36 protein-coding genes and 4 tRNA genes (1 of these 40 cut by a window edge) are annotated in these 50379 nt (G+C 71.2%); 22 read left to right on the top strand and 18 right to left on the bottom strand.

The features are described 5' to 3' along the window. Positions 1 to 410: 410 nt before the first annotated feature. The gene (locus tag ON41_RS19810) at positions 411 to 1154 is read left to right on the top strand and encodes a DUF3710 domain-containing protein (protein ID WP_083905472.1); all 744 of its coding nucleotides are present in this window, start codon (positions 411 to 413) and stop codon (positions 1152 to 1154) included. Positions 1155 to 1574: 420 nt separating this feature from the next. On the opposite strand, the gene ON41_RS19805 is transcribed toward ON41_RS19810, so the two are convergent. Both ON41_RS19805 and ON41_RS19800 read right to left on the bottom strand, forming a co-directional pair. After that, a complete protein-coding gene (locus ON41_RS19805) occupies positions 1575 to 2015 on the bottom strand; it encodes a nuclear transport factor 2 family protein (RefSeq protein WP_040749145.1) in 441 nt (146 codons plus the stop codon). 62 nt (positions 2016 to 2077) lie between these two features. Then, positions 2078 to 2794, bottom strand: a complete 717-nt coding sequence (locus ON41_RS19800; protein WP_040749144.1) for an alpha/beta fold hydrolase — start codon at positions 2792 to 2794, stop codon at positions 2078 to 2080. A gap of 337 nt (positions 2795 to 3131) precedes the next feature. Between ON41_RS19800 and ON41_RS19795 the strand changes: the two genes are divergently transcribed. From ON41_RS19795 to ON41_RS19785, 3 genes are all read left to right on the top strand, one after another. After that, positions 3132 to 3557 carry an OB-fold nucleic acid binding domain-containing protein gene (locus tag ON41_RS19795; protein WP_246460819.1) on the top strand — a complete coding sequence of 142 codons (426 nt, stop codon included), beginning with the start codon at positions 3132 to 3134 and terminating at the stop codon, positions 3555 to 3557. A 3-nt stretch (positions 3558 to 3560) separates the two neighbouring features. Then, positions 3561 to 4298 (top strand): DUF3159 domain-containing protein, encoded by a 738-nt coding sequence (locus ON41_RS19790; RefSeq protein WP_083905468.1) that lies wholly within the window; start codon positions 3561 to 3563, stop codon positions 4296 to 4298. Between the two features lie 190 nt (positions 4299 to 4488). Then, positions 4489 to 5142 carry a sigma-70 family RNA polymerase sigma factor gene (locus ON41_RS19785; RefSeq protein ID WP_373281352.1) on the top strand — a complete coding sequence of 218 codons (654 nt, stop codon included), beginning with the start codon at positions 4489 to 4491 and terminating at the stop codon, positions 5140 to 5142. Between the two features lie 3 nt (positions 5143 to 5145). Here ON41_RS19785 and ON41_RS19780 read toward each other — a convergent pair whose 3' ends face one another. Both ON41_RS19780 and ON41_RS19775 read right to left on the bottom strand, forming a co-directional pair. Further along, positions 5146 to 5826 (bottom strand): potassium channel family protein, encoded by a 681-nt coding sequence (locus ON41_RS19780; RefSeq protein ID WP_040749142.1) that lies wholly within the window; start codon positions 5824 to 5826, stop codon positions 5146 to 5148. Then, positions 5823 to 6494, bottom strand: a complete 672-nt coding sequence (locus tag ON41_RS19775) for a potassium channel family protein (protein ID WP_040749141.1) — start codon at positions 6492 to 6494, stop codon at positions 5823 to 5825. Before ON41_RS19775 ends, ON41_RS19780 begins: the two co-directional genes overlap by 4 nt. Positions 6495 to 6678: 184 nt before the next feature. On the opposite strand from ON41_RS19775, the gene ON41_RS19770 reads away from it, so the two are divergent. Further along, positions 6679 to 8670, top strand: a complete 1992-nt coding sequence (locus ON41_RS19770; protein WP_040749189.1) for an APC family permease — start codon at positions 6679 to 6681, stop codon at positions 8668 to 8670. Further along, positions 8667 to 10025 (top strand): class I SAM-dependent RNA methyltransferase, encoded by a 1359-nt coding sequence (locus tag ON41_RS19765; protein WP_051161947.1) that lies wholly within the window; start codon positions 8667 to 8669, stop codon positions 10023 to 10025. Before ON41_RS19770 ends, ON41_RS19765 begins: the two co-directional genes overlap by 4 nt. A 362-nt stretch (positions 10026 to 10387) precedes the next feature. Here ON41_RS19765 and ON41_RS19760 read toward each other — a convergent pair whose 3' ends face one another. Next, a complete protein-coding gene (locus tag ON41_RS19760) occupies positions 10388 to 11059 on the bottom strand; it encodes an SIMPL domain-containing protein (RefSeq protein WP_040749139.1) in 672 nt (223 codons plus the stop codon). A gap of 135 nt (positions 11060 to 11194) precedes the next feature. On the opposite strand from ON41_RS19760, the gene dxs reads away from it, so the two are divergent. The 4 genes from dxs (at position 11195) to ON41_RS19740 (ending at position 16665) form a co-directional block, all read left to right on the top strand. Continuing rightward, on the top strand, positions 11195 to 13084 hold the full coding sequence (gene dxs / locus ON41_RS19755) for a 1-deoxy-D-xylulose-5-phosphate synthase (protein ID WP_040749138.1): 1890 nt from the start codon (positions 11195 to 11197) through the stop codon (positions 13082 to 13084). A 612-nt stretch (positions 13085 to 13696) separates the two neighbouring features. Further along, positions 13697 to 14386, top strand: a complete 690-nt coding sequence (locus ON41_RS19750; RefSeq protein WP_083905467.1) for a response regulator transcription factor — start codon at positions 13697 to 13699, stop codon at positions 14384 to 14386. Then, the gene (locus ON41_RS19745; RefSeq protein ID WP_040749136.1) at positions 14383 to 15675 is read left to right on the top strand and encodes a sensor histidine kinase; all 1293 of its coding nucleotides are present in this window, start codon (positions 14383 to 14385) and stop codon (positions 15673 to 15675) included. Before ON41_RS19750 ends, ON41_RS19745 begins: the two co-directional genes overlap by 4 nt. Before the next feature lie 186 nt (positions 15676 to 15861). Beyond that, positions 15862 to 16665, top strand: coding sequence for an enoyl-CoA hydratase (locus ON41_RS19740; RefSeq protein WP_040749135.1), 804 nt, complete (start codon positions 15862 to 15864; stop codon positions 16663 to 16665). Here the strand turns inward: ON41_RS19740 and ON41_RS19735 are convergent. Continuing rightward, the gene (locus ON41_RS19735) at positions 16653 to 17942 is read right to left on the bottom strand and encodes a ribonuclease D (RefSeq protein ID WP_040749134.1); all 1290 of its coding nucleotides are present in this window, start codon (positions 17940 to 17942) and stop codon (positions 16653 to 16655) included. The two genes, ON41_RS19740 and ON41_RS19735, sit on opposite strands and share 13 nt — an antisense overlap. A gap of 22 nt (positions 17943 to 17964) precedes the next feature. After that, entirely contained in the window at positions 17965 to 18603 is a 639-nt protein-coding gene (locus ON41_RS19730) for a DUF3000 domain-containing protein (RefSeq protein WP_083905466.1), read from the bottom strand. A gap of 82 nt (positions 18604 to 18685) precedes the next feature. Between ON41_RS19730 and hemE the strand changes: the two genes are divergently transcribed. The 3 genes from hemE (at position 18686) to hemQ (ending at position 22290) form a co-directional block, all read left to right on the top strand. Continuing rightward, entirely contained in the window at positions 18686 to 19753 is a 1068-nt protein-coding gene (gene hemE / locus ON41_RS19725) for a uroporphyrinogen decarboxylase (RefSeq protein WP_040749133.1), read from the top strand. Positions 19754 to 19871: 118 nt separating this feature from the next. Beyond that, on the top strand, positions 19872 to 21218 hold the full coding sequence (locus tag ON41_RS19720; protein ID WP_040749187.1) for a protoporphyrinogen oxidase: 1347 nt from the start codon (positions 19872 to 19874) through the stop codon (positions 21216 to 21218). A gap of 376 nt (positions 21219 to 21594) precedes the next feature. Next, positions 21595 to 22290, top strand: a complete 696-nt coding sequence (gene hemQ / locus ON41_RS19715; protein ID WP_040749132.1) for a hydrogen peroxide-dependent heme synthase — start codon at positions 21595 to 21597, stop codon at positions 22288 to 22290. Positions 22291 to 22353: 63 nt separating this feature from the next. Here hemQ and msrB read toward each other — a convergent pair whose 3' ends face one another. The 4 genes from msrB to ON41_RS19695 all read right to left on the bottom strand — a co-directional run bounded on the left by msrB (position 22354) and on the right by ON41_RS19695 (position 26665). Further along, on the bottom strand, positions 22354 to 22809 hold the full coding sequence (msrB, locus tag ON41_RS19710; RefSeq protein ID WP_040749131.1) for a peptide-methionine (R)-S-oxide reductase MsrB: 456 nt from the start codon (positions 22807 to 22809) through the stop codon (positions 22354 to 22356). Positions 22810 to 22843: 34 nt separating this feature from the next. Further along, complete coding sequence (locus ON41_RS19705) at positions 22844 to 24169, bottom strand: glycosyltransferase family 87 protein (protein ID WP_051161945.1); 1326 nt, start codon at positions 24167 to 24169, stop codon at positions 22844 to 22846. Positions 24170 to 24266: 97 nt separating this feature from the next. After that, positions 24267 to 25859, bottom strand: coding sequence for an alpha/beta hydrolase (locus ON41_RS19700; protein WP_051161942.1), 1593 nt, complete (start codon positions 25857 to 25859; stop codon positions 24267 to 24269). 32 nt (positions 25860 to 25891) lie between these two features. Continuing rightward, on the bottom strand, positions 25892 to 26665 hold the full coding sequence (locus ON41_RS19695) for a pyrimidine reductase family protein (protein ID WP_040749129.1): 774 nt from the start codon (positions 26663 to 26665) through the stop codon (positions 25892 to 25894). A gap of 35 nt (positions 26666 to 26700) precedes the next feature. Between ON41_RS19695 and zapE the strand changes: the two genes are divergently transcribed. From zapE to ON41_RS19680, 3 genes are all read left to right on the top strand, one after another. Continuing rightward, positions 26701 to 27717: a cell division protein ZapE gene (gene zapE, locus ON41_RS19690; protein WP_040749128.1), complete on the top strand. Its 1017-nt coding sequence runs from the start codon at positions 26701 to 26703 to the stop codon at positions 27715 to 27717. A 114-nt stretch (positions 27718 to 27831) separates the two neighbouring features. Then, the gene (locus ON41_RS19685) at positions 27832 to 28641 is read left to right on the top strand and encodes a tyrosine-protein phosphatase (RefSeq protein ID WP_040749127.1); all 810 of its coding nucleotides are present in this window, start codon (positions 27832 to 27834) and stop codon (positions 28639 to 28641) included. 224 nt (positions 28642 to 28865) lie between these two features. After that, positions 28866 to 30536, top strand: a complete 1671-nt coding sequence (locus tag ON41_RS19680; protein WP_040749126.1) for a TlrC/CarA/OleB/SrmB family ABC-F type ribosomal protection protein — start codon at positions 28866 to 28868, stop codon at positions 30534 to 30536. Here ON41_RS19680 and ON41_RS19675 read toward each other — a convergent pair. Together ON41_RS19675 and ON41_RS19670 are read right to left on the bottom strand one after the other, a co-directional pair. Further along, positions 30512 to 31042: a GNAT family N-acetyltransferase gene (locus ON41_RS19675; RefSeq protein WP_040749185.1), complete on the bottom strand. Its 531-nt coding sequence runs from the start codon at positions 31040 to 31042 to the stop codon at positions 30512 to 30514. The two genes, ON41_RS19680 and ON41_RS19675, sit on opposite strands and share 25 nt — an antisense overlap. 5 nt (positions 31043 to 31047) lie before the next feature. Beyond that, a complete protein-coding gene (locus ON41_RS19670) occupies positions 31048 to 32271 on the bottom strand; it encodes an MFS transporter (protein ID WP_051161940.1) in 1224 nt (407 codons plus the stop codon). A 269-nt stretch (positions 32272 to 32540) separates the two neighbouring features. Here ON41_RS19670 and ON41_RS19665 point away from each other — a divergent pair, with 269 nt between their 5' ends. Continuing rightward, a complete protein-coding gene (locus ON41_RS19665; protein ID WP_246829561.1) occupies positions 32541 to 33485 on the top strand; it encodes a coiled-coil domain-containing protein in 945 nt (314 codons plus the stop codon). A gap of 4 nt (positions 33486 to 33489) precedes the next feature. Here ON41_RS19665 and ON41_RS19660 read toward each other — a convergent pair whose 3' ends face one another. Both ON41_RS19660 and ON41_RS19655 read right to left on the bottom strand, forming a co-directional pair. Then, the gene (locus ON41_RS19660) at positions 33490 to 34677 is read right to left on the bottom strand and encodes a sigma factor-like helix-turn-helix DNA-binding protein (protein ID WP_051161953.1); all 1188 of its coding nucleotides are present in this window, start codon (positions 34675 to 34677) and stop codon (positions 33490 to 33492) included. A gap of 91 nt (positions 34678 to 34768) precedes the next feature. Next, positions 34769 to 36133, bottom strand: a complete 1365-nt coding sequence (locus tag ON41_RS19655) for an MFS transporter (RefSeq protein ID WP_051161938.1) — start codon at positions 36131 to 36133, stop codon at positions 34769 to 34771. A gap of 105 nt (positions 36134 to 36238) precedes the next feature. On the opposite strand from ON41_RS19655, the gene ON41_RS19650 reads away from it, so the two are divergent. Then, the gene (locus ON41_RS19650) at positions 36239 to 37006 is read left to right on the top strand and encodes an ArsR/SmtB family transcription factor (RefSeq protein ID WP_085995726.1); all 768 of its coding nucleotides are present in this window, start codon (positions 36239 to 36241) and stop codon (positions 37004 to 37006) included. A gap of 124 nt (positions 37007 to 37130) precedes the next feature. Next, positions 37131 to 37610, top strand: a complete 480-nt coding sequence (locus ON41_RS19645) for a nitroreductase family deazaflavin-dependent oxidoreductase (RefSeq protein WP_040749125.1) — start codon at positions 37131 to 37133, stop codon at positions 37608 to 37610. A 58-nt stretch (positions 37611 to 37668) separates the two neighbouring features. Here the strand turns inward: ON41_RS19645 and ON41_RS19640 are convergent. The 3 genes from ON41_RS19640 to ON41_RS19630 form a co-directional block, all read right to left on the bottom strand. Further along, positions 37669 to 37743: transfer RNA gene (locus tag ON41_RS19640), tRNA-Val, on the bottom strand. Between the two features lie 15 nt (positions 37744 to 37758). Beyond that, positions 37759 to 37829, bottom strand: a tRNA-Cys gene (locus ON41_RS19635). A gap of 23 nt (positions 37830 to 37852) precedes the next feature. Continuing rightward, positions 37853 to 37925 (bottom strand) — tRNA-Gly (locus ON41_RS19630). A 404-nt stretch (positions 37926 to 38329) separates the two neighbouring features. Here ON41_RS19630 and ON41_RS19625 point away from each other — a divergent pair. From ON41_RS19625 to ON41_RS19615, 3 genes are all read left to right on the top strand, one after another. After that, positions 38330 to 38401: transfer RNA gene (locus tag ON41_RS19625), tRNA-Val, on the top strand. A 297-nt stretch (positions 38402 to 38698) separates the two neighbouring features. Next, positions 38699 to 38917, top strand: a complete 219-nt coding sequence (locus ON41_RS19620) for an MbtH family protein (RefSeq protein ID WP_040749124.1) — start codon at positions 38699 to 38701, stop codon at positions 38915 to 38917. A 118-nt stretch (positions 38918 to 39035) separates the two neighbouring features. Next, positions 39036 to 50379: the 5' end (the start) of a non-ribosomal peptide synthase/polyketide synthase gene (locus tag ON41_RS19615; RefSeq protein ID WP_040749123.1), read on the top strand. 15380 nt of this gene lie beyond the right edge of the window; only the first 11344 of its 26724 coding nucleotides appear in the window; the start codon lies at positions 39036 to 39038; the stop codon falls past the right edge of the window.

The following is a 50379-nucleotide window of genomic DNA, read 5'->3' as shown; positions in this document are numbered from 1 at the left end:
AATACCGGACCGACGAACAGCCCGCCTACCGGACCGGCCAGCAGCCCGCATACCGCACCGGCCAGCAGCCCGCCTACGAGACCGGCGAGCAGCCCGCGTACCGCACTGGCCAGCACGCCGCGTACGAGACCGGTGAGCAGCCTGCGTATCGCACAGGTCAGCAGGCCGCGTACGAGACGGGTGAGCAGCCCGCGTACCGGACCGGTCGACAGGCCGCGTACGAGACCGGTGAGCAGCCCGCGTATCGCACAGGTCAGCAGGCCGCGTACGAAACGGGTGAGCAGCCTGCGTATCGCACAGGTCAGCAGGCCGCGTACGAGACCGGCGAGCAGCCTGCTTACCGGACCGGACAGCAGCCTGCCTACGAGACAGGTGAGCAGCCGGCCTACCGGACCGGTGAGTACGAGGCGTTGCGCGACGAGAAAGAACCCGGCGGCTCCGGCGCTTCGGGTACCGGCCCGTACGACTACGAGGACGTCGCCGAACTGCTGGACAACGTCGCCGACCAGCGCCTGGACCTGGGCTCGGTGATACTGCCGGTGCCCGACGGCGGCCAGCTGCAGGTCGAGATGACGCCCGACGGCACGCCCCAGGCCGTCCACCTCGTCACGCCGCACGGCCGCCTGACCGTGGCGGCCTACGCCGCCCCGAAATCGCCGGGCCAGTGGCGTTCGGTGGTCAACGATCTGCGCGATTCGCTGCGGGCGGACGGCGCGCAGGTGTCCACCCAGACCGGCCCGTGGGGCCGGGAGCTGCACGCCGTGACCCAGGGCGCCGACCTCCGATTCATCGGTGTCGACGGCTACCGCTGGATGCTGCGCCTGGTCGCCGCCGGCGCCTCGGGCGCGGTGGACGAGGGCCAGCCGCTGGTGGAGGCGGCCCGCGCGATAGTCGCCGAGACCGTGGTCCGCCGCGGCGAGGAACCCCTGCCCGTACGCGAACCCCTCCCGGTGGTCCTACCCCAGGAGCTGGCCGACCAGCTCACCGCGGCCCACGAACAGCAGGTGCAAGCCCAGCAGCAGGCCCTGGCCGCCCAAGCCGCCCAAGCCCAGGCCCACGCCACCGGCCAGCACCCGGTAATAGCCCCCGAGCAGCCACCCCAGCCCCGCCGAGGCACCCAAGGCTCCGCCATGCAGCAGCTCGGCCACAACTAGCCCGATCCCGCGCCGGATCCCAGCACGCCTGGGATCCAGCGCTCCGGCTGTCGGCCCCGGCCACAAGCATGCCGGGGCACGGGCGATCCATTCGGCGAACCAACGGCGTGCACCTGAGGGCACGGCAAGCGGGGATTGCGCGCACGCGATATCCGGTTACCGAGTGCATGCGATCTCGGGGACCAGGGCATGTCTAGCCGGGGACTGCGGGCGTGTGATACCAGGTTGTCGAGGTTTGTAGTTCCCGGGACCAGGGCATGACGTGCCGGGGTCTGCGGGCGTGTGATGCCTGGTTGCCGAAGGTGCGATCCCGGGGGCCAGGGATGTTTGGCCGGGGGGCTGGGCGTGCGATGCCGGGTTGGCGAGGGCTGCGATCCAGGGACCAGGGCATGGCATGCCGGGAGTGCGAGGGTGTTGGTGTCAAGCAGGGTGGTCGAATGCTTGGGCTACGGCGAGGGTGTCCTCGTAGACGTGGTGGCGGGTGACCAGGCCTTCGCCGATGGTCAGGTGGAGGGCGAAGCGGGAGCGGTAGGGGCGGCCGGTGGGGCGGGCGGTCTGGCGGATCTCGCCGAGGCCGACGGCGTCCGGGCCGTCTACGAGGATGCGCTCGACCACCGTGCCGACTTCCTCCGGCACATGGTGGTCGGCGATCTCGCGGAAGTGGGCGATCGCGTCGGATCCGGTCGCGCGCAAGCGGATCCACGGCGTGGCGGTCCGGCCGTGCTCGTCGGCGGGCCAGTTCAGCTTCCAGTCGACCTCGGGCGCGTACAGCTCGGCGATGCGTTCCGGATCGCCGGCGCCGATCCGCCGCAACAGTTCCTCGACGACGGAGCGGGTGGTCGGCGATGCGTCGATGCTCATACGGCCACGATGCCGGATGCCGTGCGGCGGGTCGATTACCCGCGAGGTAATACCGTCGGCGCTCAGCGATGCGCCGCTTGGCGACCCGCGAGGCGTGCCAGCCCGCGGTGGCCGACGATCGCCGGATCGGCGCCGAGTTCCGCGAGCGTGATGCGGTGCAGTTCGGACCGCGGGATCAGCCCGGCCCAGCGCTCGGCGACCGTGAGCGGGTGTACCGGATCGTCCACGGCCGTCACGATCGTGGCCGGAACGGACAGTGCCGCAAGGGTTTCCGGGGAAGGCCAGGCGTAGGCGGCGGCCTCCTCCAGGGCGTCGGGCAGGTGCGGCCACTGCGCGGTCCACGACTGCGTCAGCGCCGCGCCGAGCCACGCCGGGCTGCTGTCGCGCATGCGCGCGATCACGGCGTCGAGGCCGTCGGCCCGCAGCTGCGCGGCGGTGGTCGCGGCACTGAGCGACGCCGGTGACGTGCCCGGATCCGATCCGGTCCAGGCGGGGAGCGCGGCGATCACGCCGAACGCGGAATCGCCTCGCGCGCGGGCCCATTCGACGGCGATCGCCGCGCCCAGCGAGATGCCCGCCGCCAGCACCGGCCCCGACCGGGCCGCGGTGTCCAGCGCCGCGCGGCAGCTGGCCACCACCGCCCGCGGATCGGGTTCCACCGCCAGGAACGGGAGATCCAGTGCGGCACAGGCCGGTCCGAAGGCGCGGCGGGCGAAGTCGGCGTCGGATCCGGTACCGGGCAGGGCGACGACGAGCGCCGGGCGGGGAAGATCGGGCACGGCCGAAGCCTACGCGGCGCGAGCGCCGGATCCGGGGAGGGCGGTGCGGGCCGGCCGTGCGTAAGCCTCGCGGACCCGCCCGCGCACGGCGCGAAAACCGGCCTCGCGTCGCGTCCGGCAGCCCGCGCGTGGCGGGTTTCCGGTGAGCTACGCCACGCTCCGCAATCGAGGTGCAAACCCGCCGCGCAGTGGGTACCCACATGACCGTGGGCAGCCTCGCATAGCGGGGGTGAAACCGCCCATCTACAGTTGGCGATATGCGGCCGATCGGGCCGGTCGTGTGGGAAACCCGACGACGTGTGACCCACGCCGTCTGCAGTGCAGGAAGTGTTGCAAGATGCCTCTGACGGGCGGAAACAAGGCAGGATCCGGGGTCGCCGGCCGTAAGGCGGGCCCCGACAGCGGGTACTTCCGGCGCTTGAGCCGCCGGTTGACGGCGGACCTCGATCATCTCGACGCCGAGGAACTGGCCGAGACGTCCGAAGCGTCCGGTGCGTGCCGGGCCGACGAGTGCCGGCGTGGTGAGGAAGTCACCATGCTCGGCAAACTGCGTAGCGTGGAGGCGTGTCCCAAGGCCGCGGGCGCCAATCTGCAGGCCGAATTCTTCGATGGCACGGATGCCGTCACACTGGTGTGGATCGGGCGCCGCCGCATCCCGGGCATCGAGTCGGGACGCCGTATCCTGGTCCGCGGCCGCATCGGAGAGCGCGACGGGGCCAAGGTGATCTTCAATCCCTACTACGAACTACGTGAGAATTCCTGACGCATGCCGATACCCAGCAGCGACGACGCGGCCGAGCGCGCCGGCGTCGTCGACAGCGACCGGGCCGCCGAGCCCGACGAGCGTGACCCCGAGCGCGAGGCGCAGACCCTGCTGGAGCAGATGGGCGGCCTCAGTGGCCTGATCTACTCCACCGTGCCGGTGGTGGTGTTCGTTCCCGCCAACGCGCTGTGGGGGCTGACCGCGGCCATCTGGTCGGCGATGGGTGTGGCCGCGGCCGTCCTGGTGTGGCGTCTGGTGCGCCGCGATCCGATCCAGCCGGCGATCTCCGGATTCATCGGCGTCGGCGTGTGCGCGTTCATCGCCTACCGCATGGGCGCGGCGAAGGGATTCTTCGCCTTCGGCATCTGGACCAGCCTGGTGTACGCCGGGGTGTTCCTGGCGTCGCTGGTGGTGCGCTGGCCGCTGGCCGGGGTGATCTGGGGCGTGCTCAACGGCCACGGCACCGACTGGCGCTCCGATCGCCGCGTCCTGCGGCTCTACGACCTCGCCACCGCCGTGTGGGTGATCGTCTTCGGCGCGCGCTACCTGGTGCAGTCGCGGCTCTACGACGCCGACGCCACCGGCATGCTGGCGGTGGCCCGCATCGCCATGGGCTGGCCGCTGACCGCCGTCGCGCTGCTGGTCACCGTGTGGGCCGTGCGCAAGGCCGGGCATTCGCCGAGCGATACCGCCGCGCGCGGCGGCCGCCACGCCGGCGGGGCCCACGCCCGGCGCGACTGACGCCGCCGCGAGCGCCCGGAATCCGGATGAACCCGGACGCCTTCGCGGCCGAAGTCCCTGATGTGCCCACACCTTTGGGGGCGCTCGGAATGCCCAGGTGGGGATGAACCCACCCCTGGGGTACCTATTTCACGACCCCGGATCATCGCACGATCGTTGATGAGATCAGCGATCGGCGAAAGGATCCGCAGTGGGTACCGAGAACAGCACGCTGGCGTCGCAGGAACGGCCGCGCGGCCGGGGCGCCAGGGCGCCCAAGTCGCCCGCCGCCGGCTCCGAGAGCCGCCGGGCCGCGGCCGAACTGGACCGGCTGATCGGACCCGCCGCCGCGGGCGACAAGCAGGCGGTCACCGAGATCGTCAAGATCGTGCACCCGCTGGTGCGCCGTTACTGCGCGGCCCGCATCGGCGGCGGCGGGCACCTGCACGTCACCGCCGAGGACATCGCCCAGGAGATCTGCCTCGCGACCGTGCAGGCCATCCCGCGCTACCGGGACCAGGGCAAGTCGTTCCTGGCGTTCGTCTACGGCATCTCGGCCAACAAGGTCGCCGACGCCTTCCGCCGCGCCCAGCAGCATCCCGCCTACCCGGTCGCCGAATTCCCGGACGAGCCGTCCACCGCGGCGGGCCCGGAGGAGATGGCGCTGGTGTCCGAGCGCCGCCGCGCCACCCGCGAGCTGATGAAGGTGCTGGCGCCCGCGCACCGCGAGGTGCTGGTGATGCGGATCGTGCTGGGCTGGACGGCGGCGCAGACCGCCGAGGCGATCGGCACCAGCCCCGGCGTGGTGCGAGTCATGCAGCACCGGGCGCTGAACAAGCTGCGCGCCCAGCTGCAGGTGTCCTGAGAATCAGCCCGCGTTCGCGGCGAATCCGTTGACGCCCAACGCCTTCCGAAGGTCGTCCTCGGCCTCGACCGAGGCTACGAACAGCAGTTCGTCGTCACCCTCGAGCGGGTCGTCGGGCTGCGGGACGATCACCCGGCCGCCGCGCAGGATGGTCACCAGGGCGGCGTCGCGGGGCAGGGCCAGGGTGCGCACCGCCTTACCGGCCAGGGGAGTGTCGGCCGGCAGGGTGATCTCGACCAGATTGGCCTGACCCTGGCGCAGCGTCATCAGCCGCACCAGATCCCCGACCGAGACGGCCTCCTCGGCGAGCGAGGCCAGCAGTCGCGGCGTGGACACCGCCACGTCCACGCCCCACGAATTGTCGAACAGCCACTCGTTGCGCGGATCGTTGACCCGGGCCACCACCCGCCGCACGCCGAACTCCGTCTTGGCGAGCAGGCTGAACACCAGATTCGCCTTGTCGTCGCCGGTGGCCGCGATCACCACCTCGTAGTCCTGCAGGCTCGCCTCCTCCAGCAGTTCCAGCTCGCAGGCGTCGCCGTGCACCCAGGTCGCCGGGGGCGCGGCGGTCGGATCGACGTGATCGATGCGGCGCTCGAGCAACATCACCTCGTGCCCGCCCCGGAGTAGTTCCTGGGCGATGGAGCGGCCCACGGCGCCGGCCCCGGCGATCGCTACCTTCACGACTTGTCCTCGCTCGACGGTGGATTGGCGGCCAGCGCGGCGGCCTCGCTGACATGGCCGGAGGTGGCCGCGACATAGATCGTGTCGTCGGCCTGCAGCACGGTCTTGCCGGTCGGCAGGACACCCTGGCCGAACCGGATGAGGAAGGCGACGCGGGTGCCGGTCGCCTCCTCCAGATCTCGCACGGTACGCCCGTACCAGTCCTCGTGCAGGGGCATCTCGGTGACCGCGACGGTGCCGGTGGGGTCGCGCCAGGTGGTGATCTTCTCCTCGCCCACGAGGGCGCGCAGGAACCGGTCGGTCGTCCACGGCACGGTGGCGATCGTCGGGATGCCGAGGCGCTCGTAGACCGCGGCGCGCTTGGCGTCGTAGATGCGCGCCACGACACGCTCGACGCCGAAGGTCTCGCGCGCCACGCGGGCGGCGATGATGTTGGAGTTGTCGCCGGAGGAGACCGCCGCGAAGGCGCCGGCCCGCTCGATTCCCGCACGCCGCAGCACGTCCCGGTCGAAGCCGACGCCGGTGATCCGCTCGCCGTCGAAGTCGCGGCCCAGGCGCAGGAAGGCGCTCGAGTCCCGGTCGATCACGGCCACCTCGTGACCGACCCGGCCGAGGGCGCGCGCGAGCGACGAGCCCACGCGCCCGCACCCCATGATCACTACGTACACCGTGCCAACCCCAATTCCCGAAAACCGTGGTGTGCGGTCTGGTTCCCTGTGGGTGGAACCGTACCCGCCGACCATCACGACAGCCACGTTCCCCCTGCGCCGCCCGGCGAAACCCCGATGTGCTGCGCGAAACCCGGGTATCCGCGCAACGGCGGGGAAACCGGTTCGCCGTATGCTGTGGCGAGTGTCGAAGTTGACGACGGCCGTCAAGCGCATGGTGGTCGGCCGCCCCTTCCGTAGTGATTCGCTGGGTCATACCCTGCTGCCCAAACGGATCGCGCTGCCCGTATTCGCGTCCGACGCGCTGTCGTCGGTGGCCTACGCGCCCGAGGAGATCTTCCTCGTGCTGTCCACGGCGGGCCTGTCGGCGTACGTGTACGCGCCGTGGGTCGGTCTGGCGGTCGCGGCGGTGATGGCGGTCGTGGTGGCCAGCTACCGCCAGAACGTGCACGCCTATCCGTCCGGCGGTGGCGACTACGAGGTGGCCACGGTGAACCTCGGCCCGACAGCGGGGTTGACGGTGGGCAGCGCGCTGCTGGTCGACTACGTGCTGACCGTCGCGGTCTCGATCTCCTCGGCGGCGTCCAACATCGGATCGGCGGTGCCGTTCGTCGACACCCACAAGGTGCTGTTCGCGGTGGTGGCCATCGTCGTGCTCGCGGCGGTGAACCTGCGCGGGGTGCGGGAGTCCGGCACCATGTTCGCGATTCCGACCTACGCGTTCATGATCGGCATGGTCGTCATGCTGGCGTGGGGGTTCCTGCGTATCGAGGTCTTCGGCGACGATGTGCGCGCCGAGTCCTTCGGCTTCGAGGTGCACGGCGCCGATTCCCATCTGCAGGGTCTCGCGTTCGCCTTCCTCATCGCGCGCTCGTTCTCCTCCGGCTGTGCCGCGCTGACCGGTGTCGAGGCCATCAGCAACGGGGTGCCCGCGTTCCGGAAGCCCAAGTCCCGCAATGCCGCCACGACGCTGCTCATGCTCGGCCTGATCGCGATCGTGCTGCTGCTGGGCATCATCCTGCTGGCGCGCCGGATCGGGCTGGTGTACGCGCACAGCTCCGCGGACCTCATCGGGGCCCCGGCCGGATATCAGCAGAAGACGCTGATCGCGCAGCTGGCACACGCCGTCTTCTCCGGCTTCCCGGCCGGGTTCTATTTCCTGACCGTGGTGACGGCGCTGATCCTGGTGCTGGCGGCCAATACCGCGTTCAACGGGTTCCCGGTGCTCGGATCGATTCTGGCGCAGGACCGGTTCCTGCCGCGGCAGTTGCACACGCGCGGCGACCGGCTGGCGTTCAGCAACGGCATCCTGTTCCTCTCCGGCGCCGCGATCGCGTTCGTGGTGCTGTTCGGGGCGGAGGTGACGCGGCTGATCCAGCTGTACATCGTCGGCGTGTTCGTCTCGTTCGTGCTGAGCCAGACCGGCATGCTGCGGCACTGGACGCGGCTGCTGCGCACCGAGACCGACCCGCAGCTGCGACGGCGCATGCAGCGGTCGCGGGTGATCAACGGCATCGGCCTCACCATGACCGCGACCGTGCTGATCATCGTGCTGATCACGAAATTCCTGGCCGGCGCCTGGATCGCGATCGTCACGATGGCGGCCATCTTCGTGCTGATGAAGATGATCCGCCGGCACTACGACTCGGTCTCGCACGAACTCGACGAGCAGACCTGGGACGGCGTGCTGCCCAGCCGCACGCACTCCATCGTGCTGGTGTCCAAGCTGCACCTGCCGACCCGGCGGGCGATCGCCTACGCCCGTGCGACACGCCCGGACATGCTGGAGGCGGTGACCGTCAACGTCGACGAGCCCGATACCCGGCAGCTGGTGCGCGAGTGGGAGAACAGCGATATCCCGGTGCCGCTGAAGGTCATCGAGTCCCCGTACCGCGAGATCACCAAGCCGGTGGTCGACTACGTCAAGCGCGTCCGCCGGGACTCGCCCCGCGACATCGTCACGGTGTTCATCCCCGAGTACGTCGTGGGCCACTGGTGGGAGCAGGTCCTGCACAACCAGAGCGCCCTGCGCCTCAAGGGCCGCCTCCTGTTCGAGCCGGGCGTCATGGTGACCAGCGTCCCGTGGCAACTCAGCTCGTCGTCGGCCAAGGCCGGACGAGCCGGTGTCGAGCACGCGCCGGGCGCGGTGCGGCGCGGGTACGGGGAACGGCAGTGAGCGGCCTCGGCGATCGTGCGAGGAGTGAGAGTGGTTGGGAGGGTGAGGTTTTCGAGGTCCGGTTGGGGGCGTCGGGGCACGGTGGGTTCTGTGTGGCGCGGTACGAGGGCCGGGTGCTGTTCGTGCGGCACGGGCTGCCGGGCGAACTGGTCCGGGCGCTGATCACCGAGGACCGGGGCAAGTCCTTCTGTCGCGCCGACGCGATCGAGATCCTGGAGCCGTCGGCGGATCGCGTGCCCGCGACGTGCCCTGTCTCGGGTCCCGGCGGGGCGGGGTGCTGTGACTTCTCCTTCGCCACACCGCGGGCGCAGCGGGCGCTGAAGGCGGCCGTCGTCGCCGAGCAGTTGCGGCGGGTCGCCGGGTGGGAAACAGAGGTGCAGGTCGAGCCGATACCTGTGGGAGGCAACGTCTTCGGTTCGGACCGTGGTGCTCCCGACGGCCCGGACGCTGCGGCGGGGTCGGCAGACACCGGCGCGTGGCGGACGCGGATCCGGCTGGTCGTCGACAGTCACGGCCGCCCCGGGGTGCACCGGTATCGCAGCACCGATGTACTCGCGGATCTGCGCTGCCCGCAACCGGTTCCGGGCGCGATCGACGGTCTCGCCGAGCGGACCTGGACGCCGGGCGCCGAACTGGTGGTGGCCGTGGACGGCGACGGGATCCGGCACGTGGTCGAACTGGCGCCCACGCGGCAGCAGGCGCGGCGCGGCGGCGACCGGCCCAGCACCGCCGCCCGCCGATCGGCGGCGCACACGGCACGGTCCGAACGCGTCGTGATGGGCAGTGGCCGGGCCGTGCAGTACGTCGCCGGCCGCCGCTGGGAGGTGTCCGCCACCGGATTCTGGCAGCCGCATATCGGTGCGGCGCAATGCTATTCGGATATCGTCGCCGAGTGGGCGGATGCCGCGCCGGGCGCCCTGGCCTGGGATCTCTACAGCGGTGCAGGGGTTTTCGCCGCGCGCCTGGCCGATCAGGTCGGTCCCGGCGGCGCGGTCCGTGGCGTCGAATCCGCGCGATCCGCCGTCGCCGACGGGACGGCCGCCCTGCGCGACCTCCCGCAGGTGGATCTGACGGCCCAGCGCGTGGAACGCTGGCTCGACGACCAGACCGGCCCGCCCCCACAGGTGGTGGTCCTCGATCCGCCCCGCGCGGGTGCGGGCAAGGACGTCGTCGCCGCGCTGGCCTCCCACGCCCCCACCCGCATCGTCCACATCGGTTGCGACCCAGCCTCTTTCGCCCGCGACATCGCCCTCTACCGCACCGCCGGCTACCACCCCACCCACCTCCGAGCCTTCGACGCCTTCCCCACCACCCACCACATCGAAGCCCTAGCCCTCCTCGAACCCACCCACTGACCCCGGCCTTGTCGAGTGGGCCTGCTGCTGACTCCGGCCTTGCCGAGGTGGGACCTGCCACTGACTCCGGCCTTGCCGAGGTCCGGTCGGCCCGCTGATTCCGGCTTGCCGACGTCGGGCCTGCCGCTGACCCCCGGCCATGTTGAGGTCGGGGCCGCCACTGACATCGGCATGGCCGAGGCCGGGCTCTCCCACGTAATTCCGGCCCCAGCGGCGTTGAATTCGACCACTGACACCGGCCCTTGCGTCGTCGGGGCACCACTGACAGCGGAGATGTCGACGTCGGGCCCCACTGGTTCCGGCCATGCGGAGGTCTGGGTCGGCCGGTATCGGCGGGCGGGCGCGGTGTAGGGCGGGTGTGGCTAGTCGAGGAGCCAGGTGGCGCGGAGGGTGGCGGAGAGTTGGGATTCGCCGTATTCGACGGGGACGGGGGCGGCGGGGGCTGCCATGGCCAGTTTGAAGTCGGCGCGGGGGAGCGGGGACGGGGCGGCCGTGGTGTTCTCTGTGATCTCGAGGACGGAACCGAGAGTGCGGGCGGCCCGGGCGGCGTACTGGGTGGCCTTGGCGTGGGCGTCGGCCCAGGCCGCGTCGCGGGCCTCGGCGGCGAGGGCCTCGGTATCGGCGAAGGTGAGGGTGAGGCCGCCGAGCCGGACGTCGTCGCCGCCCGCCTCGACCGCGTGTGCGACGACCGTCGCGGGATCCGGATGGCCGACGTCCACACGGTCCGTGCGCAGCGACACCGTCAACTCCGTAGTAGCGACGTAACCGGTGATGCGGGAGCCGGTGCCCTCGGTCCAGGTCGTCTCGGTGCGGACCGACAGCCCGCTGGTGCCGATATCGGCCGAGCCCACCCCGTCGGCGCGCAGGGCGCCGGTCACGGCGGCGGTGCGGGTCCCGGCCTGGCCGTAGGCGAGGGCGACGGTGCTCGCGCGCGTCTCGATGGAGATCGAGACCCGCATGAGGTCCGGTGTGCCGGTGGCGGTGCCGTGCCCGAAGGTGGTCACCGTGGCGGGGTGGTGTCGATCGTCGGTCATCCGGACCTCCAGAAGGGTTGGGGCGCAGCGTGGCGGACGGGTGGGAGTAGGGGGTGGGTCACGTCGGAACTCAGGGGTCTGGACGGCTCCGTAGACTGTCTGAAACAGACGAGCCATCCAGAGGGAGTAATAGCGGTGGGAGTTCTTTCCCGGGTCGATACGCCCGAGGACCTGCGCCGGCTGACGGTACCGGAGCTCGAGGAGCTGGCCGAGGAGATTCGCGAGTTCCTGGTCCGCAAAGTCGCGGTCACGGGCGGTCACCTGGGACCGAACCTCGGTGTGGTGGAGCTGACGATCGCGCTGCACCGGATCTTCGACTCGCCGGCCGACCCGATCATCTTCGACACCGGTCACCAGGCGTACGTGCACAAGATCCTCACCGGGCGCCAGGACGGATTCGACACGCTGCGCAAACGCGGCGGCCTGTCCGGCTACCCGAGCCGCTCGGAGAGCGCGCACGACTGGGTGGAGTCCTCGCACGCCTCGGCCTCGCTGTCCTACGCCGACGGCCTCGCCAAGGCGTTCGCGCTGACCAAGCAGCAGCGGCACGTGGTCGCGGTGGTCGGCGACGGCGCGCTCACCGGCGGCATGTGCTGGGAGGCGCTGAACAACATCGCCGCCGGGCAGGACCGCTCCCTCATCGTGGTCGTCAACGACAACGGACGCTCGTACTCGCCCACCATCGGCGGCCTGGCCGACCGGCTCACCGCGCTGCGCATGCAGCCCGCCTACGAGCAGGCCCTCGACGCCACCAAGCGGTTCGTGCAGGGCATCCCGCGCGTCGGCGGGTCGGCGTACTCGATGCTGCACGCGCTGAAGGCCGGCATCAAGGACGCGGTGGCGCCCCAGGAGCTGTTCAGCGACCTCGGCATGAAGTACGTCGGCCCGGTCGACGGGCACGACACGGTCGCCCTGGAGGCGGCGCTGCGGCGCGCCAAGGACTTCGGCGGCCCGGCCATCGTGCACGTGGTGACGCAGAAGGGCCGCGGCTACCAGCCCGCCGAGGACCACGAGGCCGACCAGATGCATTCGATCGGCGCGATCAATCCGGAGACGGGGCAGCCGCGCGCCGGTAAGACCGTCGGCTGGACGTCGGTCTTCTCCGACGAGCTGATCCGCCAGGGCGAACAGCGTGACGACGTGGTGGCGATCACCGCCGCGATGCCCGGCCCCACCGGCCTCACCCCGTTCGGTAAGCGCTTCCCGGAGCGCATGTTCGACGTGGGCATCGCCGAACAGCACGCGGTGACCTCCGCGGCGGGCCTGGCCCTGGGCGGGATGCATCCCGTGGTGGCGATCTACTCCACCTTCCTCAACCGCGCCTTCGATCAGCTGCTGATGGATGTGGCGCTGCTGCGTCTCCCGGTCACCCTCGTCCTCGACCGCGCCGGCATCACCGGCGAGGACGGCGCCAGCCACAACGGCATGTGGGATCTGTCGGTGCTGGGCATCGTGCCCGGCATCCGGGTCGCTGCCCCGCGCGACGCGGCGACCCTGCGCGAGGAACTCGCCGAGGCGCTCGCGGTCCAGGACGGGCCGACCGCCCTGCGCTTCCCGAAGGGCGCCGTCCCCGACGACGTGTCGGCGGTGGAGCGCCTGGACGGCGTGGACGTGCTGCGGATGCCGGAGGGCGGCACCGCGCAGACCGTGCGCGGCGACGTGCTGCTGGTCGCGGTGGGCGCGTTCGCCCAGACCGCCGTGCAGGCCGCCGATCTGCTGACGGCCGAAGGGATTTCGGTCACGGTGGTGGACCCGCGCTGGGTGCTGCCCGTCTCCGACACGGTGATGAAGCTGGCCGAGAACTACCGGCTGGTCGTGACCGTCGAGGACGGCGGTACGCACGGCGGCGTCGGCTGCACCCTCTCGTCGCGGCTGCGCGCGGCCGGTATGGACGTGCCGACCCGGGATCTCGGTGTGCCGCAGCAGTTCCTCGACCACAGCTCGCGCGCCCAGGTCCACCAGGATCTGGGCCTCACCCCGGACGATATCGCCCGGCGTGTCACGGGGTGGCTCGCCGGGGTCTGAGCCGGCTCCCAGCTTTCTATCGGTTTCCTAACCGTTCTCCGGCGATGCCCGAGAACCGCGCCCATATCGTCGGCGGCGTCGCAGGAAACCGAGGGTGATCCCTCGCCCGAGAGAGCAGGAGTACGCCCATGCCGCTGTTCACCAGCCGCCGCCTCGTAGCCGCCGGACTCGCGGGAGCTGGCGCGACCGTCGTCCTGGCGTTGCCCGCCCTAGCCGCCGCCCAGCCCCCGTTCGACTCCGGCTCCGCAGGCATGGACGGGCAGGGCCCGGTGCTGGTGTCTCCAGATGGGCAGGACCCGATACTCGTGTCGCCGGACGGCCAAGGCCCCGGGGTTATGGGCCCCGATGAGCGGGGTCCGGTGATCGTGTCTCCGGATGGGCGCGGGCCGGTGATTGTGACTCCGGGCGAGCCGGGGCCGGATGTTGCGCTGCCTGTGCCTCCCGGTGCGCGTCCGGGGCCGCCCGTGCAGTGTGAGCGGATTCCCGGGGACGGGGGTCCGGAGCGACCGCGCATCTTGTTCCACCGCGACGGGCCGGGCGGGCCCGGCGGGACTCTGAAATTCCGCTGTGAGCGGCCGTAGCGGGTACGGACCGTCGCTATCGTCGTAATTCGTGACGAACAGCCGAGTACTGGTGGTCGATGACGACGCCAGGGTGTTGGCGTCGGTGGCGCGTGGATTGCGGCTGTCCGGCTTCGAGGTCGATACCGCGGCGGACGGCGCCGCCGCCTTGCAGCGCATCGCCTCGGACACCCCCGCGGCGATGGTGCTGGACCTGAATCTGCCACGGCTGGACGGGGTTCAGGTGGTGACCGCTCTGCGGGCCCTCGGCAACGAGATACCCATCTGCGTGCTGAGCGCCCGGTCCGAGGTCACCGACCGGATCGGCGCCCTGGAGGCGGGCGCCGACGACTACCTGACGAAACCGTTCGATCTGGGCGAGCTGGCGGCCCGCCTGCGCGCGCTACTCCGGCGAGCACCGGCCGTAGCCGCGGATCCGGGGCGCACGGTGATCGGACGGTTGACCGTGCGGCCCGGCGCGCGGCGCGCCTGTGTGGACGGGGTTCCGCTCGATCTCACCAAGCGCGAGTTCGACCTGCTGGCCGCACTGGCGGCCGCGCCCGGCCAGGTATTCAGCCGCGCCCAGCTGCTGGATCGGGTGTGGGGCTACGACTTTCGCACCCAGACCAAGGTGGTCGATGTCTTCGTCGCCTACCTGCGCCGCAAGATCGAGGCCACCGGCTGCCCGCGCCTGGTGCACACCGTGCGCGGGGTCGGATTCGTACTACGGGAGGAACCGTGAGACGGCTGCTGTCGCTGCGCGCGCGAGTCGCCTTCGCCAGTGCGGCGACGGCCGCGCTGGTGGTGGCGGCGATGAGCGCGATCTTCTTCGCCCTCGCGCCGTCCGGTGCGGAGCAGCAGGTCGACTCGGTGGTCCGGGCGCTGCGGATCACCGGACCCGGTCCGCCTGCCCCGGGGCCGCGCGTCATCATCCGGGCCGGGCCGATCCCCGGCCCCGGCGCACTGCCGGAACCGTGGGGGGACGGGCCGCCCCTGCCCGCCGGACCGGATGTCACCTGGACGGTGCCCGCCGAGGTCGGCCACGGGGACACGGTGATGATGGCCGCGACGGTGCCGCGAAATACGCTGGCCGACACCGTCTCCCAGCAGCGCACCCGCATCCTGACGGTCGGCCTGGCGGCGATCGTGCTGGCCGCCGGCCTGGGCTGGTTCTTCGCCCACCGCGCCGTGGTGCCGCTACGACGATTGACCACCGCGGCGAAAGGCGCGGAAACCCGGTTGTCGCTGGAGGTTCCCGGCCGCTCGTCCACGACCGAGACCGCAGAGCTGACCGCCGCCATGAACCAGATGCTGGAACGCATCGCCGAGGAACGCCGCCACACCGCCGACGCCCTGGCCGCGGCGCGGGACTTCGCCGCCACCTCGGCGCACGAACTGCGCACCCCGCTCACCGCCATGCGCACCGATCTCCAGGTGCTGCGCTCCATGCCGGTGGGTGACCGGGAACGGGAGCAGATCCTCGACGAGGTGCTGACCACCCAGCAGTCGGTGGAGGACACGCTCGCGGCGCTGGAACGGCTGGCGCTGGGGGAGTTGACCACGGCCGCCGACTTCGACGAGGTGGATCTGGACGAGATCATCGACCAGGCCCTGGAGGACGCCCGGCGCGTCCACCCCGAGGTCGTCGTGGAGTCCGCGGTGACCGAGCCGGTGCGGATGCGGGGGCTGGCGGCGGGCCTGCGCAGCATTCTCGACAACGCCATCGCCAATTCCGTCCGCCACGGACAGGCCACTCGCGTGATCATCGACGCGCGGACCAGCGACGACGGAATCGTCACGCTCACCGTCGACGACAACGGCCGGGGCGTCCCGCCCGCCGACCGCGAGCGGGTCTTCGAACGTTTCCGCCGTGGCGACACCGCGGCCACCGGCAGCGGCCTCGGCCTGGCGCTGGTGGCGCAGCAAGCGGGCCTCCACGGCGGCTCGGCCGTTCTGGAGGAGAGTCCATTGGGAGACACCCGATTACATGTCCGGCTGGCCACCGGCGTCGGGCGGCCCACTGATCAATGAGTCGGCGGCAATCGGGACTTGTCGGAGACGCCAGCCGGAGACACCCGCCGCGGCTACGTCCGAAAACGAGGACGACACACTCGCCGCACGGCGTGGACGCGCTCTGATCCCTGCTCGTGCGCTGGGCCTTTCGCGCACATTCTGAAACAGGTTACAGTTTGCGGGTCGTCGTCGGTAGGAGTCCGCATGTCGTTCGTGCTCGTCGAGAAGCCGCGTCCGCAGGTCGCGCTGGTCACTCTGAATCGCCCTGAGCGAATGAACGCCATGGCCTTCGACGTGATGATCCCGCTGCGCGAGACGCTGGAGGCGGTGGCCGCCGACAACGACGTGCGCGTGGTGGTGCTCACCGGCGCCGGCGACGGGTTCTGCTCCGGCGCCGACCTGCAGGGCGCGGGTTCGGTGCCCAATATCGACGGGCTGACCAAGACCAGCATCGCCCGGCGCTCGATGGACCTGCTCAACGATGTGATGATCGCCCTGCGCCGCATGCACCAGCCGGTGATCTCCGCGGTCAACGGCGCGGCCATCGGCGGCGGTTTCTGCCTGAGCGTCGGCACCGATATCCGGATCGCCACCGAGGGCGCCTACTTCCGCGCGGCGGGTATCAACAACGGGCTCACCTCCACCGAACTCGGCATGAGCTACCTGCTGCCGCGGGCCATCGGCGCGTCGCGGGCCTTCGAGATCATGCTGTCGGGCCGCGACGTGGACGCCGCCGAGGCCGAACGGATCGGCCTGGTATCGCGCACCGTGCCTGCCGGCGAACTCCTCGATACCTGCTACGACCTGGCCGAGCGCATCATCGGATTCAGCCGGGTCGGCACCGAACTCACCAAGCGCATGCTGTGGAGCGGGATGGAGGCGGGCAGCTTCGAGTCCCATATGCAGCACGAGGGGATGGCACAGCTGTACGTGCGGCTCACCACCGAGAACTTCGACGAGGCGATCCGGGCGCGCCGCGACCGGCGCACCCCCGTCTACGAGGACTGATCGGCGTCGAACAGCGCGGTCACCAGGCGCGGGTCGGCCAGCTCGCGCTGCCACGGCCGCGCGCCGCCCGACTTCAGGTAGTCGTCGATCGCCTGGTCGGGATTGTCCGGGACCGTGCCGGAGCGGTATTCGGGCAGGCCGTCCCAGCACAGCCGCCGCAGCAGGTCCGGGGTGAGCAGGTTCTCCACCGGGATCGTGTAGGCCTGCGACAGCTCCGACATGGCGGCCCTGGCCCGGGTCAGGCGCGCCGCCGCGGCCGGATCGCGACGCTCCCAGCGGTTCACCGGCGGCGGGCCGTCGTAGGGCTGGGTCAGCGCGGGTAATTCCGAATCCGGTAGCGCCCGTGCTCGTTCCACCGCCGCCAGCCAGTCCCGCGAATACCGGCGCTGGCGCGGGCCGCCGAAGATCGGCAGCGCGCGCAGCTGTGCGATCGACTTCGGATCCGCCTGCGCCGCGGCGATGATCGCCGAATCCGGCAGCACCCGCGCCGGGGCGACATCGCGGTGGCGGGCCACTTGGTCACGGGCCGACCACAACTCGCGCACCACCGCGAGCTGCCGGGTCCGCCGCAGCGTGTGGATGCCCGAGGTGCGCCGCCAGCGATCGGCCTTCGGCGGCGCCGGCTCGGTGGTGCGCACGTGCTCGAATTCCTGTGCCGCCCAGTCGGTCTTCCCCTGATCCTCGAGGGAGGCCGCGACCTTCTCGCGCAGTTCCAGCAGCAGCTCCACGTCCAGGGCGGCGTAGTTGAGCCAGTCCGCGGGTAACGGGCGGGTCGACCAGTCCGCCGCGCCGTGGCCCTTGCGTAGTTCCCGGCCCAGCAGCTTCTCCACCATGGCCGCGAGGCCGACGCGCTCGAATCCGGCCAGCCGCCCGCCCAATTCGGTATCGAACAGGCGCGCCGGTCGCAATCCGAGTTCGGCCAGCCCCGGCAGATCCTGATCGGCCGAGTGCAGCACCCACTCCAGATCGTTGATCGCCTCGGCGAGCGGGGCGAGCCCGCCGTCCACGGGCACCGGATCGATGAGGAAGGTGCCGGAGCCCTGGCGTCGCAGCTGGATCAGATACGCGCGGTTGGAGTACCGGAAACCCGAGGCCCGCTCGGCGTCGACCGCCAGCGGCCCCGACCCGGCGGCGAGCCGGTCCGCGGCCTCGGCGACGGCGGCGGCAGTCTCCAGCACGGGTGGTACACCGTCCGCCGGTGCCAGCAACGGCACGGCGGCGGCAGTGTGTTCCTCGATCCCCCGCGCGGGACCCTCGGACTCGTCGGCAACGGGCATAGCCTTGAACTTTACGTGTCAGTCAGAACTGGTCGTCGGCAATCTGCGGACCCGGGCGCAAATGGGTGATGCCCGCGGGTGGCAAACCGGCCGCATAGGCCAGTACTTCGCAGAAGGCTTCGACGTGTGGTCCGAGTTCGGTAGAGCCCACCGTCCACGAGGCCCGCAGCTCCAGCTGATAGGCGCGCGGCGGTCCGGCGATATCGCCGTAGCGGACCGAACTGGTGGAGGTCACCGTGCCGCCGAGTGCGGTGAACGGTTCGGCCCGCGATTCCAGCGCGTCCACCAGCCAGCTCCACGCCACCTCCGGCAGTAGGGGGTCACCGGCCAGGGCGGCGTCGATATCGGCCTGGATGTAGGCCACCAGGCGGAACACCCCGTGCCAGGCCTCATGGCCGTTGGGGTCGTGTAAGAGGATCAGCCGCCCGAACGCGTCACCCTCGGAGTCGACCGGAACCACGTTCGTGTCGGGGTGTTTTACCTCGGCTCCGATGGCGTATGAATAAGGGGCGAGGCGTTGCGGCGGCCGGATCGGGACAAGCTCGATCCGGGGGTGCACGGATGCGGTGCCCATCGCATCGACCGCGGCGCGAAATTGGGCTGGTTCGCTGTCGGGGCCCGGGGTCGGTGCGGCGCCGTCGCGGAAGTCGAGCGGTGTCACGAATGTGACGGTATCCCCGAACTGCCCGGCGCAGTCGGAGGCGCGCCGGGTAGCCGCGGTGTGGCCGCATACGATAGCGACGATGAGCACTCCAACTCGCCGCCGGTTGTCCGATGCGCCGTTCCTCGCAGCCGCCACCGGCGGCACGCCGAGCCGGCGCCCCGTCTGGTTCATGCGTCAGGCCGGGCGGTCGCTGCCCGAGTACCGCGAGCTGCGCGCCGGCATCGGGATGCTGGAGTCGTGCTTCGATCCGGAGCTGCTGTGCGAGATCACGCTGCAGCCGATCCGCCGCCACGGGGTCGACGCGGCGATCCTGTTCTCCGACATCGTCGTTCCGCTCAAGGCGGCCGGGATCGACCTCGACATCGTCCCCGGTGTGGGCCCGGTGATCGCGAACCCGGTGCGCACCACCGACGACGTGCGGGCACTGCCCCGGCTGCGTCCCGAGGAGGTGGGCGCGATCGCCGAGGGCGTGCGCCTGCTGCTGAACGAGCTGGGCGACATCCCGCTGATCGGATTCGCCGGTGCCCCATTCACTCTCGCCTCGTATCTTGTCGAGGGCGGGCCCAGCAAGAATCACGAGCACACCAAGGCGATGATGCTCGCCGACCCCGGCACCTGGCACGCCCTGCTGGGGACGCTCACGGATATCACCATCGAATTCCTGCGCGCGCAGCTCGGCGCGGGGGTCGACGCCGTGCAGCTGTTCGACTCCTGGGCCGGTGCGCTGTCGCTGGCGCAGTACCGGGAATTCGTACTGCCGCATTCGGAACGGGTATTCGCCGAGCTCGCCACCGCGGGTGTGCCCCGCATCCACTTCGGGGTGGGCACGGGCGAACTGCTGGGCGCGATGGGCGAGGCGGGCGCCGATGTGGTCGGCGTCGACTGGCGGGTGCCACTTACCGACGCGATCCGACGCGTCGGCCCCGGAAAGGCGTTGCAGGGCAACCTCGATCCGGCCGTCCTGTTCGCCGGTTCCGCCGTGATCGAACGCGAGGTCCGCCGCATCGCCCACGAGGCCGACGAGGCGATCGCCATGGGCGCCACCGGCCACATCTTCAACCTCGGCCACGGAGTCCTGCCCGAGACCGACCCGGAAGCCATCACCGCCACGGTCGAGCTGATCCACAGCCTCCCCGCCCCGCTGTAAACCCGGCCTCCAGACCTCCCATCGCAGTGGTCGAAGGTCCGGGTACGTTGCAGGGAGACGAGGCCCAGGCGGTGCCGGGGCCGGGCGTGGTGTGGGCGAGCGGAGCGAGGAGCGGGCGATGCGGGTCGCGGTGGTCGGCGGGGGAATCAGCGGGCTGGTGGCGGCGTACCGGTTGCGCCGGGCGCTGGGGGAGGAACTCGACCTGGTTCTGCTGGAGCGGTCCGAGCGGGTCGGCGGCATTCTGCGGACCGAGGACATCGCGGGTGATCCGGTGGATCTCGGGGCCGAGGCGTTCGTGGGGCGGCGGCCCGAGATCCCCGCGCTGCTGACCGAATTGGGGCTCGCGCAGCAACTGGTGTACCCGGCCGGGCGGCGGCCGCTGATCTGGTCCGGCGGTGCACCGCATCCGCTGCCGGAGCGCACGCTGATGGGGATCCCGTCCGGGCCGGAGTCGGTGGCCGGGCTGGTCGACGCGGAGACTCGTGCGTACATGGCCGCCGAGCCGGACCGCCCGCTGCACTGGACGCCCGGCGGCGACATTGCGGTCGGCGCGCTGGTCGGTGACCGCTTCGGCGAGCAGGTGGTGCGGCGCAGCGTGGACCCGCTGCTCGGCGGAGTGTATGCGGGACTGGCGAATTCGATCGGCGTGCGGGGCGCGCTGCCCACCCTCGCCGCGGCCCTCGACGCCGGCGCGCCGAACCTCTCGCGCGCGGTCGCCGCTGCCCTCCCGCCGCCCTCGACCGCGCCCGTCTTCGGCGGCATCCGTGACGGGTACGGGGTCCTGCTGGACGCGCTGCTGTCGGCCGCCGCGCCGGCACTCGAAACCGGCTCCGCCCCGACGGGTCTGGCGCGGACCGCGCGCGGCTGGCGGCTCGACCCTCTGGGCGAGGTGGACGCGGTGGTCCTCGCGACGCCCGCTCCGGTGACCGCCGGGCTCTTGCGCGGGGTGGCGCCGGAGACCGCCGATACGGTCGGGGAGATCGAGCTGTCCTCCTCCGCCGTGGTGGCCCTGGCGCTACCCGTGGACACCCCGCTGCCCGACAACTCCGGCATCCTCGTCGCCACCGGAGAACCGTTGCGCGCCAAGGCCTTCACCTTGTCCAGCAGGAAATGGCCCCATCTGGCCGCCCGCGACGTCGCCCTGGTCCGGGTCTCCTTCGGACGCTTCGGCGACGACACCCCGCTCACCTGGTCCGACGACAACCTCATCGCCGCCGCCGCGGCCGATCTGGCGACCGTGACCGGCGCCGCCATCACCCCTCTCGCGGCCAAGGCGCAGCGCTGGCGCGGCGGCCTCCCGCAATACGCCCCCGGCCATCCCGCCCGCGTGGGCGCCATCGAGGCCGGCATCGCCGACCTCCCCGGCCTCGAAATCGCGGGCGCGTACCTCCACGGCGTCGGCGTCCCCGCCTGCGCGGCCTCGGGCACGTCCGCCGCCGAGCGCCTCATCGAGCATCTGAGCTGACTCCGCCGCCCGGCAATCCGGGAGAAGGGAACGGCGAGGCACGACGGCCGCGTCGGTGGATGCGACCGCGGTGGCAGGGGCATCGATCGGTGCGCATCGTGTGGCGGCGAGGAGAGGCGCGGTACCCGGGACACGGATCGAGAGGCTGTACCGATCGAATTCGGCGTGTCCGCGCGGGGGTCGCGATGCGGTCGGGCGTGGAGTGTTTCCCAGTGGTCGGCAGGCATGGGTGGAGCGTCGCACCGGGCACCGACATCCGAGATTTCCCGCACCCTTTCCGTTGCGGCGCACGGCGTTTCACCGGCGAGTCGGGGTGCGGGAATACGCACGGGGTGCGGTCGTGCGAGCGGGAGATCGGCAGTGGCAGTATGGGGTCATGGCGCGACTCGATTACCAGGCCCTCAACTCGACCATTCGGTACCTGATGTTCTCGGTGTTCCAGGTGCAGCCCGGGGTACTGGGGGAGGATCGGGAGGCCGCGATCAAGGAGGCCCGCGAATTCTTCGACGGCCTGGCCGATCGCGGTGTCGTGCTGCGCGGGATCTACGACGTCGCGGGCATGCGGGCCGACGCCGACTTCATGCTCTGGACGCACGCCGAGCGCATCGAGGATCTGCAGGCCGCGTACGCCGACTTCCGCCGCACCACCGAACTGGGCCGCGCCAGCGCCCCGGTGTGGAGCAACGCCGCGCTGCACCGGCCCGCCGAATTCAACAAGAGCCACATCCCGGCGTTCCTCGCGGGGGAGGAGCCGGGCAACTACATCTGCGTCTACCCGTTCGTGCGGTCCTACGACTGGTACCTGCTGCCCGACGAGGAGCGCCGCAAGATGCTCGCCGACCACGGCAAGGAGGCCCGCGGCTACCCGGACGTGCGCGCCAACACCGTCTCGTCGTTCGCGCTCGGCGACTACGAGTGGATCCTCGCCTTCGAGGCCGCCGAACTGCACCGCATCGTGGACCTGATGCGCGACCTGCGGGCCACCGAGGCCCGCCGCCACGTGCGCGAGGAGATCCCGTTCTTCACCGGCCCCCGCGTCGAGGTCGACAAACTCATCGCCGCCCTGCCCTAGCGGTAGTGGGCGCATACCCCCTGTTTTTGGGTCATGCGGTGCGCGGGGCCCGGGCCGTAAGGTTCATCCGTCTTCTCTGCGCGTTGCGTTGTCCGAGGGGTGCAGCCGCAGTGCGATGGAGTTGATGCAGTACCGCTTGTCGGTCGGGGTCGGATAGCCCTCCCCTTCGAAGACGTGGCCGAGGTGGCTGTGGCAATTCGCGCACAGCACCTCGACGCGGTGCATGCCCAGCGAGTCGTCCGAGCGCAGGATCACCGCATCCGAATCGGCCGGGTCGAAGAACGACGGCCAGCCGCAGTGCGAGTGGAACTTCTCGCCGCTGCGGAAGAGTTCGGCGCCGCACGCCCGGCAGGTGTAGACGCCGACGGTCTCGGTGTCGGTGTACTCGCCGGTGAAGGCGCGCTCCGTCCCGGCCTCGCGCAGGACGGCGTACTCCTGCGGTGTCAGCCGGGTCTTCCACTCCTGCGGCGTGAGCTGGATCTTCGGCGCGGGTACGGACGTCTCGGAGTCGGAACTCATGGCGCCCAGTCTAGGTGCGGCGCCGGAGTGCGACCTAGGTGAGCGCACCCGCCTGCGATTGCGCCTGGGTGTCGCTCTCGGAGCCGGGCACCGGATTGCCGTTGTGGCGCTCGGCCTCCGGCGCGGTCTCCGGGCGCGGCTCGGACTCGGGCAGCAAGTACACCGGATCGATCCCGGAGGCCAGCCGCCCGTCTCGCCGGGCGGCCAGATACCGGTCGCCGAGGACACAGAACACCACGACCAGCAGCAGACTCCAGCCCAGCGTGACGCGCAGGTACTCCAGCGTGCGCCCCGTGCTCTGCCAATGGTCCAGCAGCCACTTGTCGTAGGTCATGAACCCGAAGATCGCCAGCCACGCCGGCCAGTTCCGCAGCACCGAATTGCGCAGCACCACGGTCATCAGGAACGGGAACAGCATCATCGAGTAGTACTGCTGGCCCAGCGAGGTCCACACGAATTCGGTGGTCAGTAGCACGCCGGAGGCGGTGCAGATGAAGAACAGCTCGTCGTGCAGGTAGTAGCGGTACAGCAGCCACAGCGAGACCAGCACCACGACGGCGAGCAGGATGCGGATGACCCACGTCAGCCACGTGTCCAGGCCCCAGTACGCGGCGCTGCCCGGAATGGAGCTGTTGAAGTAGTCGCGCGCCTTCAGCGAGTAGGGGACGGTCCGGCGGAGATAGTCCAGCGGATCCTTGATCAGCGGCCAGGCGATCGCCGTCAGCACGATCGGCACGCCCAGACCGGTGATGAACACCTTCCACTGCCGTCGCGCCAGCGGTATCAGCAGCATCGGCGCCAGCGTCGGTTTCACCGCGATGGTCAACCCCATCACGACGCCCGCCCACAGATCGCGCCGCTGCAGGAGCAGATGGATGAACAGCACCTCGGCCAGCAGGATGCAGCCGTTGACATTGCCGAATCCGAGTGTGTTGATGACGGTTTCGGAGGCGAACATCAGCAGCAGCGTCAGCGGCGCGCCCCAGGACCGCGGGCTGAGCTTGAACAGCTTCAGCAGCAGGTACCACGCCCCGATGATCGCGACCGCGTTCAGCCCGACGAACAGCCACTTCGACTTCTCGGGGTCGATGATCGCCAGGGGCGCGACCAGCAGCGTGCCGCTGGGCGGGTACAGGTAGTGCGGGTCGACGAGGTCGAAGTTCTCACCGTAGATCGCCTGGCGGTTCAGGAAGGCCAGCGAGGCCTTGTAGACCGGCGCGAAGTCGTCGGTGATGTTGAAATTGGTGCCCTCGATGAACACTTGGTGCAGCACAGTCATGACCGCGAACGGCCACAGGGCGAAGTTCAGGACCTCGGTAGTGGTCCGAGCGGTGCGAGGCTCGAGCTGGCGAAGGAACACTGGGGCACGGTACACCGAGAACCTCCGAGATGGTTGCTCGGACCCGGCGTTTTGGCGCACCTTCCTGTCGATGACGGGTCGAACCCCGACAACCGGCTCAGGCGGGACAGGCGGTCCCGTCTTGCGGCAGGGTCGCGTCCTTCGCGTAATCGACGATGTACTGCTGTGCGCAGGCGGTATGGGTGAAGACCGGGTGACCCCAGCCCTGCCATTCCACGGACGAGACGCGCGCCCCGGCCGCACCCAGCGCGCCGGTCACCGCCGGCCGCCCGTCGCCGCCCACCACCGGATCGGCGGCGGCGCCCAGCACCAGCACCTGCCCGGTGTACTTCTGCGGCAGCAGCGCCGCATTGGGCACCGGCCACGCGGTACACGCCATCAGCCGTGTCGCCGCGGCCTTTCCGAACACCGGATACTGCCCGTTCCAGGTGTTCTCCAGCTCCTTGGCCCGGGTGGGCGTGGCCGGCTGCTGGTTGTCGCTGCAGCGGGCGACGAACTGGCCGTCGGAGTCCACCGCGGCCGACTCGCGCAGCACCAGCGAGTTCAGCGGTCCGCGGTCGCCGCGACCGGCCGCGGCCAGGGCGTCCGCGAGTTCGGCGGTGCGGCTTGCCTGATCGGCGCGCGGGTCGCCGAGGAATCCGGAGATCGTGGTGAGCAGAACGTTTGCCGACAGGTCGCCCAGACCGCCCGTGGCCGCGCGGTTCACCAGATCGGCGACGGCGGCCCGCGGATTCGGCCCGAGGGCGCAGCCGATTCCGGCGCAGCGCTGCGCGAATCCGGTGAGCGCGGCCTCCGCGCCCTTGACCCGCTGTTCGGCGCGGCCGACGGCGTCGGCGGTGACGGCCTCGGGTGAGTCGAGGACCAGGCGGGAGAGGTGGTCGCCGTACTTGGCGGCGTAGCTCATGGCGACCCGGGCGCCGTTACCGGTGCCGATCAGCCCGATGGTGTCGACCTGCCACTGCTTGCGCAGCTGCTCGACGTCGTCGGCGGCGTGCGCGGAGTCGAACGTGCCCTGATACGGCTGCAGGAAGTCCTGACAGGCGATGGTCGCGTCCTGGCTGAGCTTGGCCACCGCGTCCACCGGATCGCCGCCGCCCGCGGTGAATTGGGCGTTGTCGGAGACCGCCCGGCGGGTGTCGGTCGTCATGCAGTCGATCGGCTGGGAGCTGCCCATGCCGCGGCGGTCCACCGCGACGATCGGATGCGCGGTCAGCACCGCCGCGGCCGGTCCGGCGGCGAGGCCCGCGAGGGTGGCGGTGGAGGAGCGGTCGCTTCCCGAGGTCAGCACCAGCGGCGCGGCGCCGGCGGGCGTCTGCTGCAACCGGGCCCGCACCGCGCCGGTGCGGAAGGTGCCGAGGATGCCGCCGGCCGCGTCGATCGGCGTGGAGTACTCGGCGCATTCGAAGATCAGACCGGCGGGCGGGGCGCCCAGGCCGAGCAGGTTGAACGTCGGGGTCCCGCACTCGTGCCAGTTGAGATCGGTCTTGGGCGTCTGCAGCGCCGGGGGCGGTGGCGGTGCCTCGGTCGTGGTGCGGGTGTCGCCACCCGCCTGATGCGGCCGTTCCACCGCGACGCCGGGCCGCTCCGAGGGCCCCGCACCGCAGGCGGTGGCGACCAGCACCGTCAGCGATGACGTTGCCAGCAAGGCGGCTCGTGTCCAATGGCGGCACCGTCGTCGTGTCCAGCGCATGCGCTACAGCCTGCCAGGTCCGCCGCGCCGTTTCAGCCTTGGGGCGCGGCGCGCACCCATCGGGTCAGTACCGTGCCGTCGTCGTCGACCAGCAGATGACGCAGCGACATCGGGCTCGGCAACGCATTGGGCGACACCGCAATTCGACCGGCCGGACCACCGACGAGCAGGGGCGACAGGGTCAGGCACAGCTCGTCGGCGGCGCCCGCGGAGATCAGTTCGCCGAACAGCGACGGCCCGCCCTCGCACAGCACCCGCAGCAGTCCGCGCTCGGCGAAGACCGACCGCAGATCGGCCGCGGTGACCGTCGTGTCGCCGGCCTCGACCACCTCGGCGCCCGCGTCGGCGAGCAGCCGCTTGCGCTCGTCCGGTGCGGCCGCCGTGGTGAGAATCAGCGGCGGCCGGGTGGTGTCGGTGAACAACCGGCTCGCGGGGTCCAGGGCCGCGTGCGCGCTGACGACGGCGACCGGGGGCGGGGCGCCGTCGCGGGCGCCGCCGAGGCCGTGCTGGAACAGCCGGATGCGGCGCTGGGTATCGGTGCGGGCGCCGGCGTAGTTCTCCGCGCGGGCGGTGCCGGCGCCGACCACGACCACGTCGGCCAGGTCGCGCAGGATCGCGAAGACGTCGTGGTCGGCCCGGGTGCCGAGCGCGCCCGAACGCCCGTCCACGGTGACGGCCCCATCGATACTGGACACGAAGTTCACTCGGATCCACGGGGATTCGAGCCGGGACGGGTAGGAGTAGAGGCGCACCAGGTCGTCGGTGCCCTGCGCTGTGAACTGGATCGCATTGGGAGCACGCTGCATAAGTACCGATCACACCACGTCAGTACGCTAACCGCGTGCAACAACGCCTCGTCGATCGCCATCCGGAGGTTCCGGCCGATCAACTCATCGCCCAGATGGTGCCGCCGCCCACATTCGACGAGGTGAGCTTCGCCTCCTACATCCCGGATCCCAAGGAGCCGACCCAGGCCGAGGCGGTGCGGAAGGCCGAGCAGTTCGCCGGTCAGGTCGCCAAGATCCACGCCGCGGCGGGGAAGAAGACCCTGTTCGGCAAGAAGAAGCAGGTCGACGGTGCGGGTCTGTACCTCGACGGCGGATTCGGCGTCGGCAAGACCCACCTGCTGGCCTCGATCTACCACGCGGCGCCCGCGCCGAAGTCGTTCGGCACCTTCGGCGAGGTGACCAACCTCGTCGGCGCGCTGGGGTTCACCAACGCCGTGGACCGGCTGTCGGGCAACAGCGTGCTGTGCATCGACGAGTTCGAACTCGACGATCCCGGCGACACCATGCTGGTCTCGCGGCTGCTGACCGAGCTGACCGCGCGCGGGGTCTCGGTCGCGGCCACCTCCAATACGCTCCCGGATCAGCTGGGCGAGGGCCGCTTCGCCGCCCAGGACTTCCTGCGCGAGATCCGCAAGCTGGGCTCGCTGTTCGACGCCGTCCGCGTCGACGGCCCGGACTACCGCCACCGCGATCTGCCCCCGGCGCCGGAGCCGACCGCGCCCGAGAAACTGGCCGAGAAGGCCGCGGCCACACCGGATTCCACGCTCGACGACTTCGACGAGCTGCTGAAACACCTGAGCACCCTGCACCCCTCGCGGTACGGATCGCTGATCGCCGCCGTCTCCGCGGTCTTCGTGTCGAATGTGCACACGATCACCGATCAGGCCGTGGCGCTGCGCATGGTGGTGCTGGCCGACCGGCTCTACGACGCCGGAATCCCGGTCACTGTCTCGGGCGTGAAGCTGGACCGGATCTTCTCCGAGGAGATGCTCGGCGGCGGGTACCGCAAGAAATACCTGCGCGCGATCTCGCGGCTGCTGGCGTTGTCGCGCTTCGAGGTGCCCGCCTGACGGCCCGACCCGGCCACTGAACCGACCGACCACTCGGTGTAATCTCACCGTCGAGTTCGCCGATGCCGGCGCCCGGTGTTCGGCCTGGTCGTCGGCCCGAGGATGGGAGCTGCCATGGCCCGACGTTCGACTCGGGGCGCTGCCGCCGTGACCGCGGCCGCCGTCATCGCGCTGGGCCCGGCCACGGGCGCCGCGCTCGCCGCCGACCCGCCGCCCGCGACCGCCTCGGTCCTGGCCGATACCGGCGACCGGTCGCTGGGACTGCAGGGCGTGCAGAACGCGCGCGATATCGGCGGGTACCGCACCACCGACGGCCGCACGGTCCGGACGGATCTGGTGTTCCGCAGCGGCGAGCTGAGCAAGGCGACTGACGCGGATCTGGCCGCGCTGACCGATCGGGGCGTGGCGATCGTCGCCGATCTGCGCACCGGCTACGAGCGCGCGCTGGCCCCCGATCGGGTGCCCGCCGGGGCGACGCAGCAGATCGATGACGTGATCGGCCAGGCGCCGCCGCAGGTCATGGCCTCGACCCTGATCGCGGGCACGGATCTGTACCGCGCCTTCATCACCGCGCCGGGCGCGAACGAGGGCTTCGCGTCGATCCTGCGCGACGTCATCGACACCCGCGACGGCAGCGTGCTGTTCCACTGCACCGCGGGCAAGGACCGCACCGGCTGGACGGCGGCGGTGCTGCTGACCGTCCTCGGCGTGGACCGGGACACGGTGAACTACGACTACCTGCTGTCGAACTACTACCGCGACGCCGGGCCGAACGATTCGCTCAACGGTGTGGTGCCCCCGGCTCTGGACGCCGCGTTCGATCAGGTGAACCAGACCTACGGCTCGTTCGACACCTACGTGCACGACGGCCTGAAGCTGACCGACGACGATATCGCCGCGCTGAAGGCGAAAATGCTGTCCTGACAGCGGTTTTCCGGGCAATCGGTTGAGGGGTGTTGACACTTCTGCCGATTGCCGTTACCTTTTTGTCCGGTATGGGTACTTTGTTGATCCTTCTGTAGTCGAGTCCGACGCGTAGAGCCTCGCTCCGCGTCGAATCCCCGCACAGCTCAGCCCCTTTCCGGGTCCTTCTTCCGCTGCGCGGGTCCATCGACATCCGGCCGTCCGCCGGAAGACAGGAGGATCCTGTGCCTACTGCTGCCCAACTCACGCTGTCCGAGGTCACCAAGCGCTACGGCGCCCGGCCGGTGCTCGACCGCGTCTCCCTGACGGTGCGTCCCGGCGAGAAGGTTGGCGTCGTCGGCGACAACGGCGCCGGCAAGTCCACCCTGCTGCGCCTGCTCGCCGGCGCCGAACATCCCGACAACGGCGACGTGATCGTGCGGGCTCCGAACGGGATCGGCTACCTGCCGCAGACCCTCGCCCTGCCCGGCGCCGCCACGGTCGCCGACGCGATCGACCTCGCCCTGACCGAACTCCGCGCGCTGGAACGACACCTTCGAGCCGCCGAAGAGGAACTGGAAACCATTGCGGCACACACTGATCAAGCACTACTCGACCGGCATCTGACCGCGTACGGCACGCTGCTCACCCGGTACGAGGCCCGCGGCGGCTACCACGCCGACCAGCGGGTCGACACCGCCCTGTCCGCGCTCGGACTCCTCGGTCTGGACCGCACCCGCCCGCTGGACACCCTGTCCGGCGGCGAACGGTCCCGGCTGGCACTGGCGGCGACCCTCGCCGCCGCGCCGGAATTGCTGCTGCTCGACGAGCCGACCAACGACCTGGACGATTCGGCGGTGGCGTGGCTGGAACAGCACCTGCGCGACCACCGCGGCACGGTGGTCGCGGTCACCCACGACCGGGTGTTCCTGGAACGGATCACCGCCACGGTGCTCGAGGTCGACGCCGGGCGCATCACCCGGCACGGCAACGGGTACGCTGGCTATCAGGCCGCGAAGGCCGCCGAAAGGCGCAGGCGGCAGCTCGAATTCGAGCGGTGGCGCGACGAGCTGGCCCGCAACCGGCGGCTGGCCGAGTCGAATGTGATGCGGCTGGAGGCGATTCCGCGCAAGGCGCCGCTCGCGGTGTTCGGGCACGGCTCGTTCCGGTCGCGCGGACGCGGGCACGGCGCGGTGGTCCGCATCCGCAACGCCAAGGAGCGGGTGACCCGACTGACCGCCGATCCCGTTGCGCCGCCGCCGGATCCGCTGCGGCTGACCGCGAGCCCGTCGCGCGCCGGCGAACTCGCCGACGGCCCGGTGGCCCAGCTGTCCGGGGTGACGGTCGGCGACCGGCTGCGGGTCGACGACCTGCGCATCGGCCAGGGCGACCGCCTGCTGATCACCGGGCCCAACGGTGCGGGCAAGACCACCCTGATGCGGCTGCTGGCGGGAGAACTGGCGCCGGACACCGGCACGGTGACCGTCCGCGGCCGGGCCGGGCACCTGCGGCAGCAGCAGACGCCCTGGCCCGCGTCGCAGACCGTGCTGGGCGCCTACGCCGGCGGGCGCGGGTATCCGGACGAGTGTGCGGAGGAGTTGCTGTCGCTCGGGCTGTTCCGCCCCGCGGAACTCGGGCTGCGGATCGGGGAGCTGTCCTACGGTCAGCGCCGCCGCATCGAACTGGCCCGGCTGGTGAGCGAGCCCAGCGACCTGCTGTTGCTGGACGAGCCCACCAACCACCTGTCACCGGCGCTGGTCGAACAACTCGAGGAGGCGCTCGCCGGGTACACCGGTGCGCTGGTGGTGGTCACCCACGACCGCCGGTTGCGCACCCGGCTACCCGGGGCGCGGCTCGAGGTGCGCGCGGGGGCCCTGCACGACGCCGGGGCTCACAGCTCCTTCTGCATGACGTAGTCCTGGCAGATCACGGAGCCGACGGTGGTGGTCTTCTCGCCGACGGTGCGGAAGCCGTGCTTGGCGTAGAACCGTTGGGCGCGTCCGTTGTTCTGGTTGACCCCCAGCCAGACGCCGGCGAAGCCGCCGTGCCGGGCGTTGTCGACGGCCGCGCGCATGAGCGCCGTCGACACCCCGGCGCCGTGGTGGTCCGGCAGGACGTACAGCTTGCTGATCTCGAGCACCGGGCGGTCGCCGAGCGCGGCGGAGACCGCCGGATCGGCGGGCGCGCCCGTCACGAGCATGGCGTAGCCGACGATATCGCCCCCGGCCACGGCCTTGAGCACGGTGTGGCCGGGGTCGGCGAGATAGTCGCCGAAGCGGTCGCCGGACAGTATCCGCGCGATGAACGTCTCGATGTCCTCGGAGTCCAGGTCCGGCGGGCAGGCCAGTGGAAAGGTCGCCGCCGCAACGTCACTGAGGGCCTCGGCGTCCCACAATCCGGCCCGGTCGACGATGACTGGGATGTCGCTCATTCCTCCAGTAGAGCACGACCCGATTCGGGTGCCGACGGTTTGCCCGTGGTCGGCCGCGCGTGGAAATACCGGGCCGACACGATCAGCGCGACCGCGAACAGCAACGGCAGCAGATAGCCGATCCGGAGGCTGGTCGCATCGGCCAGACCGCCCACCACGCCACCGCCGACGAGCGTGCCCGCGTAGTTGAACAGGTTGAGCCGCGCGATGAGCGCGTCGAGCCCGCGCCCGCCCGTGAGCTGACCGGCCTCGCTGAAACACAGCGGCGCGATCACCGGCAGGCCGATGCCCGCGATCAGGAATCCGGCGATCGCCGCCGGCGGCCCGGGCGCCGCGACCACGAGGGTCAGTCCGACCACGCCGATCGCCGCCGCCGCGCGCACCACCGCCCGCGGCCCGAATCGCCGCACCCACAGATCGCCGGTGAGCCGCCCGGTCAGCGACGCGCCCTGATAGGCCGCCAGCGCCAGCGCCGCCACGGCCGAGGAGGATCCCAGATCGTCGCGCAGATACAGCGCCGACCAGTTGCCGACCGCCAGATCGACGGCGAAGACCAGCGCCATCGCGATCCCGAGCGCCAGATAGGCGCGCAGCGGGACCGAGGTGGTGGCCGCCGCCTCCTCCGGTTCGGCCTCGGCCTGCCGCGTGCCCAGCAGCCGCGGCCCGAACGCCAGCCCACCGGCCAGCACGATCGCCGCCGCGATCAGCACCGCCACGGGCAGCGCGACGTCCAGGCCCTCGCAGCCGGAGACGAACAGCGCCCCGAGGATCGAGCCCGCGCTCCACGCCGCGTAGAACGACGACAGCACGACCTTCCCGTAGCCGTGCTGGATGAACACCGCCTGCATATTCGTGCTCGCGTCCACCACACCGACCGCGACGCCGTACACCCCCAGGGCCACGAACAGCGCCGCGAGCTGCGGCGCGAGCGCGATGCCCACACCGGCCACCGCGATCAGCCCCAGCCCCGCCCGCAACGCCGTCCGGCTCGACCAGCGCAGCGCCAGCCGCTCGGCCGCCACGCTGCCCGCGGCCGCCAGCAGCGAGATCAGCACGGCGGCAAGCAAAATCTGGGTGTCGCTGAGCCCGAACCGATCCCGCTGCTGCGGAAGTTCGGTGAGAATGACCGCGAGGAAGAAACCCTGCAATCCGAAGGCCACCGAATTGGCCCGGCGCGCGGCCCGCAGAACCGATACAGGAGTGTATCCATCGGCGTTCATCGACGAAGCCTATCCGCTCGGGCGAGCGCGTGCCGCCCGGGCGTGCGAGCACCGTACCGACTGGCCGGAAAGTGCCAGGGGCACCTTGGTGAAGCGTGCCGGATCGTGACGAATTCGCACGTAACGCGCTTCGGCAGCGTCCGATGATCACGCTGGGCTCCCGGTTGGGTAACGAAAATAGTCACGATCGTGTGAAGGGGCCTGGCAGTTGCGGCAATCTGGAATAAGCGGGCCGACCGTGGTTCGCTGGGTGTAGGGGAAGTGGTCGCGTGGACACGAAGGAACTGAGCAAGATCGAGCGCGAGCATGCGACGATGCCGTCCTTCTCGGAATCGGCGAATATGCCGGTGGTGGAACCCAATCCGCGTGGGCATCAACCGGGCGAGAGATGCCGTGAGTTCGACTGCGGGAACTGCCATTGGGATGTGCAGCGGCTGAAGTACTGGCTGCGGGGGCGGCTGCTCGCCTCCGGCGCCGACGACGCCGAGGTGGACAAGGCGCTGGGCGCGCAGACTCCGTCGCTGCTGTGGCGGCGCGGCAACCGGTTGTGCGCCATCGAGGTGCGCAGCGCGCCGGTATCGCTGGCGCACGCGTCGGAGCGTACGGCGCGGCTGCGGGCCGTCGGCTGCGACGAGGTGCTGTGGCTGTGCCCGCCCGGATACTGGGTGGGCCAGGTGCCGGCGCTGGGCGTGGACGACTTCGCGTCGCAGGGGTGTGAGTACCGGGTGGTGACGGGCCTCGTGGAGCCCGGACCGTCCGGAGTGGTGGAGCCGCGGGAGAGACCCTGGGCAGTACGGGATTTCATCGAGAACTGGGTGGCCGGTCGGGTCGCCTGGGGATACCGCGACGAGGCCACGGGAGGGTGGGCGACGGTGAGCGACTGGGAGCAGCACACGCGGGCGCAGGCCCTCGTCATCGCGCAGCAGCGGCAGGAGCTGATGAACCAGCGCACCGCCCTCGCGCTGGCCCGCAAGGCGACCCGCGACAAGGCCAAACAGGTGCACAAGCTGCTACATCGGCTCGAGCGCGCCGAGGAGACCGCCGACGAACTGGACGCCACCCGCCGCCGCCTGGTGGATCACAACCGGGTCGACGCCACCCTGCGGGTGACCATCGCCAAGCAGCGGGAGGCGCTGCTGCACTGGCAGCTGATCACCTGCTTCGCGATGCTCGTGATCGTCACGTTCATCGTGGCGGGCTTCATGCTGAAATAGCGGTTCACCCCGCGCGGGCGAGGCGGAACGGCCCTCGGTCCCAGCGCCAGCCGTGGCGCAGCACCAGGGCCGTGAAATCGGTCGTGCCGATCCCGGTCTCGTCGACGTAGCGGCGGAATTCCGGCCAGCCGAGCGGTCCCTCGGCGAGGCGGTTCCGCAGGATGTTCTCGTGCCGCGCGTCGACGCGGTGGTCGCGCAGGTCGGGCTCGCCGAGACGGCTGCCGGTGAAGACCAGCCGCCCCCAGCCGCGCTCGTGCGCCCAGGCGCGGGCGGCGTCGAGTTTGACCCGGTTGCCGTGGACGGCGAGACGGGACGGCGGCACGACGTCGATCAGCAGCGCGCGGCCGTCGGTGAGGCGGGCGGCGACGGTGGGGTAGTGGGTGCGTTCGGCGTCGTCGAGCCGGTAGTCGACGGCGCCGGGACGTTCGACGTAGGCGGCGACCTGTTCGCTCGTGTCCAGGATCCGCAGCAGCAGCGCCTCCAGCGCGGTGTCGAACGTCGTTTCCCTGCCGAGCTTTTCGGCGAATATCGAGCCGCGGGCGTCGTCGTCCGCATCTACGGTCGGGGCCGGGGTATCCGGGAGGTCGGCGGGCTTGCCGCCCGGCCAGTCGGCGCGGCGCAGCAGCGGGACGAGCTGTCCGGCAACGGGTTCGGCGTGCCGGGGGCCGTTGAGGTGCCAGCGGCCGCGCTGCTGCCAGCCGGCGATGCGCTGGAAGACGAAGCCCGCCATGCGTTTCGCGTCCATCAGGGCGTGACCGGCCAGCCGCAGCCGCAGATAGGCGAGGTCCTGGGCGGCGATATCGCTGTCGGTGGCGTAGATCTCGGCCAGCAGGGTGCGCACGAGCCGCTCGTCCTGCCAGCCGACCGGGTAGCGCTCGGCGAAGATCGCGGTGTCGGGGTGGCCGGTGGCCCGCACCCGCCGGACCATCTGCCCGGCCGCGCGGGTGTACAACTGCCGCACCCGATCCCGCGACAACCCGTATCGCGCGCCGATCAGGGTGAGCGTCTCGGGCCGCTCCCCGTCGAGTCCCAGGCGCTGCGTGATCAGCTCGCCGTCGCGCGGCCGTTCCTCGGCCTGCTCCGCGACCATCGCGGCCAGGGTCTCGTCGGCCTGTTCGAGACCGAACGAGACGCTCTCGCCGAGGTCGTCGAGCAGTCCGGTCCGCGCGTCCTCGCTCCGGCTCGTCGTCACCACTTCCGCCCGTCTTTCGCTCCTTCGTTCGAAAAGCCTATCCTCGCAACCGGTCTGCGCGGGGTAATGACCCCCGTGTCGAGGGGTGCGATCAGTCGGCGATCCCGAACCGGGTGAGCGCCAGCGCGCCCACCCAGGCCAGCGCGGCGGCGGCAGCGAGCAGGTGGATGCCGTGCACGAACTGCCCCGACCCCGGCGATCCGGCGACCGCGCCGAAGATCGCCACCCCGCACGCCGTGCCGATCTGCCGGGCGGTGTTGGAGATGCCGGTGGCCAGCCCCGACCGGTCCGGGGGAGTGGTGCGCACGACCGCGGCCACCACGGAGGCGGTGACCAGCCCGCCGCCACAGCCGAGCAGCAGGAATCCGGCGAGCAGCCAGCCCGTCCCGCCGTCGGCGCGCAGCTGGGTGAGCAGCGCGCAGCCCACGGCCGCCAGCACGCAGCCGGCGCCGATGGCCGTGCGGGGACCGCGGGCGGCGGTGATCCGCCCGGAAACCGGGGCCAGCACGACCAGTGGCACCGCCATCGGCAGGACGGCGAGGCCCGCGGCGAGCGGCGACAGGCGCCGCACCTCCTGGAGGTGCAGCATGCCGACGAACAGCAGTCCGTTGACGATCAGGTTCATCGTCAGCGCCACCACGTTCGGGCTCAGGAACCCCTTGCGGCGCAACAGGTCCAGCGGCAGGACCGGATGGTCGCTGCGTGCCGCGCTCACCAGGGCGACGGTGAGGCCCAGGAGCGTCACCACCGCCGCGACGGCGGTCTCCGGGCCCGCGTGGTGCCCGGCGGAGATGACCGTGAACACCAGGCCGCCCAGCGCGACGACGAATCCGAGCAGGCCGGGCACGTCCAATCGGCCGGTCCGGGTGCCGGGCCGTCCCGGCACGGCCCACAGCGCCGCGGCGATGACCGCCGCCGTCAGCGGCACGTTGATCCAGAACACGGGCCGCCAGTCCAGCGCGCCGATGATCAGGCCGCCGAGCAGCGGCCCGGCGGGCAGCGCCAGCGAGGAGACCGCGGCCCAGGCGCCCAGCGCACGGGCCTGTTCACCGCGCTCGGGATAGACGTCGACGATGACGGCCATGGTGCTGGGCAGCAGTAGCGCGCCGCCGACGCCCTGCACGACCCGGGCCGCGATCAGGACCCCGGCGGCCGGTGCCAGCGCGCAGGCCAGCGACGCGGCCCCGAATATCGCGAAGCCCGCGATCAGCACGCGCCGGTGACCGATCCGGTCGCCGATCGTGCCGCCGGCCAGGAGCAGTCCCGCGATCGCGACGACGTATCCGTCCACCACCCACTGCAGGGTCGCCACGGGCGAGTCCAGGTCATGGGCGATGCTGGGCAACGCGACATTGACGATGGTGACGTCCAGCAGCACCAGGAACATCCCCGCGCACATCACGGCCAGCACCCGGCCGCGGCGCGCGACCGGGCTCTCGACAGTCGAAACGCTCATGCCCGCAGTCTCATCCGCGGAATGTTCGGGGTGTGCCGAAGTATCGCCGCGGCCGACGTCCACTGTTCGGTGGGGGCCGAAGTGTGCGCGCGGCAGACTGGTGTCATGACCGACGACCGGCCCCTGTACGGGTACACCGATATCGCCGCGGTGGGCGCGCTGCTGGCCGACGCGACCCGGGCGCGGATCGTGACGACCCTGACCGACGGCCGCGCGCTGCCCGCCTCGGTGCTGGCCTCGGAGTCGGGCGTGGCGGCCTCGACGGCCAGCGAACACCTGTCCCGGCTGGTGGCGGGCGGGCTGCTGACCGTGGAGCGCTCCGGGCGGCACCGCTACTACCGGCTGGCGAACCGGGAGGTGGCCGTGGCGATCGAGGCGCTGGCGGTGCTCGCCCCGGCCCGCCCGGTCCGCTCGCTGCGCGAATCCACGCGCGCCGCGGCCCTGCGCCGGGCCCGCAGCTGTTACGACCACCTGGCCGGTCGTCTCGGTGTCGCGGTCACCGAGGCGCTGCTCGATCGCGGGGCCCTCGTCCGCACCGACGGCGTGGCCGGAACCGTACGCGCACAAAACGATCCGATCTCCGCACCCCTGCCGGAGCATCCCTACCAACTCGGCCCGAACGCCGAACCGCTGTTCGGCGAACTGGGTGTGGACCTGGCCCGGGCGCGGGGCGCTCGCCGTCCGCTCCTGCGCTTCTGTGTCGACTGGAGCGAACAGCGGCACCACCTGAGTGGCGCCCTCGGCGCGGCCGTGCTCACCCGCATGGAGTCGGCGGGCTGGGTGGAACGGGCCGGAACTCGCCGTTCCCTGCGCGTCACCCCGTCCGGCGCCCGCGTCCTCGACCGCGTGCTCGGGGTGGAGGACGCGGCCTGACCGGCCGGAAGTCCCGCGGATCGTGGACGATGGACCCTCGACAGGACGGGCCGAAATGCCGACGCTGGAGTGACCGAGGTCCTGGCCCGGACGCCCGATCCGGCCGAGTGGAAGAGGTTGTCTCGTGCCGAGCGACTCCCGCAAGCCCTGGCTCCCGCCCCGCTGGTTCATCGTCACCGCCTGGTACGTCCACCGGGCCCTCTACCGCGTGACCGGCGGCCGCGCCGGACTGTGGCCGCCGAAGGACGACACGCACTGGGGGACCATGCGGCTCACCGCCATCGGTCGCCGTACCGGCCGCGATCGCAGCGTGCTGCTCGGATACTTCGAGGACGGACCGAATCTCGTCACGCTCGCCATGAACGGCTGGGGTGCGGCGGAGCCCGCATGGTGGCTCAACCTCCAGGCCAATCCCGAGGCGACGGTCGACCTGAAGGGCGGCTCCCGCACCGTGCGCGGCCGAGCCGCCCAGGGCGAGGAACGGTCCCGCCTGTGGGATCGATGGCGCGAGATCGACCGAGACTTCGACGCGCTGTCGGCCCGCCGGCCCTCGGAGACCGCCGTGGTGATCCTCGAACCCCGTACGAATGGTCGGGGACGGTAGAAGCGTGTCTGGCACAAACAGGTCAGGCCCGGCGTGAACCGGGCCTGACCTGTGCCTTTGGTGCGCGATACTGGGATTGAACCAGTGACCTCTTCCGTGTCAGGGAAGCGCTCTCCCGCTGAGCTAATCGCGCGTGGGTGCCTCTTAGAGGCGGCGACGGGAATCGAACCCGTGTGCACGGCTTTGCAGGCCGTTGCCTCACCACTCGGCCACACCGCCAACCAAGGCCGGGTTGGCCTTCGAGCGGATGACGGGATTCGAACCCGCGACCCTCACCTTGGCAAGGTGATGCGCTACCAGCTGCGCTACATCCGCACTCTGCCTCCGGAGGCTCTTTCGTGCTTCCGGCTGCGAGAGAGAACATTAGCCCACCATCAGCGCACTCAACAAATCCGCTGGTAGGGAGGGGTAAATCCGAATCACACCCCTGTAGTTCAGCAGGTCGCGGGCCGCTCCGCCCCCTCGTCCCCACCCGGAACGTCCGCACTGTCACACCCCGCGCTCACCAACAGTTCAGCCGCACACCCACCCCCATGCCGCATCGCACCCGCCCCGCACGCCAATGACCCACCGCTCCCACCGCGCCACCACAGCCCCGTGAGCATCACCCCTCAACAAACGAATCCCCAGCTAGACCAGCGATTTGGTGTGACAGGGGTGAACCGTGTTAAGGTTCCATCTCGTCCGGAACGGCACCCAAACCGCTCCGACACCCCCACGGTCCCATAGCTCAGTGGGAGAGCGCTCGCCTCACACGCGAGAGGTCGCTGGTTCGAAACCAGCTGGGACCACAATTATTTCCGCTGGTTGGATACCACTTTCTACTCCTTCTTAGTTCCTGTCGTCTCCCGGCCTCACCAGGCCCGACGGGCATCTGATCCGGACTGGTCGCATTCATGCCGGCAAGGCACTGAGGGCTGGATCTCGGGTAATTCGGCACCTGCTCTTCGTGGTGGACGGGAATACTGCGACCCCCCGACTCCATGGGCACTCGGCCCGGGGGCCTAGGTTTTTGGGTGTTTGCACCTATCTCGGGTCTGCCTAATGTCACCATGGTTGGAATACGTTCGTGGGCGGGGAGGCCCGGCATGACCAATCCTTTCGATGACGACGATGCGAACTTCTTCGTGCTGGTGAATGACGAGGGGCAGCACTCATTATGGCCGGAATTCGCCGAAGTGCCCGCCGGATGGGCCGTCGCGTACGGCATCGCGCCACGTCAGGCGTGTGTGGAGTACGTCGAAAAGAACTGGACGGATATGCGGCCCGCGAGTCTCGTCGCGGTAATGAACGACCGACCGGATTAATGAACCGGTCAGTTGTACCGAATTCAACTGCATAGTTCTTCATTCCCTGACTCGCATTTTTCCAGGACGACTGCGGGCGCATATTCGCGCGCCGTCGTACCGACCGAGGAGTTCGTCGATGAATGTCAAGCTGGACGGGTCCGGTATCCACGCGGGTCTGATTCCGCTGTCGGCCGCGCAATACGGCGTGTGGTTCGCCGACAAGATGTCCGACGGTCTGCCGATAAATATCGCACAGTACGTCGACATCCGCGGCGAGGTGGACGCCACCGCGTTCGCCGAGGCCGTTCAGGCGGCCGGGCTGGAGTTCGGATCCGGCTACCTGCGCATCGTCGAGGTCGACGGCGTGCCGTTCCAGCGGGTCGACGCGGATCAGATCTACGACGACACCGTGGTCGACCTCAGTGACCACGACGATCCCGTGGCCGCCGCGCTGGAGTGGATGCGCGCGGATTACAGCACACCGCTGGATCTCCAGCGTGACACGCTGGCCGAGACCAGGCTGCTGCGGCTCGGCGCGGGACATTACTACTGGTACTCGCGCCTGCACCACGTCGCGATCGACGGGTACGGCGGCCTCACGCTGAGTTCCCGGATCGCGGAGCGCTACAACGCGATTCAGGAGGGGCGCGACCCCGCGCCGCTGCGCGCCGCGAGCCTGGCGGAGATCCACGCCGACGAGGTCGCCTACCGCGACTCCGCGCGTTTCGAGAAGGACCGCGCGTACTGGGCGGAGCGCACCGCGGGGCTGCCGGCGCCGCTGAGCCTGGCGGGCCGCAGCGCCGACCCGGCCGCGCACGATCTGGTGTCGCGGACCGGATTGTCCGGTGCGACAGCGGATCTGCTGCACGCGGCCGCCGACCGTCACGCGGCGAGTGCGGCGCAGGTGGTGGTGGCCGCGCTGGGAAGCTTCCTGGCCCGCATGACGAATTCCGACGATGTCGCGCTGAGCCTGCCCGTCGCCGCGCGCACCACGGCGAAGCTGAAGAACTCCGCGGGAATGCTGGCCAATCTGCTGCCCATCCGGCTGCGGCTGGACGCGCGGACATCGGTGGCCGACGTGGTCGCCGCGGCCAACCGCGAATTGACCGGCGCGCTCCGGCATCAGCGCTACCGGTACGAGGACATCCGGCGCGACGCGGCCGTCGGCGACACCGCGACGGGCGGCGAGACCTCGTTCGGCCCGATCGTCAACATCGTCTTCTTCGACGCCGACATCGAACTCGGCGCCGCCACCGGCACCTATCACATCCTGCGGTCCGGGGTGCTGGAGGATATGCAGATCAACCTGGTCCAGAGCGGCGCGGACGCCCCGCTGTCGATCGAGTTCCACGGCAACCCGAACCTCTACACCCAGGACGAACTCGATACCCACCATCGCCGATTCGTCTCCTATCTGGAGCGTTTCGCGGCGGCGGACCCGGAACTGCGGCTGCGCGACATCGATCTGCTGTCGGACGACGAGCGGCAGCTCGTCTTCGACGTGCGCCCGGGGCTGGACACCGTCTCGGACCTGGCGACGATATTCGACCAGAGCGTCGCGCGGACCCCGGAGACGACCGCCGTGGTGGCGGGTGACACCGCGCTGACCTACCGCGAACTCGACGCGCGCGCCAACCGTCTCGCGCGCGTGCTGATCTCGCGCGGCGTCGGGCCGGAGACGCTGGTCGCGGTCGCGCTGCCGCGGTCGCTGGAGTCGGTTGTCGCGGTGTGGGCGGTGGCCAGGACCGGCGCCGCGTTCGTGCCGATCGACCCTGCCTATCCGGCCGAGCGGATCGCCCATATGACAACGGTGGCGGGCGCGCGGCACGGGCTGACCCTGTCCGCGCACAGCGCCGGCCTGCCGGGCACGGTCGACTGGATGACGCTGGACGGTCCGGAGGCCGAGATGCCCGGTACGAGCGGCGCTCCGATCACCGACACCGAGCGGATCCGGCCGGTGCGGCCCGGGCAACCGGCCTACGTCATCTTCACCTCCGGTTCCACCGGCCGCCCGAAGGCCGTCGTGCTCAGCCACGCCGGCCTGGCGAATCTGGTCGACGAGCAGCGCCGGAGATTCGGGGTCACCACCACCTCGCGGGTACTGCACACGGCCTCACCGAGTTTCGACGCCTCGGTCTTCGAGCTGCTGATGGCCTTCGGCTCCGGGGCGACACTGGTCGTCGCGCCCGCGGACGCCTACGGCGGCGACGCCCTGGCCGAACTGCTGCGCGCACAACGGGTCTCGCACATCGTGGTCACCCCGACGGTGCTCGCGACCATGGCGCCCGACGGCCTCACCGACCTGCGCGTGGTCGCGGTCGCGGGGGAGGCGTGCCCCGACCGGCTCGTGCGGCGATGGTGTGCCGGGCGCGAGATGTTCAATCTGTACGGCCCGACCGAGGCCACCATCTGGACCACCGCGTCCGCGCCGATGCGCCCGGACGCCCCCGTCACCATGGGCGGTGCGATCCGCGGCGCGGGGGTGCTGGTGCTGGACGCGTGGCTGCGACCGGTCCCGGTGGGCGTCGCCGGGGAACTGTACGTCTCCGGGCCACAGCTGGCGCGCGGCTACCTGGGCCGGCCGGATCTGACCGCGCAGCGTTTCGTCGCCGATCCCTACGGGCCGCCCGGCACCCGCCTGTACCGGACCGGGGATCTCGTGCGCTGGACACCCGGGGGCGAGCTGGAGTACCTGGGCCGCACCGACTTCCAGGTGAAGGTGCGCGGATTCCGCATCGAACTCGGCGAGATCGACGCGGCGCTGGAGGAGCAGGACGGCGTCGCCGCGGCGGTGACAGTGAACCGGTCGAATGCCGCCGGGGCGGAGGTGCTGGTGTCCTACGTGGTCGCCGAACCCGATCGCCTTCTCGATGCCGCCGAGCTGACAGCCGGTGTGGCGCGGCGGCTTCCGGACTACATGGTGCCGTCCGCGATCGTGACGCTGGACCGGATGCCGTTGTCGCCCACCGGCAAACTCGACCGGACGGCGCTGCCGGAGTACACCTTCGGCGGCACCGGCGCCTGGCAGGCGCCGGCCTCCGGGACGGAGCGGATACTCGCTACGGTATTCGCCGAGGTGCTCGGGGTGGAGCGGGTCGGCGCCGGCGACAGCTTCTTCGCCCTCGGCGGCGACAGCATCATGTCCATCCAGCTGGTGGCGCGCGCGAAGGCCCGCGGCCTGGTGTTCACGCCGCGCGAGGTGTTCCAGCGCCGCACCGTCGCCGCGCTGGCGGCGGTCGCGCGCCATGCGGCGGCCGAACCGGAGACCACCCTCGCCGAACTGCCGGGCGGCGGCGTGGGGACGATGCCGCCGACGCCGATCGTCCGGTGGATGCTCGCGCGTGGTGGTCGGTTCGACCGCTTCCACCAGTCGCTCACGCTCCGCCTGCCGGCCGGTATCGATCCCGACGGACTGGTGAAAACCGTTGCCGCCGTGGTGGATCGGCACGACATGCTGCGATCGAGGCTGATCGACGTCGACGGCGAGACCGCGGTGCGGGTCGCCGAGCCCGGCACCGTCGATATCGCGGCGCTGCTGCATCGCGTGGCCGTGGACGGCCCGGACACCGCGCGCGAGGTCGCCGAACGCGAACGAGCGGCGGCGGTCGAGCGGTTGGATCCCGCGGCGGGCACGGTGCTGCGGCTGGTGTGGCTGGACGCCGGTCCCGCGCACGAGGGATGGCTGATCGTGGTGGCACACCACCTGGCCGTCGACGGTGTCTCGTGGCGAATCCTGGTGCCGGACCTGATGTCCGCGTGGGCGCGGGTCGCGGCGGGACAGGAACCGGCGCCGGCCCCGGTCGGCACCTCGATGCGGCGCTGGGCGCACGCGCTGGCCGAGGAGGCGGCGCGACGAGACGAATCGGCCTACTGGCGAGACGTACTCGGCGAGCCCGATCCGTCGCTGGGCGCCCGGGTCCTCGACCCGGCCGTCGATGTGGCCGCGACGGTCGCACACGTCGACGTGACTGTCCCCGTGGATGTGACCGCGGCACTGACGACCGCGGTGCCCGCGGCATTCCACGGCGGCATGGACGACGGCCTGCTGGCCGCGCTCGCGGTCGCGGTGTCGGTATGGCGAGCACGGCGCGGGGTGTCCGCATCCGGCACGCTGATCCAGGTGGAGGGGCACGGTCGCGAGGAGACCGTGGTGCCCGGCGCGGACCTGTCCCGCACCGTGGGCTGGTTCACCACCGCCTATCCGGTCCGGCTGCGGTTGGGCGGAATCGATGTCGAGGAGGCGCTGTCGGGCGGGGATGCCGCGGGCGCCGCGGTGAAAGCGGTCAAGGAACAGCTGCTCGCCGTCCCCGACAAGGGGATCGGGTACGGGCTGACGACGACACCGCTCGGCGCCCGCGAACCGCAGGTGTCGTTCAACTATCTCGGCCGGACCTCGCTGGGTGAGATCCCGGAGGAGGCGGCGGCGCTGGGCTGGCTGCCCACACGGGAACTGGGCACGGCCTCGGCCGGGGACAACGACGACGCCCCGGCCACCGCCGTACTCGACATCACGGCGATGATCACCGACAGCGCCGCCGGTGACGCGCTGGAGGCGTCGTTCGGCTACGCCACCGGCATCCTGTCCGCCGACGACGTACGCGAACTGGCGGGCCTGTGGGTGCGGGCCCTGTCGGCCCTGGCCGACCACGCGAGGAGACCGGGCGCGGGCGGGCACACCCCCTCCGACTTCGATCTGGTCTCGGTGCGGCAGAACGAGATCGACGACTGGGAGTCGCGCTACCGGCCGGTCGACGTGTGGCCGCTGACGCCGCTGCAGACGGGCCTGCTGTTCCACGCCATGCTGTCGGATCACGCCGCCGACGCCTACACCGCGCAGCTGACCCTGACCCTGCGCGGCAGCGTGGATTCCGGACGGCTGCGGTCGGCGGCGCAGGCGCTGCTGGACCGGCACCCGAACCTGCGGGTCGCCTTCGCCATGTCGGGCGAGGCGGCGGTGCAGGTCGTCTGCGACGACGTGACGGTGCCGTTCACCGAGATCGACGCGCGCGGCGGCGACGCCGCGGCCGAATTCGCCCGCGTCGCCGCCGCCGAACGGGCCGCGGGCTTCGATACCGCGACCGCGCCGCTGCTGCGCTTCACCCTGGTGCGGGTCGCGGACCGGGAATGGCGGCTGCTGCTGACCAATCACCACATCCTGCTGGACGGCTGGTCGATGCCCCTGCTGGTGCGGGATCTGGTGCTGCGGTACGCGGGCCGCGCCGACGGCGCCGCGCCGCCGTTCCGAGGATTCCTGGAATGGTATGCGCGCCAGGACCATCCGGCCGCGTTGCACGCCTGGACCCGGGCGCTGGACGGCGTCGGCGAACCGACCCTGCTGGCGCCGCGGGACGCCGCGGCGCGAGGGACCGGCCGCCCGCGCGAGCACCTCGCCGACTACGACGAGCAGCGCACGGCGCGACTGGTGGAACTGGCCGCGCGGCACGGGGTCACGCTGAATACGATCCTGCAGGCGGCGTGGGGAATCGTGCTGTCGCGCCTGGTCGCCCGCCGCGACGTGGTGTTCGGGGCGACGGTGTCCGGGCGGCCACCGCAGCTGGCCGGGGTGGAGGAGATGGTCGGCCTGCTCATCAACACCGTTCCGGTGCGGGTGCGGACGGCGCCCGCGGAGACGGTGTCCGGACTGCTGCGGCGTATCCAGGACGAGCAGGCGGGGCTGCTCGACCAGCACCACACCGGACTCGCCGAGATCCAGGCCGCGACGGGCCTGTCCGCGCTGTTCGACACGCTGCTGGTCTTCGAGTCCTATCCGATGGACACCGAGACCATCGCCCGGCTCGCGACCGATATCGACGGGATGTCGGTCACCGCGGCCGAGGTGGACGACGCCGCCCACTACCCGCTCACCGTTGTCGCACACCTGGATTCCCGGCTGCGCGTGCGGATCGGATACCAGGCGGAGATCTTCGACGCCCGGACGGTGGCCGATATCGCCGAGCGGTTCGCCCGGGTGCTCGACGGCCTCGCCACGCGCGATGTCGTGGCGGAGGTGGAGGTGCTCACCGGCGGCGAGCGCGCGGATCTGCTGTCGCGGCGCGGCGGCCCCGCCGCGCCCGTGCGGCTGCTGCCCGAACTGCTGGATACCGCCGCCGCGGCGAATCCCGGCGGCGTCGCCGTCGTCGGCGAGGGCGTCGAGCTGACCTACCGGGAACTGTCCGAGCATTCGAATCGGCTGGCCCGCTTGCTGATTCGCCGGGGTGTCGGGCCGGAGGACCTGGTTGCGATCGCTCTGCCACGGTCGATCGACTCGATCGTCGCGCTCTGGTCGGTCGCCCGCGCCGGTGCGGCGGCCGTGCCGATCGACCCCGCCTATCCGGCCGACCGGATCGCCTACATGGTGGAGGATTCCGGCGTTCGCCTGGGGCTGGCCGGTCCGGGCGCGGATCTGCCCGGCACCGTCGCATGGCTGGTGCCGTCCGATCCGGCGCTGCGACCGAGCCTCGAGCGGCTGTCCGCCGATCCGATCGATCCGGCGGAGCGGGTGCGCCCGGCGCATGCCGGCCATCCGGCGTACATGATCTATACGTCCGGCTCCACCGGACGCCCGAAGGGCGTGGTGGTGACGCACACCGGTCTCGCGAATTTCACGGTCGCGCACCGGGAAAGCTACAGGGTCGACGCCGCCTCGCGGGTGCTGCACGGCGCGTCGCCGAGCTTCGACGCCTCGATACTCGAACTGCTGCTGGCGATCGGGGTCTCGGCCACGCTGGTGATCGCGCCGCCGCGGGTCTACGGCGGTGACGAACTGCGCCGGCTGCTGCGCGAGCAGCGCGTGACCCACACCTTCCTCACCCCGTCCGTGCTGGCCGCCACCGATCCCGCCGGACTGGACGACCTGCGTGTCGTGCTTACCGGCGGCGAGGCGTGCACGGCGGCCGTGGTCGACCGGTGGGCGCCGGATCGCCTGCTGCACAACGTATACGGCCCCACCGAGGCCACGATCGCGACGACCGCCGGCGCCGCGCTGCGCCCCTCGGAGCCGGTCACCATCGGCGAGCCGATCCGCGGCACCGGCGCGCTGGTGCTCGACGACGCCCTGCGCCCGGTGCCCGAGGGCGTCGTGGGCGAGCTGTACCTGACGGGCGTGGCGCTGGCGCGCGGCTACCACCGCAGGCCCGCGCTGAGCGCCGGCCGCTTCGTCGCCGATCCCTACGGCCGCCCCGGTGAGCGCATGTATCGCACCGGTGACCTGGTGCGCTGGACCGCCGGGCGCGCCCTGGAATTCATGGGCCGCAGCGACTTCCAGGTGAAGGTGCGGGGCCTGCGCATCGAACTGGGGGAGATCGATACGGTCCTCTCCGGATTCGACGGCGTCGAGACCGTCGTCACGCTCGGCCACACCGCCCCGTCCGGCAGCGCGCGGCTGGTGTCGTATGTGGTTGCCGCCGAAGGTGTTTCGATCGACACCGCCGCCTTGCGGGAATACGCCGCCGACCGGCTGCCCGACTACATGGTGCCCGCGGCCGTCGTGTCCGTTCCCGCGCTGCCGGTGAGCGCCTCCGGCAAGCTGGACCGTGACGCGCTCCCGGAACCGGTCTTCGAATCGGGCTCGTCCCGTCCCGTCGGCACGGCCGCCGAGCGCGCGCTGGCCGAGGTGTACGCGGACGTCCTGGGCGTCGGCGCGGTCGGCGCCGACGACAGCTTCTTCGCCCTCGGCGGCGACAGCATCATGTCGATCCAGCTGGTGGCCCGCGCGAAACAGCGCGGCCTGGTGATCACCACGCGGGACGTGTTCGAACGCAAGACGGTGGCCGCGCTGGCCGCCGTCGCCCGCGACGAGGCCGCGGCGGCCGTACTGCCGGAATTGCCCGGCGGCGGTGTCGGTTCCGCGCCGCTGCTCCCGATCCACCGCTGGATGGCCGAGCGCGGCGGCGCGTTCGACCGGTTCGAGCAGTCGCTGGTGCTCGCGCTGCCCGCCGATATCGACCGCAGCGGGCTGGTGGCCACGGTCGCCGCCGTCGTCGACCGGCACGACGCGCTGCGCGGCAGGCTGGTGCGCGCGGACGACGGGTGGTCGCTGGAGATCGCCGCACCGGGCACCGTCGACGCGGACGCGCTGGTGCGCCGGGTCGCGGTGACCGAAGAAACCGAATCCGAGGTCGCGGCAACAGAATTCGACGCGGCGGTCGGCCGGTTGGATCCGGTCGGCGGCACGGTCCTGCAACTGGTGTGGCTCGACTTCGGCGCGGGCCGCCCGGGCCGCGTGATCGTGGTCGCCCACCACCTGGTCATCGACGGCGTCTCGTGGCGCGTCCTGATCCCGGATCTGATGGCGGCGTGGGCGCGGGTGCGCGCCGGGGAGCGGCCGGCGCTGCCCGCGGTGGGCACGTCGCTGCGGCGGTGGTCGCACGCCCTCGCGGAGGAGGCCGCCCGGCCGGGCCGGGCCGCCGAATTGCCTTATTGGACAGAGGTTGTCACCGGCCCGGATCCGCTGATCGGTGAGCGTGCCCTGGACCCCGCCGTCGATCTGGCGACCCGGGTCCGGCGCGTCGAGATGACGCTGCCCACCGACGTCACCCGAGCGGTCGTCGGCACCGCGGCGGCCGCGTTCCACGCCGGTGCGGCCGACGCCTTGGTCGCCACGCTCGCCGTCGCCCTGGCGGCGTGGCGGGCGCGCCGCGGCGTCCACGAGTCGTCGGTCCTGCTGCGGCTCGAGGGACACGGCCGCGAGGAATCCGTCGTGCCGGGCGCCGATCTGTCACGCACGGTCGGCTGGTTCACCTCGGTGTATCCCGTCCGCCTCGACCTCGGCACGGTCGACGTGGCCGCGGCGGTGTCCGGGGGAGCGGCCCTCGCGGGCGCTGTGAAGGCGGTCAAGGAACAACTGCGGGCGGTGCCGGACAAGGGAATCGGTTACGGGCTGCTGCGCTACCTCGACTCCGCGACCGGCTCGCATCTGCCCTCGGACCTGCCCGGGCAGGTCAGCTTCAACTATCTCGGCCGGATGGCGGAGGCCGACATTCCGGCCGGGCTGGAGGGCATCGGCTGGACCCCGGTGGGCGACCTCGGCGCCCTCCCGCGCCGCGCCGACGCGGATATGCCCGCCGCGGCGGTCCTGGACGTCAACGCGCTGGTGACCGACGGACGTCTGACCGCCGTCCTGGGCTACCCCGATTCCCTGCTGGACGAGGCGACCGTCACCGAGATCGCGGACCTGTGGGCCGGGACGCTGACGGCGCTGGCCGACCACGTCACCACGCACGGCGGCGGGCACACTCCGTCGGACTTCCCGCTGGTTACCCTCGCCCAGTCCGATATCGACGGCTGGGAGCGGCGCTACCCGCGCCTCGCCGACGTCTGGCCGTCCGCGCCGTTGCAGTCGGGCCTGCTGTTCCACGCGCTGCTGGCGCAGACGGCGGTGGACGTCTACACGGTACAGCTGGTCCTGGCGCTGTCCGGACGCGTCGACGCCGGGCGCATGCGCCGCGCCGCGCAGGCGGTCGTCGACCGGCACCCCAACCTGCGGGTCGCCTTCGCCACCGGAAGCGACGGCACGCCGGTGCAGATGGTCGTCGACGACCTCGAGATCCCCTGGCGGGAAATCGATCTCGGTGGCAGCGCGGATCCCGACGCCGAACTGGCGGCGACCCTGGCCGCCGACCGTGCCGCGGGTCTCGACCCGGCACGCGCGCCGCTGCTGCGCTTCACCCTGATCACCGTGGGCGACACCAGGTTCCGCCTCGTGATGGCGTACCACCACGTGCTGCTCGACGGCTGGTCGCTGCCGCTGCTGCTGCGGGAACTGCTGACCGCCTACGCCACCGGTGACCCGGCGGTACTCGGTCCGGTCCCGCCGTACCGGGACTACGTGGACTGGTACGCGGGCCGCGACACCGCGCGCTCGCTGGCGGCGTGGACGGACGCCCTGGTGGGTGTCGAGCCGACACTGCTGGCGCCGGCGACCGCCGCCGCCGCGCCCCGCATCGACGAGGTCGAGATCGCGCTGGACGCCGACCTCACCGAGCGGCTGTCCCGGCTCGCCGTACACCTGGGAGTCACGGTCAACACCCTGGTGCAGGCCGCCTGGGGAATCATGCTGTCCCGCACGACCGGTCGCGACGACGTGGTCTTCGGCGCGACGGTCTCCGGCCGGCCTCCGCAGGTGCCGGGTATCGAGTCGATGATCGGCCTGTTCATCAATACCGTCCCGATCCGGGTGCGGTGCCGGCCGGGGGAGCCGGTGCGCGCGGTGGTCACCCGCTTGCAGGCCGAGCAGGCGCGGCTGCTGGACCACCACCACGTGGCGCTGAGCGATATCGCCCGCGCGGCCGGGGCGCAGACGCTGTTCGACACCCTCACCGTCTTCGAGTCGTACCCGATCGATCGCGCGGAGTTGTCCGAGCGCGCACAGGCACTCGACGGCCTGCGGGTGGACGACGTCACCTCCAACGACTCCCCGCACTACCCGCTGTCGGTGGTGGTGCTCGCCGGGGACCGGCTGCGCGCCCATTTCCAGTACCAGCCCGCGGTGTTCGAGGAGACCTGGGTGCGCGGGTTCGCGGAGCGCCTGGCGCGCCTGCTCGCGGCATTCGCGGACGATCCCGAGATGCCGGTCGGCCGCATCGATGTGCTGGCTCCCGCAGACCGGGCGGCGCTGCTGCGCCGGGCGCACGGGGCGGAGAATCGGCGCCCTCCGGGCCGGACGCTGGTGTCGCTGGTCCACGGGCGGCTGGCGGCGGCTCCCGACGCCGTCGCGGTGTGCGGTCAGGGCGTGACACTGACGGGCGCCGAGTTGTCCGCGCGGGTGAATCGCTTGGCGCGCACCCTGATCGCCGCCGGTGTGGGTCCCGAAGACCGCGTGGCGGTGGCCGTGCCGCGGTCGCCGGACCTGGTGGTCGCGGTGCTCGCGATCCTCACCGCCGGTGCGGCGTACGTCCCGGTCGACACCGGTTATCCGGCCGAGCGGATCGCGCACATGCTCACCGACGCGGCGCCCGCGTGTGTGGTCGTCGGTGCCGAGTCCGTCCTCGGCGTGCCCGCCGATCTGCCGGTGGTGGCGGTGGATTCGGCCGGATCGGGGTCCGGTGAACCGGTCACCGACGGTGAGCGGATCCGCCCGCTGCGTCCGGAGAACCCGGCCTACGTGATCTACACCTCGGGATCCACCGGTCGCCCGAAGGGCGTGACGGTCGCGCATGCCGCGGTGGTCAACCAGATCGACTGGATGACAGCGGGATTCGGTATCTCGGCCGCCGATGTGGTGCTGCTGAAGACCCCGCTGTCGTTCGATGTCTCGATCTGGGAACTGTTCGGCGCTCTGGTCACCGGCGCCCGGCTCGTCGTCGCGGATCCGGACGGGCACCGCGATCCGGCGTATCTGCGGGCGGTCATCCAGGAGCACGCCGTCTCGTTGGTGTCGTTCGTGCCCTCGATGCTGGAGGCGTTCGCCGACACCCTGGACGACGGCGCGTGCGGATCGCTGCGCGCGGTGCTCGCCGCGGGCGAGGCGCTGCCGCCGCGCA

It is taken from the genome of Nocardia transvalensis NBRC 15921, from assembly GCF_000308875.1.
GTDB classification, from domain to species: domain Bacteria; phylum Actinomycetota; class Actinomycetes; order Mycobacteriales; family Mycobacteriaceae; genus Nocardia; species Nocardia transvalensis.
This window is presented reverse-complemented; position numbering and strand designations above follow the sequence as displayed.

Bases quoted from the DNA above. Each gene is read 5' to 3' on its own strand.
- ON41_RS19805 (WP_040749145.1), bottom strand. From the start codon at position 2,015: ATGAGCATCGACGCATCGCCGACCACCCGCTCCGTCGTCGAGGAACTG.
- ON41_RS19795 (WP_246460819.1), top strand. From the start codon at position 3,132: ATGCCTCTGACGGGCGGAAACAAGGCAGGATCCGGGGTCGCCGGCCGT.
- ON41_RS19790 (WP_083905468.1), top strand. From the start codon at position 3,561: ATGCCGATACCCAGCAGCGACGACGCGGCCGAGCGCGCCGGCGTCGTC.
- ON41_RS19760 (WP_040749139.1), bottom strand. From the start codon at position 11,059: ATGACCGACGATCGACACCACCCCGCCACGGTGACCACCTTCGGGCAC.
- ON41_RS19740 (WP_040749135.1), top strand. From the start codon at position 15,862: ATGTCGTTCGTGCTCGTCGAGAAGCCGCGTCCGCAGGTCGCGCTGGTC.
- ON41_RS19735 (WP_040749134.1), bottom strand. From the start codon at position 17,942: ATGCCCGTTGCCGACGAGTCCGAGGGTCCCGCGCGGGGGATCGAGGAA.
- hemE (WP_040749133.1), top strand. From the start codon at position 18,686: ATGAGCACTCCAACTCGCCGCCGGTTGTCCGATGCGCCGTTCCTCGCA.
- ON41_RS19720 (WP_040749187.1), top strand. From the start codon at position 19,872: ATGCGGGTCGCGGTGGTCGGCGGGGGAATCAGCGGGCTGGTGGCGGCG.
- hemQ (WP_040749132.1), top strand. From the start codon at position 21,595: ATGGCGCGACTCGATTACCAGGCCCTCAACTCGACCATTCGGTACCTG.
- msrB (WP_040749131.1), bottom strand. From the start codon at position 22,809: ATGAGTTCCGACTCCGAGACGTCCGTACCCGCGCCGAAGATCCAGCTC.
- ON41_RS19700 (WP_051161942.1), bottom strand. From the start codon at position 25,859: ATGCGCTGGACACGACGACGGTGCCGCCATTGGACACGAGCCGCCTTG.
- ON41_RS19695 (WP_040749129.1), bottom strand. From the start codon at position 26,665: ATGCAGCGTGCTCCCAATGCGATCCAGTTCACAGCGCAGGGCACCGAC.
- ON41_RS19685 (WP_040749127.1), top strand. From the start codon at position 27,832: ATGGCCCGACGTTCGACTCGGGGCGCTGCCGCCGTGACCGCGGCCGCC.
- ON41_RS19670 (WP_051161940.1), bottom strand. From the start codon at position 32,271: ATGAACGCCGATGGATACACTCCTGTATCGGTTCTGCGGGCCGCGCGC.
- ON41_RS19655 (WP_051161938.1), bottom strand. From the start codon at position 36,133: ATGAGCGTTTCGACTGTCGAGAGCCCGGTCGCGCGCCGCGGCCGGGTG.
- ON41_RS19650 (WP_085995726.1), top strand. From the start codon at position 36,239: ATGACCGACGACCGGCCCCTGTACGGGTACACCGATATCGCCGCGGTG.
- ON41_RS19620 (WP_040749124.1), top strand. From the start codon at position 38,699: ATGACCAATCCTTTCGATGACGACGATGCGAACTTCTTCGTGCTGGTG.